Origin of the sequence: Schleiferilactobacillus shenzhenensis LY-73, from assembly GCF_000469325.1 — a bacterium.
GTDB lineage: Bacteria > Bacillota > Bacilli > Lactobacillales > Lactobacillaceae > Schleiferilactobacillus > Schleiferilactobacillus shenzhenensis.
This window is the reverse complement of the sequence record NZ_KI271594.1, coordinates 13,501-60,520: the sequence shown is the minus strand read 5'-3', so window position 1 is coordinate 60,520 and position 47,020 is coordinate 13,501. Positions and strand designations below refer to the sequence as shown.

The window sequence follows — 47,020 nt, the reverse complement described above, 5'->3', positions numbered from 1 at the left end:
TCCAATAAGCGACTTCTCGTTCAAGCTGTTGTTCGCGTTCAGTCGTCGCTGCCTTGTCCATGAGCCCACCACCTGCTTTTCGATAAAAACAATAGTAGGATTATAGCAAGCCAGAGAAATAAAAGGAAGCCCTTTCCAAGGCTTTCTGGAAAGGACTTCTAGTGGATGATGCCGGGCTTGGCGGGCCGAAGGGTCCGCCGTTCTTCAATGGCTAAACCGCTGAGTAACCGCTCCAGCTGTTGGTAACGGAGACGCTTCACCTCAGTTTGGTTGTGGGGCCATTGCAAGTACCCGTTCTCAAACCGTTTGTACAATAGGAGAAAGCCGTCACCGTCCCAATACAAGGCCTTGAAGCGGTCGCTGCGTGTTCCGCAAAACAGGAACAAGGAATGGTCAAACACGTCCAAATCGTACTCAGACTGGATCAGCGCAGCCAAACCGTCGATGCCTTTTCGCAGATCAGTCCGACCGCAGACGATGAATATCTTAGCGCTGGTCAGGTCGGGCAGCATTGCCGGTCATCTCCTGTAGAATGATGTGAGCGAGGTAGCCGTCAATACCGTTGTAAAGGAGTACCTCGGCATCGCCGAACTTCACTTTAGCACCCAGTTTGGTTTTGACAACCGGTGTACTGGCCGCACGGTTCACCAGCTCCACGGGGACGATGTCTTTGATTTGGGTCATAGGAAAACCTCCATCCATTGATTGATGTCTCAATTATGGACGGAGGTTGGCCGAGGAGCTACGTACCCAGTTATTTGACGCTTACTTATCTACCGCTTACCTTACTACCCTGCGGTGATATAAAAAAAGAAGCCCCCGGAGGGACTTCCTAAAAACTCATGACAGATTATGCTTTGTAAGAACCATAATCTGCACGTACATAACCATCAGTAGAAACACGGTAGTAAGGCTTACCGTTGATGTTCTTGACACCAGTTACTTTCCAAGAAGAACGAGCCTTCAAGGTAGTACCTTTGATGACACTGCCGCTACCATTGAATACAGGAGCAGCATCGGAACCTACAGTAAACGTACCAGAAGCTGAGTTTACACGTTCAACGACATCGCTAGCGGAAACCCACTGGTTATCAGCAACCAGATAAGCACGAGTGCCATCAGGATTTACTGCTAAAGCGAAGTACTTCCAACCAGTATTGTTCGCCAAGTACTTCACGTTTCCAGAATTCGAAGTCGTGTTGGCAGTAGTATATGTGCCGTTGTCCTTGGTAACAGTCACAACGCCAGCTGTCTTAGTTACTTTGGCAGTAGTAACATCCGAAGCCTTCAACCAACCGTTACCACCGACGATGTAATAAACAGATCCATCAGGTGCGGTTGCCTTCTTGGATGTCTTCCAACCGGAAGACAGAGGAAGAGCTTTAACATCATCGTTCTTGGTAAACTTGTCAGTCTTGGCGTCGTAAGAATACTGCGGTGTCTTGCTCGTTTGAACATAGACGACAGAATCGACATCCTCAAACTGAGTCTTATCACTAGCAGTAACAGTCACTGTACGCTTTAACTGAGCAGTCTTACCAGAAGTAGGATTGGTGATGGTGTAAGTCAAATCGTACTTACCAGGCTTGGAAGTATCAACAGAACCGTCAATTTTCCAGTTAACAGGATCAATTTGCGTAGTCTGATTGGCATTAGCCCAAGCTGTAATACCCTCAGTAGCCTTAAACTGAGACCCGACTTGAACCGTCGGATTTTGTACCCAACCCTGAGCAAATGTGAACAGAGGAGAATCTTGCGCTACACCATCTAACGTAACCGGAACATTAACTGTGGTGGTCAGATTTGCATCATTGAAGAATGTGACAGGGATGTCAACAGCACTCGTCTTGTCAAACTTCCAATCTGCACTGGACGAAGCACCGGACTTAACAAAGTTAACACCAGCCTTTGTCGCAGCAGAAATGACAGCATCTGTCAACTTATCATTCTTAGCCCGGTATGCACCATTCTTATTAGATGCGCTCTGTTGCGCTTTGAAAGTCTTGCCATCCAAGACTTTAGCGAGAGCTGTAACCGCACTGCCAACTGTCGTCAGTTTGCCAGTCTTGTTAAGAGAAGCATCATCAGCAGTGGTCAAGTAAACAGTTGAACCTTCCCAATATTGAGTGGGTTGCCCGTTTGACTGATATTGATAAAAGACCTGCGGCAAAGCAGCATTGTAATCAGTATCTCGAACTGTAATCGGACGGACAAGATACAAGTTCTTAGTAGCCTTATCCCACCAGAGATCACCACCGAGCAGACCACTGTCAGTGCCAGCCAGCGTTGTCCTCAAGCCCTGAACCTGGTTGTTGTTTGCACTAAGCTGTGCAACCTGGTATGCGACGCCATTCCCAGTATAGGTGTCAGAAGACTTATCAATATAATTAGCCAATGCAGTGTAAATGTTCGTATGTGCCATTGACCTTGTCACGTCAGACAACTGGGTGGGCTGATAAATGTTATACCCCAGCGATGCAATATCCTGGGCTGCATTCAGGGTAATGTTTTGTCCATTAACCTTAAGAGTAATTGCATTAGCAGCGTATGTGGGATCAGCGAATAGTCCAGGAACAGCGTCACCAGCATTTACCGTAACTGGCGTGAAAGTACCAGTTGCTGTTGCCTGCGTTGCTGTCTTACCAGCAATGGTGACCTTCACAGAGCGAGTAATGGCCTTTCCATCTGTACCAACCAAAACTTTCTGTGACCGACTATCATAGGCAGTGACAGTGAAAGTGTAAGTGGAAGCACCTTGCGCAATAGTGGCCAACTGTAAATTGGAATTAATCTGTTGCGTTTGTGAATTTTCGGTCAACTGGTTACCATAACCACCAGTAACGGTGTAACTGAAGAATGTATTGGTAGTATCTTTGTTTTGACCAGTAGGACTGTACTTAGCAAGCGAAGCCGCCAAAGGCACAGCAGTAATGAACGGATTGCCACGGGACAAGAATTCTGTAGCATCCGGCATCTGCCCCGCACTTGTAATGTTTTGTGGGTGATTAGTAATCCACTGTTGAATATTAGCCAACTTGGATGTGGCAACTGCATTTGTATAACTTACTGCGGATGGAACATCAGTGTTTAACTGACCCTGGATTTCATCTGCTTGTTGAGGCGCGATTGCTTCGGCACCTGGTGTTGCAGCCTCTACAATTGCAGGGGAAGCAACTTGGCTAACTACTGGCGCTGCGATTGGAGCAACTGCCAACAGGGCAGCGGCTACAGCACCGAAGTACTTAACCTTTGAAAATTTCTTCATGTGGTATTCCTCCTAAGATCTCATAATAATCTTGATACCAAGTGTAAGTGTATCACACACCGTCAACCTGAACAACAAATTGCTCAAAAGATTTGCCGCTCTTGTTGACACTTTTTTGGTACAGGTTCATTATACCCGAAAATTGGTGAGCTGTGAACTGTCGCTCTTTTCAATTACGTAACAAATACTGTTCCCTGACCTTCTCGGTTTTCCGCCGCCTTTTTCATGTCCTCTTTCTTTTTGTCGCGTTATCGTCTATACTGTATCTCGGTATTCGGTACTGACGCTCATAATTGATCGTTGGCGGTGCGCTTCGGTGCATCGCTTTTTTTTGCGCCTTCATTGCCAGTCTTGGCGGTAACACGTATACTTTTGGAGGTGTAAATCTTTCGGAGTGAGTGAGGTTGTGGCTATGGATTTTTCTGGTAAACAAGCGCAGGAGGCGGCGCCCTTGAATGGTGTCGGCCGTTTCCTGCATGGGCTGTTCTGGGTGGTGTTCGCCATCCTCTGTGCGGTGACCTTCCTGGGCGGCCTGGCGTTAGTTCCTGGTAATCTGCTATTTTTCATTATTGCCCTGCCAGTGTTCGGGTTGATTGCCTTTTGGGCGTATCGCTACCACGGCCGGTATTTCTGGCTCTACCTATTGGGTATTGCCCTGATTACCCGGATCGTGGGGGTGTTGCTGTTCCATCCCGCCCCCGCGTCGGACTTCCTGGTGCAGTACAATGCGGCGCAGTCGATCCTGCATGGGAATTTTTCCTTCAATAAAGGATATTACTTCTCCAGCTTCCCTTATCAGGTGGGTTTCTCGTTCTTCCAGGCACTGCTGCTGCATATCGTGAATTCGGTGTGGTGGCTGCGGATCGTCAATGTTCTATTAAGCACCGGCAGTGTGTGGCTGGTGTATGCGCTGGCCCAAAAGCTGACCACCAGTCGGTTCGTCGCTCAGTTTGCCGGCATGGCTTACGCTTTGTCCGCCACGCCCATCGTGTACAACGGGGTCTTGACGAACAATGTCGCCAGTACTTTCTTTACTCTATTAAGTATCTACCTGGTCGTGCAGGCTAAGCACAGCCGGTTCAGCTGGGCGTGGGTCTTAGGCGGCGGCTTGGTGCTGTCCCTCAGCAACTTCCTGCGGCCGGACGGACTCGCATTGTTCGTCGCTTTCGCCGCGTACTTCGTATTCGGGCTCTTCACCCCACGGTGGCGGACGAAGCTGCTGCATCTGGCGATCATCGCCGTGGCCTTCCTCGGCTGCAACGCCGCCTTAAGCGGCGCGGTGTCGGCCAGCGGGTTGGCGCCGGCCGGGATGAAGGTGCTGGATCCCTACTGGAAGTTTGCGACGGGGATCGAGCTCACCAGCAATGGGCAGTACAGTCCCCGGGTGCTGGAACGGACTAAGGCCATCAAGCAGGAACGGCACCTGTCCCAGCGTGACGCCAGTAAAGCTATGATGATGGAGAACATCGGCAACCTGCGCCGGGCCGGGGTCGGTGCCGTAGCCCGGCTGGTCGTCAACAAGCAGAACATCTTCTGGTTCGGCCAGGGCGGTCTGATCTTCCCGCTGACCGACATGCAGAAGACGCATCCGAAACTAGCGGCCTGGGTCGATCAGCTGAAGACGGCTTGGATGCTGTGGATCGTGCTGTTTGCATTAGTCGCCCTCTTCCCCTTGTGGCGAAAGGGTTATGATCCGCAGCTGCTACTGGTGTTCTTCATCTTTACCTTTGCGGTGGTGAACCTGGTCGCCGAGGTGCAGTACCGGTACTCGTTCTCCGTTCAGCCAATGTGGTTCATCATGGCCGGCATTGGGCTGGAATGGGTCCTGGCGAAACAACGGCAGCGCGGCTGAGTATGCTGCTGACAATTCAATATCTGTTTGGGAAACACGGTCTTGCTTGCTGAGGCCGTGTTTTTTTTGTTCTCCGAGATAACGGGCAATACCGACTGGCCATCCAGCGCTTTTCGAGCAAAACACCGGCCGTCCTCGTCGGGAAAACTACGAGGATGGCCGGTGATAACGGGTGTGCCTGATTAATTGACTTGGGCGTTCTGGAGGAACTGCCAGTACCACGCCGCCCGGGCGCGGGCTTGGTCGTAATCGTACGCGCGATTCGACATGAACATCACGCCGGAATTGCCGTCGGTGCTGATGGTCATGATCAGTTCCTGCCAGTTCTTGACGCCGTGGGAATAGATGTAGGTCGGGTAGCTGTAGACCCCGCCGCCGTATTCGCCATCGGTGCTGTCCCGCAGGGTGGCGACGGCAGCGCGGTCGACGTACTTGCCCTGGATGATGGCCTGCTGCAAGCGGAAGAAGGTGTACGGGGTAGCGTAGATGTTGCCGGTACCCAGTTCCCGGTACATGTCCGCTACCGATTCCTTGGCAATCTTCTGGTAGGTACTGAACTGACCACCGGAGACATAGCTGGTGGTGCGGTGGCTCTGGTTGGCGAAGTCCCACATGAAGCCAGCTTGGCTGCTAGTGATCCCCAGGGGCTGGAAGAGCTTGGCCTGGACGTTCTGTTCGTAAGACTGACCGGTGAGCTGGTTGATGATGCCGGCCAGCAGGACGTAGTTGACGGCTTGGTAAACTTCATGGCCCTGGTTTTCCGGCAGATATTCCATGCGGGTCAAAGCGCGCTGGACGATCTGAGTGTCGGTCATGACGGTCTTAGGGACAGCGTCGTCCATCTTCAGGCCGGAGGTCATGTCCAGCAGCTGGCGGATGGTGATGTTGCGGGCAGCCGGAATCTGGTCGTAGTACTGATGGACGTTGTCGGTGTAATGGAGCTTGCCGGCCGCGATGAGCTGGGCAATAAGGGTGGCCGTGAGGGACTTCTGGGCGGAGCCGATCTGGAAGAGCGATTGTGGTGTATTCAGCCGTTTCTTGGCGGCATCGGCATAGCCGAAGCCTTGGTTATAGATGATCTGGCCGTCCTTCACCAGGAGCAGCGTGCCGACGAACTGCTCATCTTGAAGGCGCTTGGTCAGCGTCGCTTCGGCGGTGCTGCTGAGCTTATTGACGCTGGTTTGTCCGGGCTGAGACGTCTGGGCAGCGGTGGTGGTCTTCTTTTCGTTGACCTCAGCCGTCAGTTCGCTGGCCCGCCGGCTCAGACTGCTGCGGTCGGCGGCGTCTTTCTCCGCCTCACGCTTGACCTCCGCCACATGGCGGGGCCGGACGTAACCGTAATACGTGGCGGCCCCCAAGCAGCCGACAAGCAAGGCCCCGGTCACGAAGCCGATCAATAAGGTGGTCATCCGTTTCATTTTCTCTGCACTCCCCTGCGCTAGTCTCGTCCTCCATTATTGACAGCCGTCAGCCGAATGTAAAGAAAAAGCACGTCGGGTGACGTGCCTTTCTGTAATCTTACTGTGAACTTAACGCTTACCGCAGGACGGAGGGACCGCTGTTATCGTCGTTCCCCGCCGCCGGCCAGCCGTGTTCGACCAAGTGCTCAAAACCGGCTTGGTCCAGACCCGGGGAGACCTTGATGCGGTTCAGGCTGTAGAGGCCGTTGTCGGCACTGGCTAAGCCATCGTGCATGCGCAGACCGAGGGTGAAGCCGATGTCGGCCGCGAGCTTCTCGGTTTCTTCATTATAATCGCCGTAAGGATAAGCAATGGCGGTGGTGTTCTGGTGGAAGGTGCTGTCCAGGTAGGCCTTCGAACCCGCCATCTCCTGCTTCTGCTGGTAATCCGGCAGTGCGCTGAGGTGGAAGTGGTTGAGGGTGTGGGCCTGGATGTCCATGCCGTTGTCCTTCATGATGGCCGCCTGCTGGGTAGTCAAGGTGCTGCTGTTGGTGATCAGGAACATGGTGCCCTTGACGCCGTACTGCTGGATCACGGGAAGCCCGTCCTTGAACCAGCTGGCGTAGCCGTCGTCCATGGTGAGCCAGACGAGCTTGTCGCTGGGGGCTTGGTTGGTGGTCAAAACGGTGTAGGCTTCCTGGGTATTCAGGAAGTAATAGCCGTTCTCCCGGAGCCAGGCCATCTGGCTGGCGAACTCATTGATCGGGACGTACCAGGTGCTGGTGGGATCTGAACCCAATTCGTGATACATCAGGATGGGGAAGCGGATCGGGTCAGTCTTGGGCTGCTGGCGCCAGCCGGTGGTGTCCTGGCCGTTGGTGATCCAGCGGTTGGCCCCGAGGCTGTACCAGGTGGCGCCATTCACGGTGAGCGTCCGGTAGAACTGCCAGCGGGTACCGGCGGCCAGGGTCTTCGCCGTGGCTGTGCCGTTGGCGCCGATGTAGATCTTCGTCGGCGCGGTGAGCGTGACAATGTGCTTTGCCGGAACCGGAGTGGGCGGTACCGGGACGTCGGCATTATTGATGGCGTCGTCCAAGGTGATCCACTGATCCGGGCCGATCTCGTACCACTTGATGCCGTCGGCCCAGGTGGTCTCCAGAATCAGCCAACTGCTGCCGGCCGTGGCCGTCTTGGCGGTCTTCTGCCGGGTGGTCGCGTAGGTCGTCCACACCGGGATGGTGTTGGGGACGTACACGTACTGGGTGAACCCGGGGTTGTAAACGGGCGCCGTGGTGATCCACTGATCATCACCGATGGCGTACCAGGTGTTACCGTCCACGACTTGGGTCTGATTGTACGGCACGGTGGTCATCGCCGCCAGGGTCTTGCCCGTGGCCTGGCGCTGAGCGTCGGGCCGGGTGTAGATCGTGGTGACGAAGGACGTGGTCAGGGTCTGGCCGGTCGGTGCGGGATTGAAGCCGGCCGCGGTGGTCGCCCACTGGTCCTTACCCACCTGGTACCAGGGAATGCCGTTCCAATCGACGGAGGCGGTCACGGTGCGGCTGCCGTTGGCGACGATCGTGTCCGTGGTGCGGACGCGGGTGCTGCCGAAGCCTTGGTAGACGGTCACGGGTGTCCGCGTCCAGAGGCGGCTCTCATACTTCGGATTGTACGCGGGGTCCAGGCTGACCCAATGGTTGTTGGTGCCGGCCAGGGCGAGCCAGGTCTGACCGTCGACCATAAAGATATTAGTGACGTCAGCCTTGTCGCCGGGCTGGAGCGTTTCCCCCGTGGGGTCGGCGATACCGCCGACCCCGTTGTAGACTGTCAAGACTTGGTTGGCCGTGACGGTGCCCACGGTGGCGGGCGGATCGGCGCGGACGTGGCCGCGGGCGAAACCGAGGATCCCGATGAGCAGGATCGCCAGGAGGCCGGCCAGCCAGGTGCGGTGGTGCTTGATTTGCTTCATGATGTGTACTCCTCCCTCAAGGATATTTGGCCGCGCTGCGGGTGCGGCCAAATGCTTACGCGCTTTCATTATAGCAATCTGCGGAGGAAAAGTACCGCGGCAGGCATTATAAAGAAAGGGACAGAAAACCGGTGCGGCGGTTTTCTGCCTGAGGGCGGCGTTACTTTTCTTCCTGCCGGACCGGCAAGGTGGCGGTGACGGTCTCTGTCTCGATGATGTAGCGGGGCCGGCGCTTGACTTCAGTGTAAATCTTGCCAATGTATTCGCCGAGGACGCTGATGGCGATCATCAGGGCGCCGCCGATGATCCAGAGGGAGCAGAACAGGGAGGTCCAGCCAGGGACAACGCGGCCGCGGCCGTGCTGGACCAGGGAGTAGATGAAGGCGGCCAGGCCGATGAAGACGAAGAGGAAGCCGGCGTCCATGACTAGGTGGATGGGTTCGCTGGAAAAGCTGGTGATGCCGTCGGTGGCGAAGGCGAGCATCTTGCGCAGCGGGTACTTGGAGGTACCGGCTGGTCGGGGCAGGCGGGCGTATGCGACGGTGCTGCTGGGGAAGCCGACGAGCGGGACCATCGCCCGGAGGAAGAGGTTCTCTTCGGGAAATTGGAGGAGCGTCTGCAGCGCCCGTTGGCTGAGGAGACGGAAGTCGGCACTGTTGGGAATCATACGCACGCCGAGCTTATTCATCAAACCGTAGAACAGACTGGCAGTCCCCCGCTTAAAGGCAGTGTCCGTGTGACGGTCGTTGCGCACGCCGTAGACCACGTCACTGCCGGCTTGGAAGGCGCGGACCATCTTCGGGATGGCATTGATGTCGTCTTGCAGGTCGACGTCGATGGAGATGATGGCGTCAAAGTACGGCGCAGCCGTGGCGAGGCCGGCCAGGAGCGCCCGCTGGTGACCGAAGTTGCGGCTGAGCTTGACGCCGGTGACCCGGGGATGGGCGGCTTGGGCCGCTTCGATCATGGCCCAGGTGCGGTCCTTGCTGCCGTCGTCAACGAAGATGAGACGGGATGCCTGGGTAATGAGCCGGTCGGTGATCATTTGGTCGAGCAGTTTTTCTAACCGGGGCAGCGAGATGGGCAGAACGGCTTCTTCATTGTAAGCCGGGAGGACGATGGCGAGGGCGGTGGCGGGCATGGGTGGGTGACTCCTTTTTCGTTAAGATTCTCTTAACATGGTAGCACAGATTGAGGCTGGTCCCGGAGCAATTTGTGGTATGATTTGCGTTGCTACGAGGAGGCTTGCAGATGTCTAAGGAGAAATATCATGGCGCAATTCTTCCGGCCGTTCCTTCGCTGGATGAATTACGTGCTCAGTTTACAGATGATGACATTCGAGAGCTGGGCCGGGAGCTGGGCTATCTTTATCCTGGCGATCCGGGCTACGAGGATGCCTCAGAGTTGGTTGATTCTCCTTGCGATTCATCCGACCACCGAGGCAAGTAATCGGTAAGCTTTACGCGGGATGGCTTTACCTATACGTTACGTGACGTGCACTACTCTACCGGTCCTTTATTTTGCATGATACCAAAGGAGGAGTTCCCACCTTGCATAAAGAAGACCATCCGAGTGCTCTTCTGCCCAAGTTCTCGCAGAAAAAGCTGCGTGCGGGGCTGACAGAAGAAGATATCAAAGCACTTGGCCGCGAGTTCGGGCTGCATTATTATGGTGACCCCGGTTATCCAGCCGAGCCATCAGCAAATGATCCCGCCGACAATGCCGAACCATCTCACAAACAGAAAAATTGACCCACCCCGAAAGGAGCCGCTCATGACTACCTGGCAACAATACACAAAGGACATCAAATCAATCAGCAGCACCGAAATGTTGGCCATCAACACATTGGCTGATCTGCAGACCGAACGGATCAAACGCGGTATCTCCCAGCGCACACTTGCTGATGCGATTGGCATGACTGCAGCAGAGCTTGCTCAGCTGGAGGATGCAGATGTTTCCCCTTCACTCGCCACACTCAGTCGTTACGCTAAGGGACTGGGATTACGACTGGAAATCGCCATCGTTCCGTGATGATCACTCGCACCACCAAAAAGCAGCATCCGCCGGCCCTTATGGGCGAGACGAATGCTGCTTTTCTAATGGCTTAATCAGTTAGCTCTTCCGCCGCCGTTGCCGCCACAGCATCACGAGGACACCGCCGAGCAAACCGGCGCTGAGGACCGTAATGCCGATGGCCGCCCACTGCGTGTGGTTGTCGGCGGCCTGTTTGCCAGCGGCACTCTGCATGTGCGTCGCGGCCGACTGGCTGGTGCTGCTGCTCTTGAAGGACGAAGAACTGCTCAGCGGACTGCTGGCTTTCTTACTCGTCGAGGTACTGGCGGACGCTGCGTTCTTCTTGCTGCCGCCGAACCAGTTGGTGAACCAGCTGTACCACGGCTGGCTGCTGGATGACGAACTGCTGCCCGCCGCCTCTTGGCGCGATGCGGTACTGCTGGATTTCTTACTGCTCGTGCTCTTGTTCTGGCTCGGGCCGTCCGGAATCTTCGGTGTGTCGGAACTGCTGCTGGACGACGGAGTCGAGCTGGAGGACGGCGTGGTGCTGGAGGTATTGATGCTATTGCTGGACGTGCTGCTGGCACTGCCGCCGCCCCCGTTGCCGCCATTGTTATTGCTGCCGCCGCCGTTGGTGTCCTTGGTGGGCAGGTAGGTCACGTAGATCGTACCGCCATCCTTAGGCACCTGGACCTGGACGCCGACGACCAGAGAATCCACATCCTGGCTGTCTTCCGGGTAGTACCCGGCGACCACCGGAACATCGATGCTGGTCCCCTCTTGGACCGGGCCGTAGTCGGTGGACGTGACTTGCAGCGACTGCTGGTAAGGATCCACCGGCACGATCTTGCCGGAGACTTCCTTCACCTGGCTGTCTGAGCTGCTGTTCTTACCTGAATCATCGGTCGTCCCGTCCGCGTTCTGGTCACTATTCTGCGTATCATGACTGTTCTGGCTGGTCGGGGCACTGCTGCCGTCTGTCGCCGCCTGAACCGCCTGCTGCGGTACTGCACTCCCGGCCGACACCGCTAAGGCGCTGGCCAAGAAGACAGTCCCCAGGATGCGGGCTGCTTTGTTCCTCAGAATCGATCGTTCCGTTAACTTCATCAATTGGCTCCACCTCAACTTCGCCGGTCCGTTAGCTTTCCTTAACATGTCTTCTTAAGTATATCATAGTGAATTTGATCTTCCTCGAACCAAAGTCGGATATTGGTGGGAGAAAAATCGACCTGGGTATAGGTTACCCCAAATAACGGCCCTACATATTACGATAAGCTTAAGAAACGTGTCAATCAACTAACAGTCTTGTCACATCGGCAAAAACCGGTCTATATCAGTTTTCATAACACCGGTTATTTCTTCTTCCGCTCCGGCGGCAGGTAGGCGGTGCTGTGGCGGTGGCCATGCAGGGGGTCGAAAGTCACCGCCGGCACCATCTTCACCAGGTGATGCGTGTCCCGGTAGATGATCCGCAGGTGGGAATGGGCGCGCAGCGCGCGGAACACCTCGTCGTACAAGCCGCTGGCGAAAGGCAGCTCCAGCAGTTCGTTGGAGTGGATGATGGCTTCGCCTTTCTTCTGGGATTCCAGGAAGAAACCGTGACAGCTGTCGAAGTGGTTGGTGACGATGAGCAGCCAGTAGCGGTAGTTGTACTGGCGCAGGAAGTAATGGTCGTAGCGCTCTAACAGGAGCTTGCTTTCTTCACGCATGGTGGCCTCCAATCAGGTCGGCGCGGGCGATGGCCGTGCCGCCGTTGGTCTTGCTGGACGCCCGCACCAGCGCCTTGACGCCGAAGCGAGTCTGGATATTGTCGATGACCGCATCGAGCTGGGCGCGCTGGAGCGTGCGGGTGCCGGCCTCGAACAGGTTGAGCTGCAGGCTGTGCTGCTCGGAGATGCGGGTACAGCGCACGCCTACGTTGCGCAGCGGCGTGCCGTCCCACTTCTTATAAAAAAGCCGCACGCAGGTGTCAGCGATCTCGTCATCCAGGTTCGTCGGGGTGACGTGACTTTGGGCAGAAAAGAACCCGCGCCGAGTGTCACTCTCGTCGGCGTAGCCAATACTGATGCCGACGATCTCGCACTGGACCTTGTGCTTGCGCAGGCGGGCCGCGACCTGGTGGGCAATCTCCCGAATGATGGTCTCGCAGTCCCGGGCGCTGACGTAATCCCGCATCAGCACCTGGGAGTTGCCGTAGCCCCGGTTCTCGTTGCGGGGCACGTAGCGGTGCTCCAGGTTGGAATAGTCGATGCCCCAGGCGTGGTAGTAAAGCTGATCGCCCAGGATGCCGAACTCCCGGTGCAGGTTTCGCACATCGGCGTGGGCCAGTTCGCCCACCGTGTAGATGCCCATGGCGTTCAGCCGCTTGGCGAGGCGGCCGCCGATCCCCCACATGTCGTCCAGCGGGCTGATGGCCTGCACGGTGGTGGGCACGTCGGCGTAGCCCCAGTACGCCCGCCAAGGGGTTTTCTTCTTGGCCGCGTTATCCAGGGCGAGCTTGGCCAGCAAGGGATTGGGCCCCATCCCGGCGGTGGTAACGATGCCGGTCTCGGTGAACACCTTGTGCTGAATGCGGGCGGCCAGCTCGTCGTTGTCGCCGAACAGCTTGTGGGATCCGGAGACATCCAGGAACGACTCGTCGATGGAGTACGGGAACCAGTGGGGCCGGTCGGTGAACTGCTGGTAGATATGGTTGATGCGCAAATTCTTGGCGATGTAGTCGGCCATGTGCGGCTCGACGATCGTCAGGTTCATCGCGCTCTTAATCTCGAAGCGCCGCGTCCCCAGCTTCACGTGGTAGGTCTCCTTGCAGAAAGGCGAAGCGGCCAGGACCAGCCCGCCGCTGCTTTCTTCCCGGGAGAGGACCACAATGTTGGCCCCCAGCGGATCGATGCCGCGCTTGATGGCTTCCGTGCTGGCGTAGAAGGACTTGCAGTCGATGCAGAAAAAGTCGCGCCGGGGCAAGGCTTGGGGATCGGAGAGCGGGGTCCTTTCTTCACTTGAGGCCATAATCATTCACCTCGCTGCGGTACCACTTGGCCGGCGGCTCCAGCCGAATGTTGCGGATGTCGCTGATGGCCAGCGTCTGGGCACCAGCGGTCGTGTAGAGCAGGACGCCGTTGCCCGGCGTGAAGCCGGCGACGGTGCCGACGATGTCCGGCTGGAAATGGTCGCGGACCAGAATGTTGCGCTGAATGTGGGCGGTCTCCCCCGTCAGATAGGCGTTATCCAGGAGCTCGCCAATGGCGGCGTCGTCCTGCTGGACCTGGGGCACCCCCACGTCCTCGCCGGTCTCGCTGTCCTGTTCCAGTGCCTTGGTGTGGTCGCTGAGGAAGAACCCCAGCCACTTGACCATGCCGCGGTCGGGGTAGAGCCACTTACTGCGGGGCGGATCATAGATGTTCGCCATACTAACACCTTCCAATGCAATGTGATAATGGTGGTGCTGATTTTGAACGCGCGTTCGTATATATTTAGTGTACGATGTTGGCGCAAATTACGCAAGCATATGTTCGTGCTACCGGGCGAAAATTGATGTGCAGGAGCCGGCAGGTTGGTCGGTATTGTCCCCCACCCACTTTTCTGAGGATGCGTTCTGTTGTCATTCAGCACGCCTCAACGATTTAAATGATGGCCATTGTCAGGACCCGTAGCTGCTTGTCCGAAAATTTTGGCCGCCAAACCACCGCTTTTTTTCGTTTCTGCAAGTTCTGGCCGCTGGCGCGGAGAGGAGCGTAACATCGTCCTCATGGAAAGCGAGGAGATACCATGAAGAAAAGAATGTTAGGCTTCGTTGGCGTGGTCCTGCTGGGGCTGCTGTTTGTGCTGGGCGGGTGTCAGTCGAAACCGAAGGCGGATCTGTCCGAGGATCAACTGTGGACAATGGAGGATGCCCCCGGGGAGCATAAGTCGCCAGTGGGCAAGACGGTGGCCGTGACGGTGAAGAAGATCGAGCCGGATACCGACGAGGGGTACGATATTATCGCCGGCAAGGGGCTGCACTTTGTCAGCACAGAGAAGAATCACATCACGCCGAAAGTCGGCGATGAGATCGTCGTCAAAATTCTGAACGTCAGCGTATACAACAACAATGACGACGACGGCAACTACAATTATCGGTTCCACTACAAGCCGGTGTATCCGGCGAAATAGCAGCTGTCCCAGAGAGCAAGGCCTTTTCTTAACAAGGCCGTGATGATCACTATGTAAAGAAGCGGCGCCCGCTTGCCGGCCGCCGCTTCTTTCTTACTGCTTAAGGAGCTGATGAATCAGGGTGACGAGTCGAATCAGCTTACGCGCCTTGGCCAGGTGTGCGTGGAGCCACCGGTTCAGTGCTGTCGTCGAATAGCGCTGTTTCAAAGCGTTCCACATACTTCGCCGCAATCGGCGTGTCGTAGAGGTAGACCGAGCCCTTGACGAAGATTTTGGAAGCGGCGATCTGGCCCATCGCTTCCTTGACCGTCGCGGCGTCCAGTTCCTGGTCGACGTAGTTCACGGACATCGTCTTGCTCTTGCCTTCGGACGTGTGGTACTTCAATTGCAGTTGTTTCATGGATGGTTTCCTCCTTCAGTCGTGGGTGACGAGTTACGCGATCTGCTCTTTGGTGGTGAGGGTGGTGGCGGTCAGGACGTCACCGGCATGCAGCGTCTTGAAGGCATTCCCCACCGCGAGCAATTGGTCGGCGGTGGCATCTTCGGCGATGTTGTTCAAGCGCCGATCCAGCACGCCGTCCTTGTATGAATCGTTCGTCAGGGAGAACTCTACGGAGCTGCTTAACCAAGTTTTAGCCATTGTTGTTTCCTCCATCGGTTTAGTTTTTGTAAGCGGCGGGCCCGCCTTGCCTTACATTTATAACAACGGTTGGGGGAACCAAAAGCGGCAAAAAAAATGCTTGCAGCGAAAAGCGCTGCAAGCGGGAGCAAAAGCGACGATATATCCCAAGCTTTGTGACGCACTATCCGGCCAAATCACAACTCTCGTGTCTTCATCGTAAGTTTCCCATGAGCCTGTATCTGCACGATCAGCCTATCATACTGAGAGTCGGCAATAGTTCCGTCACCCGCCAGGATTTTGGCGAAGTCATCTTCTGAAAGACCACTGAATTGTAACAATTCATCAGTTGTGATGCCGTTCTTGATCATTTCTGGTACGATTTGATCTGCATTTTTCCGCTGCGGCATTGCGTCCCACTGATTTGAAAAGGCACTGCCACTAATGTAATCATGCTTGTCAATCAAAAGAAATCACCCTCTCGTTCTTCGTCAACCACACGGGGTCGGTAACAATCCGCCAATATGCTTGTATCGTATAAGCTAGGTACTGGCGTGTCAAGTAATCTCTGTGTGGAGGTGCCATCGTCAGTCTTCTTTTCGTAAACGTCTCCACGAATATCATCTTGGAGGAATCGATGGCCTGTTGTTTTCGGCCAAATTCCACAATTGACATGACGCGAAACTCAAAAGCCTCAAATCTTTGTCGCAGTTCGAAAATTGGGAGCATTTTGTCCCTGCTTGAAGCGTTCATGTGTTTAATTATTTCGTACCGGCGGAGGTGATACTTATCAACGTGCGGATCGTAAACTACCGTTGGCAATTCGTAAGCCCCGTGTCGAGTAATCAAATCCCAGTGAACGCTCGTCAAAGACTGCACTATCTTCACAGAAGCAATCAACCCAGTGTGAATGTACATGTCCGTGCGATAGTGAAGCGCAAATTGCTCATCAGGATTGTCCACGCCAATTCGAAGATGGTTTTCAATCCTCTGCATGAATTTGGAAAACGCATAGTTGTGATAATGGTTGGGAACTTCAAAAACAGTTGTGCCCATTAGAATAATCCTCCACTTGGTATCAAGCCCGCGTCATGTCTTTACTGACATTGTAAAGGAATGGAAGCCATTTTCGATACCGAACAAATTATTTATTCAAATTGGGCAAAGTATTACTTGAAATATCACCGCCACCACAATTTGATCAATCCTTGCGTCCCCAAATCACCGAGCCCGTCGCCGTCCACCATCACCTCATACAAGTGCTTGGCTTCTGCGGTGGCGGGCAGCTCTAAGCCCATCCGGTCGGCTTCGTCCAACGCGATGCGGAGATCCTTCAAGAAATGCTTGGCAAAGAAACCCGGCGTGTAATCCTCTTTGAGAATGCGCGGTCCATAATTATCCAAGGACCAGTTTTGGGCGGCCCCGCCGGCCAGCGTATGAAGTGCTTGGGTCAAGTCTAAACCGGCGGCCTTGGCGTAGACCAGCATTTCTGTCATACCGGTCATCGTGCCGGCAATCATGATCTGGTTGGCCATCTTCATGTGCTGGCCGCTGCCGGCCGGGCCGCAATAGGTAATTGTCTGACCCATCTGTTGGAAAATGGGCAGCATCCGGTCGTAGACGGGTTGTTCCCCGCCGACCATGATCGTCAGTGTCCCCTTCTGCGCGCCAATGTCACCGCCGGAAACAGGGGCGTCCAAGGCCGCCATGCCGGGATACTGCTTTGCGACAGCGGTAATCTTCTTGGCCGTCTCAGGGGAGCCGGTGGTCATGTCGATGACCGTCAAGCCGGCGTGGGCGCCGGCGAAGACGCCGTTGTCCGCAAAGTAGACCTGTTCGACGTCCTTGGGAAAACCCACGATGGAGATCAAGACATCGCTTTGCCGGGCCAGCGCTGCTGGGCTGTCTGCCCACTTGGCGCCAGCCTCCAGCACGGGCTGGGCGTGGGCTTTGGTCCGGTTAAAAACAGTGACGTCTGAGCCGTGCTGAAGCAAGTTTTTGATCATGCCGGTGCCCATGACACCGGTGCCGATGAAGCCGATTTTCATTGAGAAATCCTCCTTGCGTCTTGTAACAAATCATTGTGCCCTGACTGTAAGTAAATACGTACTCCGACTGAAGTTCTACCTGGGCAGCTTAAAATGTGCAATTGGCTGAAATACCGTCATTGTTTTGGAAAGTGCCGGGTCAACGATTTTTCGTCGATTCAACGAATTGTGTTGTCCTACCGGCTTTCCGAACCAACGCCGCTTTATCAAGAGAACGAAGCAAAACCTGATAGTCTGCCTTGGTTACGTATTTCGAACCATAAAACATTTTCTTTAAGTGTGCACGGTCCATTTTCAACTGTGTAGACAAATCCGTCAAACTGAGATTTGATTCAGCCAAGAGTATTGTTAAGCGATTGCTCAAATCCTTGTCGAAGGGATGCCGAGAATTCATTTCGTCCATTCCCTCTTGAATTAACTCGTCCAGACTCATCCAAATTTTCCTTTCTCGCATACCCAGTGCGAACAAGTCTCTGTATTCCTAGATTCCACGTCAGGAACTGAAAATGGACTCATCCATCTATTTCATCCTTTGATTGTGCCAGGCTGCCATAACAAATTCAAGGCGCGCACTCCTCACGACTTGGTACAGCCCCCAATTCCATGTTAAAATCTCAACATATGGCCTGCGCACCATGCAGGCCGCAACGGATAAGGAGCGAATCTCCGATGAAGAAACTACTCACTTACCTCACCGCCGGCTTGGCGCTGGTCACCCTGGCGGGGTGTCAGCCTAAGGCCCAGGACAGCGCTGCATCAGTCGCGGCGGCCAGCGAATCGACCAGCAGCTATACGGCCATCATTCGCGCTGGCCGCGACGCCGTCAGTACCAAGGCCTACGATCAGGCGCTGGGGTATTTCGAAAGTGCCCTCTTGACGAAGAACGGCGACAAGAAGGCGCAGGCGCTGGTGAAGCAGACCAAGGCCGTACTGGAAGCGCAGAACGCCTTGGCGAAAAACAGCTTCAACGCGGCCAAGGCGGCGGCCACTGCCGTCAAGAACGTCACCGGCGGCGACAGCAGCTTGAACAGTGCCGCCGATGAGCTGCTGACGACGATCAACCAGGTGCAGACCACCTACAAGGCTGCCCAAGCTGACTTGCAGAAAGCCCAGACGGCTTATGACCAGAAGGACTACGCCGGCGCCTTGGCGACCTTGAACCAGCTGGTCCACCAGAGCAACATTAGTGATAGTTATTACGCCACGCTGTACACCGGCGCCCTCAAGCTGCAGGTGAGCACGGTTCAGGCCCAGCAGACGGCCAGCACGACCCCGAGCACCAATACCAGCAGCAGTTCATCGGCCAACAGCGGAGGCGAATACAGCGTGAATAAGCAGGACACAGAACTCAACGGTCAGCCGATTACCGCCGCCCAGATCACGCAGGCCCGCAAGGACCTGCAATCCCAGGGCGTGGATTCTGCCGCCTGGTCCGACTTGGACATCATGAAGGCCATCAAGGTCGCCCACGCGGACGGCCGGACGAAGATCACCCCGCAGGACGCGGGTTTGAAGTAACGCCCCTGCCCGTTGGCGGTTTTTGCCGGCGGGCTTTTCTATCGGAATGAATGTAAGGAGAGAAACGATGACAGATTATCGCTTGCACGGGCCAGAAGCTCGGGAACAGTTCTACCAATTGTACTTGTATGCCTTCAACCGCCAGGACAGCCCCCAGCGCCGGGAATATTTCTTCCAGCGCTACGACCACGGCTGGATCTATGGGCTGCAGGACGGCGGCCAGCTGGTCAGCGGCTTGTACAGTCTGCCCTTCACGGTGAACTTCCACGGCGTCGACTTCCGGATGAACGGGATCGGCGACGTGATGTCAGCCCCGGAATTCTCCGGCCGCGGCGGCGCGGGCACACTGCTCAAGGCGTCATTGGCAGAAATGGCAAAAAAGCACGTCACATTGGCGTACCTGGCGCCTTTCTCCTATGAATATTACCGGCGCTTCGGTTATGAGCAGGTGTTCAATAAGATGCAGTACACCTTGGCCGGTTCCGCCGTGCCGTCGTTCCATGCGCTGGGCGGCGGGACGGTGACGCGGCAGCCGCTGCGGGCGGCCCTGCCGGTGCTGATGCCGGTGTATGCGGCCCAGGCCGACCATCTCCGCGGCGGCGTGGTGCGGGAGAGCTGGTGGTGGGACCATCTGGCCCTGGCCAATAACTGGGATGCGGCGCTGTACCGGGATCCGGATGGGAAGCTGCAGGGGTATATGCTGTACGACCGGAACGGCAGCACCCTGACGGTGCAAGAATGGTGGGCGCCGAGCCAGGCCGCTTGGACCCACCTGATGGCGTTCCTGCTGCGCCACGGCAATACCTTCCCGACGCTGCGCTTCATCGACCAGGACAGCCGCTACCGCGGGGATTGGCTGCCGAATCCGTACGCACTGACGGCGGAGACATTGCCCTTCATGATGGCCCGGATCGTGGATCTGGCGGATTTCTTCGGCCGGTATCCGTGGACCGGTGAGTTGGCGGCGCCGGTGACTGTGGCCGTCACTGACCCGGTGCTGCCGGCCAATCAAGGCGTGTGGACGCTGACGACGGCTGGGGTGACACGGACAACCGCTGACCCGGATGCGGCCGCTGACCTGCACCTATCGATCCAGCAGCTGACCAAGGCCCTCTTTGGCACGACGACCCTGATTTCGATCCTGACCAGCGGCCGGGGGACGGGCGACGCGGATGCCGCCGCCCGCCTTGATGCTGTGCTGCACCACGAACTGCCGATGCTGAACGATTATTTCTGAGAAAAGACAAGACCGGCTGCCGCGATGGTGCGCGCAACCGGCCTTTTTCTGCCTTACGCCCGGGCCTCGGCCAGCGCCGCCGCCATGGTGAACGGGGCCGTCAAATCAAACGGAATCGGGGCATCCAGGGTCATCGTGCCTGGCGTCACGCGGGTGCCGTACGCCAGCACGTGCACCCCCGCCGCCTGGGCCTGGGCAATCGTCTCGGCCAATGTCGGCTGGACTTCCCGGGCAATCGTCACCGCCCGGATCGCTGGGATCTGCACCAGAAACAGAAGGTACCCGTGGTACCCCGCCCCCACCGCGGCAATCAGTTCTTGCACGTGCTTCAGCCCGCGCAGGGTCGGCGCATCCGGGAACGCCGCCACGTCCCCGGCCCACAGGGTCACGCCCTTCACTTCCAGGAAGAACGGCTGGGGGCCGCTGCTGCCGTAAAAATCAAACCGGGCGTCGTGAAACGTGGTCTCCGGCCGCACCGCCGTAATGGGGCCGAGGCCGGGCAGGACGATCTGGTTGCTGCGCAGACCAGCGCCTACCACCGTGTTAGGCGCCTGGGAATCCACATTGATCCAGCCCTTGGGCGTCTGCACGGCCACCAAGTCGAAGGCAGTCTTGCGCTGGGCAGCGTTAGCCGCCGGCGCCAAGGCGACGGTGCGGCCGGGGACCAAAATATTGGTCCGGCCAGTATTCTTGACGTGGACCACAATCTTTTCTCCCTGAATCAGCACATGGGCGACGAACCGGTTGGGCCGGTCAATGAATTGGCCCCGGATAATGCCAGGATACTCCATGGGGCGTGCCTCTTTTCCATACTTAGGACCGATACAGCCCCGCTGGTGAGTCAGGTATACTGAAGGTGACTTGAAAACCGACATCGAGAGGACTGATTCCATGCAACAAGTATATAACACGTTCCGCCGCTACGGCTGGCTGCAGTCGCTGGCGAGTCTGCTTCTGGGGGCCGCCCTGTTGTTCGTGCCCGGCCTGGTGACCACGATCGGCATCAGCTTGATCGCCATCTACATCGCGGTCCAGGGCATCATCGGGCTGGTCTCAGCCCTGCGCAGCAAGGACAGCGTCGACGGTCAGCAGAGCGGCTGGGCCATCGGCTTGAGCGTGACGCTGATCGTCGTCGCCATTCTGTTCTACTTCATGGCCAAACCGCTGCTGGCCGCGATCCCATTCATTCTCGGTCTGCTGCTCATCTTCATGGGTATCAACCGGGTGGCCAACGGCTTTTCCGGCCGCAAGGAGTACGTGAACGTTACCCCTTGGCCGATGGTGGTCTACGGTATCCTGCTGATCATTGGCGGCATCGTCCTGGTCATCAACCCATGGGGCTCCGTCAAGCTGCTCTTCCGCATCTTCGGCGGCACCCTCATCGCCATGGTGATCCTGGACTTCATCACAGGCCAATATTACAAGAAACAGGCGTGATGTGTGCGAATTTAGATAGAAATTCCTGGAAAGGCGGTTGCGGCCGCCTTTTTTGGTGTCTTCTGGTCCCACATTTCTTGCGAAAGTATAAAGACATTTTGCCGTTTCTGTTGCCAGACCAATGACCCGCTGTGCTACAATCAAAGTTGAATAGTTATCCCGGGAGCAAATTAAACGGATAATTGAATTGGAGGGGTTCAATGTGACCAGTAAACGTACACATGCCGGTATCGCGACGCTGGCTTCAGCGGCTGTCATTCTGTCCGGCGGTATTGCCGCGGCCAACATGACAGCCAAGCGGGCACACGCCGCCACAGGGGCGGTCAAGATACTGTACACGAGTCATTTGCGGCGCGGTCCGGGGACACAATACGGGACGACTCGCTACTTACAACCAGGGGAAAGTTATAAGTATGTTGAGACACGTACCGCCCAGGGGTATACCTGGTACCGGGTGTCGCCGGTCGATTGGGTCGCCAGTGCGGGAGCGGCCCCCGTGGCCGCCGGCACCAGCGGTATTGCCGCACCAGCGGAGCATGTCACGACGGGAACGGCTAGTACTGGCTGGTTGTCGATCAACACCCCGGCGAATCTGCGGCAAGGGCCTGGATTAAGTTATGGCGTTGCCCGGACGCTGGCCGCGGGTGAAGTTTACCGTTTTAGTGCGACCCGCCAAGCGGACGGATTTACGTGGTATCTCGTCGGCCGTAACCAATGGGTAGCCAACGGTGCAGTGACGGCTCACGCGGGGCAGTACCCTGGCAGCAGCACGAATGCTGGGAATAACAACAATAGCGGCAGTAACAGTAATAGCACGCCCACGGCCCAAAGCGGTTCGGTGCGGGTCAATTATGCGGCCAATTTGCGGCAGAGTGCCAGCCTGACGGCATCGGTCGTCCAGTCGATTCCCGCCGGCGGCACTTACACTTACGACGCTACTCAGCAAGCCGATGGCTATACGTGGTACCGGATCGGCACCAACCAATGGATCGCCAGCGCGGCGGTAACGGCCGTCGCGGGTAATTCTGGGAACAATGCCAACAACGCTGACAATACCGCGCCTGCCGACCAAACCAAGGCCAGCGCTGTTGTTGCCTTAGCCCGCCAGCAGCTGGGCAAGCCCTATGTTTGGGGCGGCAAAGGGCCGAACGTATTCGACTGCTCGGGGTTGATGTACTACGTCTTCTTGAACGCCGCCGGCGTGAACATCGGCGGCTGGACGGTCCCCCAGGAATCCTCTGGCCGGGAAGTATCGCTGAGTGCCCTCCAGCCTGGCGATATTCTCTTCTGGGGACCCAAGGGCAACACCTATCACGATGCGTTGTATATCGGTAACAATCAATACATTGCCGCTCCTGAACCGGGGCAAGTCGTGCAGATTCAAACGATCAGTCAGGGCTTTCAACCGAACTTTGCGGTCCGGGTTCTGTAAACAAGAACAACTCCTGTTGTTGGCGGCGGTCAATTGGGGCCGGCGCCTTTTTGATACGCTGGAATACCCAAAAACACCGTCGAGACGCACGCTCGGCGGTGTTTTTGGGTATCGGTGCCGTTACTGCGGCGCCTTTCTCCCTGTCAACGAACCTGGCTCACTGGCGGCTCAATGCTGCGTGCGGGCCGCGTTCAGCTGACGGTAATACTCCGGGGTGCCCGGCGTCGCCGTGGGCTGGCTGGGGGTACTGGCACTGCCGCTGCCGGTCGCAGAATTAGCGGCTTCGGTGTCATCGGTGTGGACGGTGGCCTTGATGTTGGCGGTCGTGTCGCCGAAATTCGGGTTGAAGTCGCCGGCGGCTTCCTGGGACTCCAGGCTCTGGGGCGCCTTGATCTTGGCGTCCAGCTCATTCACGATGGAGGTCGCGCCGGTGGCGTCAGAATTGTCCGTCTTGAAGATCTTGGTGGCCGTGGCAGCCTTGACCGCACCGTCCATCTTATCGGTGGGCATCACGACGGTGTTGGCCTTACTGTTGGCCAACCGCGCAAAGGCGGCAATCTGCTGCAGCTGGACATACTGTTCGGTGGTCAAATTAGCCGCAGAGTAAGCATCCAGGATCTGGGTGTTGGCGGCCGCTTGGGCCTCGGCGGCGCGGGCTGTCGCGTAGGCTTGGGCATCGGCCGACATCTTAGTGGAATAGGCGTTGGCTTCGGCTTCCGTCTTGATGGCGAAGGCTTGGCCGCTGGCGCGGTTCTCGGCCGCGGTCCGTTCCCCTTCAGACTTACTGATCTCGGCTTGCTTCTCCCGGTCGGCAGTGAGCAGCTTGTTCATCGCTTGCTGAATCTGGGGATCCGGCTGCAGACCGAAGATGGCCACGTTATCGACCTTCAGGCCGTAAGCGGACGTCGTCTCAGCCAGCGACTCGGACAGCCGCTGGTTGATCGTCTCGGTACCGCCCAGCACGGCGTTCAAGTCCATTTGCCCGATGATGGAACGCAATGCAGATTGGGCATCCTGAATCATGGACTCCACTGAATCGGAGTTGCCGAACTGGAACTTGTACGAGTCGGTGACGTGGTACTTGATTTTTTCTGCCGCCTGAACGGTGGCGTTATCCTTGGTAATCAGCGGCTGCTTCTCTACATCCAGCGGCTGCAGCTGCATGGAGACAACGTACGCCTTGTTCACGATGGGAATTAAGAAATGCAGCCCGGGCTGCAGGGTCTTAGTATATTCCCCGAACCGGGTGACCAGCGCTTCCGTCCCGGACTCGACCGAGATGAACGTGTGGAAGAAGAAATAAAGCAACAACAGAACGATGATCGCCACAATGGCGAGTGTGATGTAACCACCCATAGTAAAACTCCCTCTTTCTAAATGCTAAAACTCAGTCTCCCAGGTGTCCTGCAAACCGTTCTTGGATAAGAGGTAAAGCACGTTATCCTCGACGGAAATAATGACGTAATCCCCTTGGGCATCGTGGTCGATGAGCTCGAAGGGATAGTAGGAACCGAAGACAGAAATCGACTTGGCGTGGGCATCCTTGACGTGCACGCTCTTGCCGATGAGATCGTCCCGGGCCGCGTTATTGTTGCCCGACACGGTGCCGGCGGTGAGCAGCAGGATCGCCCGCTGGAGGCCGTCCGGCAGCTGGGTCAGTTCGGCTTTCTCGTTGTCCGGTAAAGAAAACAGCGTGAAGAGCGGGTTCTGCTCCGTGGCTTGGATCTTATTGATGATGCGCTGTAACGACTCTTCCATCTCACAATCCCTCCTCGTCAAGACCGCCGTCCGTGCGGAACGTCAGGATCACACCCGTCAGCGTGTTATCGGCAACGGCCAGCGTCAGGGCCAGGTGCTCCCCGACCAGCTCCAGGTTGCCCCGCAGCTGACGCCAGACGAACGCCTGCTGGAACGCGTCCTGGGCGGCCGCTGCCAAGCGCACCGTCAAGTCTTCGGTCACCGGCGCGCCCTTCACCCGCTGCAGTGCCTGCCAGAATGTCTGGAAGGCGGCCAGCAGGTCGTCGTCCATCGTCTCCCCCAGCTGCGCTTGCCGCTGGGTCGCTAAGAAAATCAGCTCCAAAGTATCCGCGTAATTCGCATTGTTCCGCAAAAACGAGCGGGCACTGGAGCGCAGAGACACATATTGGTTCAGGTTCGGGTTCCGCTGGCGATAACGCGCCATGGCTTCCCGCCGCTTTTCCCTTAAGGTTGCATCATTCACGACGTCCACCGTATCCTTTCTATCCATCTTTCGTTGACGCTTTCATATTACCATGGTAAGGATAGAAAGCAAGCAAAACCCACCGAAATATACAAAATCGGTCGGAGGGCTGAGCGCTGGCCTTAACGTTATTCTACGCTGCTAGGGGGTAATTGGTAGGGAGGTGACAGGATTGTCACTTCATGTCTTTTGTTTAAGGCCGGCTTTTATTCAAGTCGTAGCGGTTCTTGCGTCTTTGCTCGCGGCAGCAAGTTGAGGAAAGTTAAAATCAGGATCAGAACAACGCCTATAAATGCAACAACCGCACTTGCGCCAAATCCAAGAAAACTCCTGACTAATCGCTGCACCTCGGGCCGCGCATAATTAATACCGGCCACGGAGATATAGAATATGAAACCATAACAGACTCCGGCTGCCAGCGCGCCCAAGAACATAACAATGCGGGAAAACCAGCCTCGGAATAAAAATCCGAGAACAACAAGAACAGGGCCAACAGCCAAGATGATCAGCAAAGCCTCAATCTCGTCAGTGCTCAAAGATTCGCTGAACAAAGGCGGCCACACATACCGAATTTGAGTCGACAATGAATGATTTAGCGTCCCTCCGTAGCGGGTAATTGTCTCCCCAATCGACTGACTGAAATTTGTTTCGCCCATCGTTCTATCAAACGCCAGACCCAGAGATTGTCGAAGCGTCGCCATATTGAACTGGAAGAATGTGCCCATGAAGGAACTGAGAAGAACGATGGCCCCAGCGACGGCAGCGGCCAAACTGCGGATTCCCACACTGGCCACCGGTTGTCTTACACGCTTGGCCATTGCGTTTTCAATTCCAGAACCATTCCTGCGTACGATTCCAAAGAAAAGCACAAGTGCCGCCAAGCCAAGAAGTAAATGAACCATTGCCAGTATTCCAGCAAGACCAATCCCAAGAATGACCGTATACGGGTAGTCTCGGACCCGATGAACTGCATGGGAATCACTGCTTGTTTCTTGTACTGGTGGCGTTTTGGCTGAAACATCAGTCTGGGGCAATTGAAATCCACAGTTGACGCAAAATTTCGCTGTTGCGTCATTTTGAAAACCGCATCTAGGACAAAAAATCACTTTGTTTCCCATGATTTCTTCCTCCCACTCCTGGCTTAATCTTCGTGAACATCAGACACTTTCTTGACGACATTGTACTTTTCAAAACCATAATCGTCCTTATGCATCTGATTGAGCAGCCCCTCATACGCAAAAGTCTGAATGTGATGGCCATTTCCATCTTTGTTACGGAAATCATACTTGATTGTAAATTGGACCCGAGCTTGATTTTTCTTCTGAGGGTAAGCGTGCTGAACCGCAGTTTCTAAACTGACCCCATCAATAGTCGTATCTTTGTGGTAGCCCTGGAAAATTTTTACAAATTCTGTGTACTGTTTGTTTGTTGTGCCGTTCACAAAAAATGTTGCCAGGTCATCATCTGGATCGCCGCCATTAGCCAGTTGTTGGGCCTTATACTCAAACATCGAACGAATAATGTTGGCTGCCCCTTCTTCTGAAACGACGCCTGGATACTGGACTTCATATGATTCACCCGAAAGTGCCACCGCAGTGGGCAGCGATGTGACATTGGCCCCATCTTCCGAGTATGTTTGCGTCATCTTGGGGCTATTCTTCTGTACGGGGTAATTACGGACAATCAGCCGTCCTTGAGGATTAATCACCCCCGCCTTTTCGCCATCAATCTTAACGATGGCACCGGGGAAACCAATCGCGGTAAATGATATTGTCTCAAAGCTCAGATCCCAATCATTGGTTCCGCCAAATCCCACAGTGGGATGAAATACTTGCTTAACTGAATGGCCAGTGATATTGGCTGTCGCAGTAACCGTGTATTGTCCGGGAAACAACGGCCCGGCTTCCTTACTCGCCAGTTTACCTGTCAATTTCAACGGATTGGCGCCTGTCACGACGACCTTTGTACTCGCTTGATTGGTCGTTACTTTTGGATAGACTGGTACTAAATTGAACTTGAAGGCGGGGAAAAGGACAAACTGCCGACCGCTTTGCTGGAATCGCATGTTGCCTTGTGTCGTTGCACTCGTTTGGAGCATCGCCTGATTCTCCCGCTGAACACTGGCCAGTTCGGCCTTATGTGCTGCGTAATAAGTCAACAGCGGTTTGATATTCTCCGCATTCACTTGGGCATTAGGGTCCGACGAGGTAAAATACCCGGCCGCTGCTTTGGCATCACTTTTCGAAATTGCAGAAATGGCGCGAGTGAGCTGCCTCTCCGGGCTATAATATGCTTTGCCAGCGAAATAAACGCCCCCGAGAGCCACGACAGCGGCACTTATGGCGATGATGATTGCCTTGTGTTTTTTGGACAATGGCTGGCGCTTCTGCTTTTCCTTTGGCGCACTTGCCGCAAAATTGGCGGATACAGGTTCTGCTGCTTCGGACACGTTACTGTTTTGTAATTGTTGAGATTCGGATAACGCATTCTTCGCCTTGGTGCCGATAACCTCCGGATGATCTTTCTTGAATTGGCCAAGATCATATCCGCAGGATGGGCAAAAACCGTCGGAAAGTGCCACGCGGGTGCCGCAATTTGGACAAAAGAAAGCTGGCTGTTGATTGGTCATGCTATTCTCCCCCTTTTCTGATACCTGCCAACAAGTTTCTATTCTGGAAAACACGCAGGAGGGCCAACAGAAGAATAACGCCAACACCAAAAAATGCGACCAGGGCACTCGGCCCAAATTTAACCATTTGGCGGATCATCTGCGCTTCGGTGAGCTGTGATGAGGTTAATCCGGCAGTCGATGTCAGTTGTTGATGAATGAAGTTGGCAATAAAACCATAAACGACCATACCCACAGCAGCCCCGCCAATCACAACAATGTCAGAAAAACGTTGATGAAGGAGGCTGCCAACAATCACCAGGATCGGGCCAAGGGCAATAATACCTAGGACGGTCACCATTTGCGTGTTATTGATCATCCCAGTGCTGACCAATAAACCAAGTTGGGATTTTAGTGACCCGTTCAGCATTCCCTCCACGCTGCTGGTTATTCCGCCGGTTAACTGACCGGCAGAGCTTTCACCCGTTAACATGCTGACAAAGGCACTGCCAATCGTGCCCATGCTGGATAAGTCGATACGGATAAATGTACCGATGTATGAGGTGCCCAAAACGATAATGGCTAACACAACGCTCACTGCATTGAGGATGCCCTGCTGAGCGGTCACTTGACCCGCTTTGGTTTCGGCAAAAGCACGCCAATGTCGGCTCAGCCACGGCTCTACCGGATTTGCAACAGGTGTTGCCAGGCCAGACAGAACAACAATCGCAGCGATTCCTCCCAGCAGAATCAATAAACCCACCGACGAACTAACAAGTGCAGAGATAAATGCCAATAAAGCACCAAGAATTACTGTACCCTTATTGGCTGCTACCCACCGTCTGATGCGATCCAGCGAAAAAGTAAACGTGCCCGTTGTTGGCTTTTGCTCTGGACGCTGGGCAGAACTATCTTGCTGGTACCCGGTTAACGGCTTACCACAGCGAATACAATAGTGTGACCCAGCGACATTCTTTGCTCCGCAATTTGAACAAAATACGTATTGTGTCTCCATGTTTATCCCCCCAAACCATTCTTCATGCACACATCTCGCACGGAATGTATACATATCCTCCCGATTGTCAAAAATTGCCAATTCCCGTTGATAATTTGATATTATCATACCTCGAGTTTTGAGAAAAGAAAACGCTTTTATATATCAATTTATTCCTGATTCGCCACAAAAAGGGCAAACAACGCCAACTGACATTGTTTGCTCTTCGTTAACATCGACTATTCTGCCACGGTAAACGACCGCTCGATCAACTCACCCAGCGACCCAATCTTCTGGTGGGCCGCCTGCACCACCGCCGCATCGGCTTGGCCCACCGCAAAAGTGCGGCCGGACAAATCGAAGAGGGGCAAGACGCTGGCGTCGTTGCCGACGACGATGACATCGTCCGGGGCAAAACCATCCACGTGCATGATCTGGAGCAAGGCGTTGGCCGGTGATGCGTCCAGCGAGCGGACCAGCAGGGTCGTCTCGTTCGGTGTGTCGACCTGCACCAAATGACCCAACGCGTACCGAATCGCTAAGGCCGTCTGCTTCATGTCCGCCACTGTGCCAATCAGTTCATACGTCAACGGCTTGAAATTCGCCCGGTCCGTGACCGTCTGCAAATCATCCACCGGCACGTCGTTGCGGGCAAATTCCCAACGGGCGGGGTACTTTGTGCCTGCTGTCACATAGCGGTGGGCGGCCGTGGTGATGGCCACCTGCCAGCTGCCGGCAAACACGATCCGGTTGAGTTCGTGCACGACGGTCGAACCCAGCACGGCTTGGAAGATGACGTCGTCATGGCTGTCCAGGGCCACGCTGCCCTGCTGGCTCACCCGATACGTCGCCTTGAAGCCGTTCACGTTCTCCACGTACCGAATCGCCGCGTCAAGGTGCGGCGTGGTGATGGCAAACGCGTTGCCGGCGTCGATAAATTGTTTGATTTGGTCTAAGCTGCCCGGTGCGATGGCCCCCTGCTTGTCGATAATGGCATCGTTGAAGGCACACACCAATAATTGTTTTTTCACTCTGGATACCACCTCCAAGTTAATGGTATCACATGTCTCTGCAAGCGTATACATTGTTTGTTTGGCAAAAAGCCGCCAGTGTCGGCGAAATCCCACTTTCTCGCGGATTTCCGCCGATCCTGACGGCTTTTCTGTCAAAATATTACCAAATGTGCACGCGCTTGGCCGGATCCATGTACATCCCGTCACCGGGCTGGACATTGAAGGCGGCGTAGAAGTCTTGGAAGTTGCGGGGCTGGATATTCGCGCGCAGAACGTTGGGCGCATGGGGGTCGGTGGCCAGCCGGGCCGTCATGTTGGCTTGGGTGTACTTGCCGCGCCAGACCCGCGCCCAGTTGATGAAGAAGGCCTGCAGATCGACCGCCGGATCCTTCTTCGCCGCTTCCAGGGCCGCGGACATGCCGCCCAGGTCGGCCACGTTCTCGCCGAGGATCAGCTTGCCGTTCACCTTGCCGCCGGCGTAAGGCAGGCCGTCAAACTCGGCGACCATCGCCTGGGTCCGCTTATTGAACTCGGCGAAGTCTGCCTTCGTCCACCAGTCCTTCAAGTTGCCGTACGCATCGAACTTCGCGCCGTTATTATCGAAGGCGTGGGAGATCTCGTGGGCAATGACCGCACCGATGCCGCCGTAATTCTGGGACGCCGTCTGGTCCAAGCTGTAGAAAGGCGCCTGCAAGATGGCCGCCGGGAAGGTAATGTCGTTCCGGGACGGGTCGTACTGGGCATTGACTAAGCTGCCTGGCATCCCCCACTCCGTCCGGTCCACCGGCTTGACGAACTTGCCGAACATATCCCGTTGAATCAGCGTATTGAACGATTCGGCATTGTCGAAGAGACTGGCCTGGCGGTCCACGTGGAATTCACCATAGAGGGCCCGCAACTTGTCCGGATAGCCGACCTTGACGACAATTTTCTCCAGCTTGTCGATGGCACTCTTCCGGGTGGCGGCGCTGAGCCAATCGTTATTGGTCAGCCGCTCCTCGTAAACGGTGATCATCGTCTGGATCATCTTGCGCACGTCCTGCCGGGCGGTATCGCCGAAGTATTTCTCCCCATAATATTGACCGATGACTTCGTCGAAGTAGCGGTTCGTCATGTAATACGCGCTCTTCGTCTCGTCGGGGGATTCGGCACTGCCGGTGATGGCCCGATGGAAGGTATCGCCCAGCACCCGCAGGTCGTTGCTTAAGTATTGGCTGGCACCAATCAAGAAGCGGATGATCATCCAGTCGTGCAGGTCCTGGAAGGTCTCCTGGTTGATAATTTCGTTGAAGTGAGCGAAGTAGCGCGGTTCCGTCACGATGACGGTGGTCGGCTCCGCCGGCAGCAAGTCCTTCAAGAACTTGCGGAAGTTGATGACGGACGAATGGGTGAGGAATTCGTCCAGCGGCTCCGGATTGTACATCGCCGGATAATCCGCCCATTCTTCTCCAGACTTGGAGAAAGGCACCAGACTGCGGTCGAACTTGAGCGCCCCGTCGGCCATCCGTTCGGCATCGGTCTCAGAAAACTCGGCGGCGACCAGCAACTGAACGGCCATCTTGCGCCAAATGCCCAGCAGCTTATCCCGCTGGGGATTGTCGTCGGCGTAATAGGTCGTGTCCGGCAGGATCAGCCCCGGCCCGTAAGCATACACGGCATTGTGCGCGGTATCCTTCATATCCGGTTCCACGGTGAATTGGAACGGCACCGGGAAGGTCTCGTACCAGCTGCCGCCCTGGGCATCCAGGTCGGCGAAGCTGGTCAGCTCAATGGCCCGCTTCAGCAGGGGCATGATGGGATGCGTCCCCTGGTTATCGCGCCGGTCGAAGTCCATGGCCAGCTGAAAGAAACGCACCGCTTGCTGCAGTTCAGGCTTGTCGCTGGTGGATTCCAGCTCACCCATGTTGTTCAAGTCAGCGATCAGCTGCTTCTCCACGGCAATGCTCAGGTCGTTGAAGCCGCCGACACCGGCGCGGTCCGCCGGAATCTTGGCCGTCTTTTCCCACTCACCGTTCACTGCTTCGTATAAATTATCTTTGTACGCGACACCGCTGGGGCCGTACACGCCCGTATCTCGTTCCATCTATCGATCACTCCTCACAGAAGGATTGCCCACCAGGGACGGGGGCACACATCCACATTATACAACGGTGGTAAGAAAGGAACACGGGCGGCCTTGTCCGGTCAGGCTGTGTTTCTCTAACGGCTGATTAAATAACGACTGTCATCACCCAAAAGTGGGCAAAAGGCGCCGTCATACCGGAATTCTGACCAATCTCTGATGAATCCGAGGAAATCGATTTCAATAACCAATAAAATAAATTTTTCCACAGATTTCTGATATATCTCAACTGGTCTAGACCGTATAAGACGATTCTACCGGGCTGATAAGTTTTTCATTTAATGTCCGGTATACCGCCCTTTGTCAGATTGCTCTAGACCAAAGAATGGTGGTATAACAATGTGGTAAGCGAATACAACATGTGTAAGGAGAGGAGAAAGCTGTATGCAATCATTCATTAGTTGGATGGAAAAGCACTTCCTGCCGATTGCATCCAAGATTGGAAATCAACGCCACTTGGTTGCGATCCGGGATGCCTTCGTCTATACAATGCCCCTGATGATCCTCGGGGCCTTCGCCGTATTACTCAACAACTTGCCGATCCCCGGATTCCAAGATTTCATGAATAAGATATTCTCGGAACAGGTCGACAAAGCCTTCATTTGGACCAAACTCGGAGGGAACGTCTGGAACGGGACCTTCGCTGTCCTATCCGTCTTCATCGCCTTCCTGGTCGCCTACAACTTGGCGACCAGTTATAAAGTCTCCGGCTTAGCGGCCGGGGTCGTCTCCGTCGGTTCTTTCTTCACCGTCGGCGGTTTGGCCGGTATGGATTCCTCCGGTCTGTTCATCGCCCTGATCGTCGGCCTGCTATCGACAGAAATGTTCCGTAAGCTGTCCGGCAACAAGCACTTGATCATCAAGATGCCCGACGGTGTGCCGCCCGCAGTGGCCAAGTCCTTCGCGGCCCTGCTGCCGGCAATGATCGTCATTACGTTCTGGGGCTTCATCACCACCCTGTTCAACGCCGCTCAGATCAGCAACGTCGTGACTTGGTTCTACAAGATCGCCCAGCAGCCGTTCATGGGGATGGCGTCCTCTTACCCGATGGCCTTGCTGCTGGCCTTCATCACCCCGCTGCTCTGGTTCTTCGGTTTGCACGGGGCCAACATGATCGAGCCCTTCATGCAGACGATCAACGCACCGGCGATTACGGCCAACTTGACCGCCTTCAAGGCCGGCAAGAAGATTCCGTACATCGTCAACAAGCCCTTCTTTGATTCCTTCGTCAACATGGGCGGTACCGGTGTGACCATCGGCCTGCTCATCGCTATCCTGCTGGTCGGCCGGAAGAACAAGCAATATACGACCGTCGGCGCTTTGGCCGCTGCCCCTGGGATCTTCAACATCAACGAGCCGCTGACTTTCGGCCTGCCGATCGTCTTGAACCCGATCTTGTTCATCCCGTACATCCTGACCCCCATGATCTGTGTCACCGTGGCCTACTTCGCCACTGCTGGCGGACTAGTGCCCGCAGCGATCGCCATGCCGCCTTGGGTCACCCCGCCAATCATCGGTGGTGTGATTGCCACCGCGAGTTGGCAAGGCGGCGTCTTGGCTGCCGTGAACATCGTCATTTCGGTTGTTATCTACTCCCCGTTTGTCTATATGGCGACCGTCATTGCTAACCGGGAAGAGAAGACCGTTGTGTCTGACGACGCAACGGCGACCATTGATGCCAGTACGTCAACAGGTGACGCAGCTAAGGAGAGTAAAGGTCACGCCACTGTATAGCTCCCGCGCTTGATTCTACGTCCCTCCCAAACGAAGAATCTGGTGCCCCCCGCAGCAAAGAACACAAGGCCCTCAATCGTCAATAAGCGATTGAGGGCCTTTTTCTATGCCCAATTCTGTCTTCGCTGTCCAAGCCGTTCCCGACCAGACAGACTGACGAGCGCGTGGTCTGAACGTATCCGCATTCCCGTTGCATCATCCTCCCACGGACATCCACACCCCAGCACTCAATCTGGGCACTGGCAGTCTGTTCTCAAATCCGGTAGCTGTGCACTGGGCGATAAATGCGCCCACTATCACGTGACGTATCGGACACCGGTCTGCCCTTCCTGAGGCGTGACAAACTTGTTTGCTGACGTGACTGACGAATTTGGCCCAGTCGTCCCGCCACGTGCTGTTCAGGGCTGCCCCGGCCACTGCTACACTTTGCTACCGAGCCTGTTTTCCCGGCGCTTAGGAAGCTTAACATGGCCCTTGGGGGGTGTCTGTAACCACCTTGAGACGCACCCTCAGCGATTTCTCTCCTTGCAGCCACTCACCCCGTTCACGCAAAAAAACACCGTGCCCTCAACAGACACGGTGAATGAATGACTCATATTTTTAGTTAAATGCAGCCAAGCCGCTGGGATTATCCGTATAGTTGCCTTCTACCCACTGGTTCGCACCGATCTGGTACCAGTACTCACCATCAGAGAAGACCTGGCGGGTTACTTTCCAAGCGGAACCGTCTTTCAGGTAACGGCCGGAGAACTTCCGGCTGGCACCGTACCCGTTCCACAGCGCGATGCTGTAGCCGGACATATATTGGACTTTGATGACCTTATTGTCGGCCGTCGGTGTGGTGGAATTACCATACCCGTTAGGCCAGTTCGTATCCGTGGATTCAATCCATTGGTTGCGGCCGATTTCATACCAATACTTGCCATCAGCATAAATCTGCGCGCAGATCTTCCACCGGGAATTGTTGCCCAGGTAACGGCCAGCGTATGACTTGCTGCTGCCGTACCCGTTCCACAGCGGGATGCCGATCGAATTCTTGACTTGCACGATCTTGTCTGTCGTCGCTGATGAATTGCCGCCAGTGGTGAACAAACCGGAGAAGTCATAACTCATGTCGACATGCTGGCCGTTGAAGTTGTTTGTATACTGCCACGCTGCGGCGTTGTCTACTTGCGGTGAATCAACACCGTAGTTGGCCACCCAGATCGGGTACGTCCGGGGCAGCTTGTTAGCCCAGAACCAAGAGGCCATGGAGTAGGTCACTTGGTTAGTGTACCCATAACTGGCTAACCGCGCCTGGAAGGTAACGGTATCGCCATAAGGATTGCTCAGAGAGGAATCCTCCACGTCATCCACCACAACGGTATCCTTGCCCAAGCCATACTGACTGATTTTGCTGGCAAAGAAATCAGCTTCATTCTTCGCGTCCTGGGTACCAGAATACGAGGCGTAATGGTAAAGACTGACCTTTAAGCCCGCTGCTTTAGCCGCAGCGATTTGGTTCCCTGCCTTCGGGTTGACGTAAGCGTCCCCGTCAGCACTCCCCTGGGTCAGCTTCACGACGACACCAGCGACTTGGTTCGTCACCAGACTCTTGAAGAAGATCACGTCATCGGGTTGATAACTGGCCACGTCGGCAAAAAGGCCATAAGTTGTCGCCTGAGCGAGTGAATTAAAGCCAAAAAGACCGACGAAAAATGTGAGAAACGCGGTGAGCAGTATGCGTTTCCACGTCTTGTGATGTTGCATGCGAATTCCTCCTAAATTTAAATCAATATTAACTACCGACCATTACAGTATACCCGGTACCGTCCTTAATGTGCATTACGGTTGGTTTACAAAGGGCCGCCGATACGACATGGTCCGGCAATGCGGAATCCGCACTGCGTCATCGTGATAATTCCCACTAATGGGCAGGCATGGTGTAGAACCCCTCTTGGTGCAGGTAGTTTTTACCGGTGGTGACATCATACTGGACCAATAAATAATCGTGGAGCAGCTTTTTCTGGGCTGACGACAGGGCGACAGAGGCAATGTATTCCCCTTTTTCGTTCATGTACTTGCCGTGTTCTATGGCGGGTACGCTGTCGGCCATCTGTGTCAGCAATGCGTAGTACGGGGATACCTGACTATCGGTTTGGGCCAGCATCAGGGGCGTAAACATGTTAGCCGACGCCACCGGGCGGTTCTGTTTGGCCGTCTTGAAATTACTGTAAATAAAGTAGTCGCTTTGATGAAGGATGTTGTCGTACTGCTTCATTTTCTGCGTGTTGTCCTGCTTGAAGGCGTAAATACCCGGCAGATGATCGCCATAAAAGACAATGGTCACCCGCCGCTTCATCCGGTTCACTTGGGCAATCAAATGTTTGAGCGCCGCATCGGTGTAATGCAGACCCTGGGTGTAGGTTTGTAATTCGGAGGCGGCGTTATCTGTCAAATCGGTCTTCATAGGCCAGGTCGTCTTGTATGTCCCAGAAGGATACGGCAAGTGGTTTTGCATGGTGGACAGCTGAATGAACTGCGGCTGCTTCTTCTCTTTGAGCAGCTTCAGCACTTCCATGAAGGCAGACTGATCGCTGACAAAACTGCTGTTGTCCAAACGCTGGGTGTAAGTAATCTTCTTGGTCCCGCTGCTATCAGCATAGAAATCTTGGAAGCCCATCTTCTTGAAGGCCACATTACGCTGATAGGTCGTACCGGTGAAGGGATGAATGGCGTTCTTGGTCCGAAAAGTGGAGATGACGTTGGGCAAGTAACTGGCTTTGGGCACAACGTATACATAAGGCACGGTCATCGCCGGCGCAAAGTTATCCATTGAGAGCCCGGTCAGCGTCTCGAATTCGATGTTGGCTGTGCCGCCGCCGTACCCGTAGGAATCAAGCACCCCCGATGTATTAGCCGCCTTAATTTGGCGCAGATAAGGGTTAGGCACGCCGCTCAGTTTCACCCCAGGCACGCGGCTCGGATCAGCATAACTTTCACTGAGAATGTAAATGACCGTTTGGGAATTCAAGGTCCGCTGCCGTTGGGCATTGATCTTTTTGGCCCGCTGCCGGTAACGATTCGCAATTTCTCGCATGGTATCCGCGGAGTAATCCGCCGGCTGATTCATGATCTTTACCCGAATCATACTGGTGAAGGCTGCCGGTACCCCATTCTGTTGATAGTTCCACTTAGGCGACGACACCTGCGTTGGCAGATAGTGGGCCTTGACCACCACGGTGGCGAACGCCGTGCGTTTCTTACCGTTCCAGCCCGGATTGACTGTCGGCATGCCCCACACCATGCCAGCCAGTCCCACGATCCCCACCAGACCAATCAGCAGGCGGGCCTTCCAGTGAAACATTCGGCCATCGCGGGAGCGCCACTGGACCGCAATCAATGCCGCGAGAACAGCCACGAGAATAATCAGAAAAGCCACCACAAGCTTGGTGCCGATCATATTGATCAGTTCCGGCAAAATCGAAATACTCTGTAAATCCAAGGGAACGACGGGTTCATCCCGCAGCGCCGATTTTTGAAAGTTGGCGAAGCACGCCACCGCGGCAATCAGCGCATAAACCCCCAGGCTGACCCAAAATCGATTGATCAAAAAAACGATGACCAGGAATACCAGCAGCAGAATCACGATGTTCAATGCAATCAAGCCCACAGTGGGCCGATCACTGAGATAACCGCTCATCTGGCCAAAATTGAATAATGAACTCGACGCCTGCAGAAAGTAGAATGAGAGCATAACGACGATGCCGGCCAAGGCCGTTTGCAGCCATTGCTTTGGGCGGCCGAGTCCGCTTTCTTCGCCAGAAGCAGAAAAGATGCGGGTAATCACCGCCGCCAAGAGCCAAACCAATACGGTGGTCACCAGAATCGGCATGATGTCGGCCCGGATCAAGCTGGTATAGCTGCGGCGCAGATCGGTCAATGCCCGGACACCGTCCTGCCACCATTCAGTCATCAGCTGCGGATCCCCATTGAGGAGAGCAAAAGCGGTCACGAAACCGATGAGCGCGGTGCCGTCAGTTTTTGTGGCTGTCTGTGCGGTGCGCGGAACAGCATTGACGGTCCAAAGGACAATCAGCAGCACGGGCAGCAACAGAATGACCCGATTCAGAGACAGCCACGGCTGTATCACCAGGCCGATTACGATGAGACTCAGTCCCCCGAGCAGCCAGTACTGGCGCCGGCGAGACAGACGGATGAACCCGGCGGTACTGACTGGCCCGATCAGTAATAGCCAAAAAACGGCAAACGCCGGCATCGTGGGATCAAACGCAAACCGGAAAATATGCCAAAACCGGGTCCAGGTGGGCACGGGCATGAGGAAAACCAAGTTTAAAAACCAGCTCGTCAGCACAGTCCCCGCCCAGGCCAAGAGCAGAACAACATAGGTCGACCATGCGCGGTAAGCCGCTGGGTGGCTCTTCAGCCACCGGCCATACAGCAGCGCAATGACCACGGCGGCGAACAAGGTCAATCCGCCCAGCAGCCGGGCGAGAACTAACCGCCCCGCTGCCGGTGCAGTAGCCGCCCACAATGGGGAGCTGCCAAATGCCCCCGCTGTGGCCAGAAAAGCAAACGCCAACTGGCTGGCACCGTGGTTGATGTTGACTCGATTTATCCCGTGTTGTTCCATTATTGTGATTCCTCCGTTATCCTTCAGGTCATGCGTTCGAACGTGCTATTAGCCATTATATGCTACTGCGCCTAATATTTCGCGGGCCGTTGGACAGCCAATCAAAAAGGACATCCGCTGGGGGATGCCCTGCTGGGACTGACATTTGCACTTACTGCCGTGCACTCGGTTCATCCGTTGGCTTCGGACTCGAACTCGGATCCCGCACCACGATGACAGTGCACGGGGCGTACCGGGTGACAAAGGCCGCCACAGACCCAATGGTCTGGTGGCGGGCGCCCTTATGCGTTTCAGAACCGACCACGATCAGGTCCGGCTTGAACTGGGGCACCATCTCATCCACGATGACCTTGCCGGGCTTGCCCTCGCCAATCAAGGGCACCACGTCGAGAATGCCGAACGCCTTGGCTTTCTCCACGTAAGCGTTCAAATCATTGGCCACATCCTGGCGGTGGGCCGCCAGGGTCTCCGGATCCAGGGACTGGAATACGTTCAGGTCCCCGGTCTCCATCACCGACGCAATCGCCAGCGGTACAGAATACATCTTGGCGACCGTACAGGCGTAATCAAAGGCAAAGCGGGACGAAATAAAATCGTCGTCGTCAATGGCGATCATGATCCGGTTAAAGTGGCGGGTACTGACTTTAAACTGTTCGATTTCAGGTTGAGCCATGCTGCAACATCCTTTCTTCTTTTCCCATTTCCAGTATACGGCGAAACGCGCGGATTTGTGTACCAATTGTTTCGCCGGCGGACTTGTGTGGCAGCGGGCAGCCGTCTGCGGCACCGCGCAAGCGCCCTGGTCAGCACGAAAGGGCCAGACCGCCCGGGCCTGCCCCTTTCTTTCTTAACGATTAACGGCCGATGTCCCGGCCCTTGTTCTCTTCGAAATACTTCTTGTACCGCGGGATGTAGTTGTGGAACATGTACTTCAGCAGGACCCAGCGGCGGATGTTCATGTCCTTCTTGTAGAAGACCGTCGTGCCGTAGCGGCCGGAGTCGATGAGCTGGAGCGCCTGCTGCTTGTACTCGTTGTCCACCGCGTAATCCTTGAACAGCTTCACGGGGACCCCCAGCCAGAGCATGTGCTGCGACTGGATTTTATTCGCGTAGACGGTGGGGGCGTCGGCCAGGGTGCCGGTGACGTAATCGTCCACGACGAAGCGGGCCAGGTTGTAGCCGGTCAGGGTGACGAAGAAACTGGAACGGCCCTGGCGCAGGTTGATCTCGAAGAACTTGAAGGTGTTGTCCCGGGGGTCGAACTTCATATCGAAGTTGACGTAACCGGTGATGTCCAGCTCCTCCAGGAACTTCTGAACGACGTCGTACACGTCCTGGTTATACTCCGGCAGGATGGTGACGTAATTGCCAATGGCCGCGGGGGTCGGGTCTTCCAGCAGCGGGTGGCCCAGGCACATCAGCTTAACTTGGTGATCCTTGCTGACGTAGGCGTTGAGGGTCCGCATATTCGAGTCGTCCCCAGGGATGAATTCTTGCAGGATCAGGTCGCTGGTATAGCCGTTGTCATAGATTTTCCCGACAACGTCCAGGTACTCGGTCTCGGAGTGGATGACGAACGCTTTCTTTCGGCCTTCAAACTGAATATCCAGCCATTCCACGGAGTTGGCCGGCTTCAAGGCCACGGGATACGTGAAGGGAACGTCCAGATCCTCTTTCTTCTCGTACATCGCCTTGGTGATGATCTTGGTCTTCGGATACGGCAGGCCGTGTTCCTCGGCAACTTGGTAGAAGCTCTCCTTGTTGTTCAACCGACGCAGCAGTTTGTAGTCGGCGACGGGCACGATGAAGGTCTGCTCTAGGAAGTCCTTGTGCTTAGCCAGCAGCTCGGCGTAAGCGTCGCCCATGGCCAGCAGGATGACTGGCTCCGGATGGTCGGCGTAGCGCTTGGCCACCTCGTGCATGGTGTCGATGAAGACCGGATCCTCCTCGAAACCGTGGTGGAACTCCAGCGTCAGGATATTGGAATAGCGGGTGGGCGCCAGCGGGTCGGAGGCAATACAGTGCACGTTAATGCCGTATGCTTCATGGAAGGCCCGGGCCATCCCGTATGCGTTCATGTCACTCCCCAGAATGATGGGGGTAAATTCTGGTGTCATTAAGAAGACAACCCCTTATTGATTTACGATTTAATACATTGTTCCGCACCGGCGGCAGTGAGAAAAGCGGGCAGTCAGGCCGTAATGCCGGCCCGTCCGCCCGGTGCCCCCGCTGGCGTTATTTTCTGAAACAATGCAGTACACGGTGTGAATTATACCATAATTCGCCGGGCCTCGACGGCGTCAGCGGAAGACCCGCTGGTACAGAGCCGCCCGCCGCTTGCTGGTGAGCCGCAGCTTGACCCACTTATTGATGCGCCGCTTCAATGGCTTCTGGCCCTCCATCCAAGTGCCGGTGAAGACGTGGATGGTGCGGGACTGGCCGCTGGGGTTGCAGAGCACCGTGTCGGGATAAACGCGGATGCCGTCGGTCAGCAGTTGTTCCTGGTTGTTGGGCACGCAATGGAAGTCGGTGATCAGAATGTCCGACACCGACTTGGTGTTCACCCCAGCCATTTGGTCACCCTTGTCAAAGGTGAAGCGGGCGTCGTCGTATTCCGCCAGCATCTTCTGGGCCAAGGGGTGGTGGGCTTCGGCGCCGAATGCCGCGGTGAAGGGATACTGGGCGTTCTCGAAGCCGACGAAGGCCCGGTCGTTCAGCAGACTGGTCAGGTCGTCCAGGACGAGGACATCGGTATCTAAGTAAATACCGCCGTATTGTTCGATCACGGCCGCTCGGATGTAGTCGCTGACGAAGGCCCACTTTTTGGCGGCGTAGGCTTCACGCACGTACTTATTCTTCGTCAGGTCGAAATTATGTTCATTCCATTCGATGATCTCGTATCCGGCCAGGTGTTGCTGCCAGGTGGCCATACAGCGTTTGATGGCCGCTGGTTTCTCCTGACCGCCGACCCAGACGTAATGAATTTTCTTCGGTATCAATGGGTCTCTTCCTCCTTCACGGTGACATAAGGACCAATGTTCAGAAAGTGCAGGACGTCCCGCACGGCTGTCCCCTGCCCCGCGGGCACGATCGCCGTCGTGAAGCCCTGGGTCATCTGGGTGAACAGTTCACCGTAAATATCCGGCAACTCCGCACTGAGCATGGCCGTGTTGAACACCCGCATGTCCTTGCCGTACCAAACGGTGAACTCCGGCGGCAGACTGAGGTGGATTGTCCGCTCGCCGACTGCCCGGTAAAAGCCGATCAGTGCGGGCAGGTAGGGATTGGTGGGCAGTGCGGGATACTTGCTTAGGGCCAGCCGAATGATCTCGGCCACCTCATTGCGCGGCGTACGTTCCGCCAGGATGCGGGGCCGGTACAAGCGCAAAGCGTGGAGCTTGTTGGCGATACGGAAGTGCTGGTACTGGCGGGCATAATGGGGCGCCCGGTAATTGGCCAGGAGCGACACCAGCGTGCGCAGTTCGCCGTTAATGACGTTGAGCATCCCCACCGGACTGGCGATGTAGTGGCCGGACCCGACCCGGTACCGAATAAACGGCTGAGGGGCGTTGGCCATGCGCAGCTGACGCGGCGGTGTCTGGCGGAAGTCCAGCCAGGCCACGGTGTTCCAGGTCAGGTAATTGGCTTGAACGCTGTCGCAGAATACCGCAGTGCGCCAGACGGCGAAGTCGACGAACAGGTTGCGGCCCAGCCAGAGTGTCTGCTGACCCACGACATAGGGGGCAATGGCATACTGCTGGACCTTCTGCCGACCCACTTCTCGGCCGCTGTGATCGATGGTGATCAGGTCGGCCATCACGCCGTCCAAGTCGGGGTCCTGCATGGCGTCGTTCATCCGGCCCAGGGCCCCATGGTCAGCGAGCAAGTCGTCGCCGTGGATGATGTAGACCAGGTCCCCACGGATCAGGTCGACCCCGGCCAGCAGCGCGTTAAGCTGGTCGGCATTTTCTTCATTGATCACGGTGATCGGCGCGGTGGGATGGTCGGCCACGAACTTGGCCACCACTTGGGGCGTCCGGTCCGTGGACCCGTCGTTGATGAGAATCAGCTCCCAGCGGCGATAATCCTGGCCGACGATGGACTGCAGGGTGGCCAGCACCGTGTCTTCGTCGTTGAAGACCGGCATGAGCAGCGTGATCAGTTGATCAGCCATGGCGGACGGGCTCCTTTCTCAATAAGTCTTGGTAACTGTGCCAGAGGGTGTCTTGCAGCTGGTGGAGGGAGAAATGCGCGGCGGCGTATGTGCGCAGCGCACTGCCCTTGGCCGCCAGGGTGCCCAATCCCCAATCGCGGTAAGCGGCTTGGAGCTGGGCGGCGAGGCCGGCTTGGTCGCCGGGGGTGAAGAGGTAGCCCAGGTCGGGGTGGGCGACGAGCTTGGCCACGTCCCCCACCTTGCTGCTGAGGACCGGCACGCCGGCGTTGGCGGCTTCCAGAAGAACTAGCGGGAAGCTCTCGGAGATGGACGTGAGCAGCGCCAGATCCATGCGGAGATACAAGGCCCGGATCTGGGCGGGTGTCTGGAAACCGCTGAAGGTGATCGTGTCCGTCAGGTGCAGGTCGGCGGCCAGCTGCTGGAGCGCGGCCTGTTCGGGCCCGTCCCCCACCAGCCACAGATGGGCGTGGGGCAGATGCACTTGGGCCAAAGCCCGCAGCAGTAAGGCGTGGTCCTTGACCGGGTGCAGCCGGGCCACGTAGATCATATTGAAGCCGGTGTGGGCCGTGCGTACTGGCGGTGCCGCCGCAAAGGTAATGCCGTTGAGAATCAGCGTGAGGCGGTCTGCGGGAATGCCGAAGCTGCGCAGCCGGTCGTAAAAGGGGCTGGACACCGGGTAAAGGTGGTCCATTTTCTTCAAGGAGCTGATGTAAAGCTTAGTGAAGGCGTCGCCGATGACGCCCCGGCCCATGAAATCCAGCTGGGGGTCGCTGTGGACGGTGGCTACCTTGAGGCAGCGGATGCGCCGGCTGATCAGGCGCAGGAAGAGCACTGCCCGGGCACCGTGGGCGTGGACGATATCGTAACCGCCGGCGTTAATGAAGTCGGCCAGGCTCTTGAGGACGCCCAGATCGTAGCGGCTCTTGAAGTGCAAGACGGTGGTGGGAATCCCCGCCGCCCGGGCAGCCTGAGCAACCGGCCCCTCGGCAAACACCAGCAGGTGCACGGCCGGCCCCTGCCAGTCCTGGAGTAAAGAGACAATGTGGGTCAGACCGCCGCCGTTCTCGAGGCCGGCATTGATATGCAGGACCTTGGTCATCGCTTCTTCGCCTCCCGCCGGACCGCATTCAGGTAGCGGGGCAGGACCAGCATCCGCTTGGCCCGGGTGGGTTCCTTGAGCAGCCGGTAGAACCACTCCAAATGGGCTTTCTGGAAGACCTGCGGCGCCCGTTTGACCGTGCCGGAAAGCACGTCAAAGCTGCCGCCCACGCCCATGAAGAGCGCGTCGGGCAAGTGCCGGCGCATACCGGAGATGAATTGTTCCTGGCGGGGATAGCCCATGGCGGCAAAAACGATGTCCGGCTTGGCGGCGACAAGCGCCCGGGTCACGCCGGCGTCGCCCAGCGGGAAGTAGCCGTCATGGGTGCCCACGATCTGCAGCCCGGTGAAGCGGGCCTGGGCCTTAGCGGCGGCTTTCTCCGCAATCCCCGGCTTGGCCCCGATGAAGAACACGCGGTAACCGTCATCCGCCGCCAGCTGGAGCAGGTTCTCCATCAGGTCGTAGCCGGTCACCCGCTCCTTCAGCGGCGTGCCCAGCATCTGGGCGCCTTTGACAACGCCGATGCCGTCGGCGGTCACGAAGTCGGCTTCGTCCACCAGCTGCTGGTAGTCCGGGTGCTCCCGCGCGTACATCACGATTTCCGGATTAGCCGTGACGATGAAGGTGCCCTGCTCATTCGCCAGGCGTTTCTTCAAGCGGCCCATGAATTCCCCCATCGTGAAGTTATCGAAGCCCATGCCCAATACCTCGACCCGACTCATGACAATTTCCTCCTTAACATGCGCCCGGCAACGCGCTTAATGTCGCCGAACAATTCGAAGCGGCCGAACGCGAACATGGCCGCATACAAGATGAACATGACGATACACTTGTACGCCATGTTGAAGAACGTGGACCGAATCAGGTCGGGGAGCAGAAAACCGACGCCCACCGTGATGGCCCCCATCACCAGGTACTTCGGCGTGTCGTGGAACACGTCCTTGGCATCGTAATCCTTATGCACGATCCACACCCGCAGCACCATGACGGTAAACTCGACGATCAAAATATCCATGGTCGCCCCATGAGCCCCGAGCAGCGGGTCAAACGTGAAGTTCAGGACCAGCGACAGGGCCGCGCCGACGACCACAGGAATGGCAAACTGCTTATCCCGGTTGATGGCCAAGGCAAACTGGTTGGCGAAGACGCCGCCGACGGGGATAAAGATGATACTCAGGGAAATCCATTCCATCAGCGGAATCATCGGCTTGTAACTGTTGGCGAAGAACCAAGGCACGAACTGGCGGGTGTTGGCCATGATGATACTCATGAAGAACAGCCCGACGACCAGCGTGGTCTCGTAGGATTTCTTCAAGTAGCGCTGCTGGTCTTCGGCACGGGAAGCGGCCATGTACGGCATCATCACGACGGTGATCGAGGTGATGACCGAAAGAACCAGGTTGGCAATCCGCTGCGATGAATCATAGAAGTTGACCTGGGCCGCAGGCTGAAACAGGCTGAGGATCGTCTTATCCAGCGAGGTGTAGACCTGCGTGGCCAGCTGCGGGATCATCAGGATACCGATGGTGATCAGGCTCTGGCGCAGGTGGTAGAACCCTGCCCGGCTGGGACCGCCGACATAGCGGCGAATCGTGAACCAGAAGACGGAGTTCCCGATCAGGTTGCCCAGCGACAGAATGAGCATGTACTTCCATAAGTCATCCGGAGACTTGACCAGGAGAAAGATGAAGACGACGGAGACGATCTTGATGATCGTATTTCGCAGGACCACCCGGCCGAACTCGGCGATGCCCTGGAAGAACCAAGAGATATCGATCATCGTGCCCAGCAGGAACGGGAGCTGAAGCAGGAAGTACGTCCAGTACGGCGGCTTGATGACCAGCATGACGAACAGAAAAAGACCGATGGTGATCGCGCTGAGGATGAATTGGATGTACCACAGACCCCAAAACGCCTTGCTCAGTTCCTCGTGGTCCTTCTTGCCCCAGGCCTTGGCCACCGTCCGGGTCCCAATCTGGCCCATGGCGGCCGCCCCGAAAACCATCACGAATTGGATCGTGAAGTTCACGGTACTGTTGATGCCCAGCTTGGCCGGCCCGACAACGTGCGACAGGTACGGGGTGGTAATTACCGGCACCAGCAGCAGGAACAGCTGATAGACCGCGTTATAGAAGAAATTCCGGAATAATTTTCCCACTACAGCCACCCCTTGATCGCGTCATAGACCTGCGGACACGCCGGCGCCGTGCCCTGGGGATACATCTGGGCGCGCAGACGGGCACGGGCCGGCGCATCGGCGGCCGCATCCCGGCTCAAAGCTGCTACCAGCTCGGCCGTGGTGGTCGTCTTCGGTCCTGGCGTATAAGCATCGTAAGGCGCCAGCAGGAACCCCCGGCTCTTTTCATAATGGGCTAAATCGGGCACGTTGAACACCAGCGGCCGATCCAGCAGCAGGTAATCCAAGTACACACTGGAATAGTCGGTGATCAACCCGTCAGTGGCGGCGAGAAATTGATAAAGCTCGGTGTTTTGCTCAATGAACCAGGCGTTGGTCAACACCTTAATGTGCGGTGCCGTCGCAAACTTAGCCGGGTCCACTTGCCGTTCCTCCACCGGGTGCAGCTTCGCCAGCACAACGATGTTATGGTCCGCCAGCTGTTGCTCAAATGCGGCCATGTCAAAATCCTGCAAACCAAAAATGTTGCCGGTTTGGAGCTGTACGGACAGTTCCGTGGCGCCGGCTTCCATCCGAAAGGTGGGCAGGTAGAAGAAGATTTTGGTTTGGTCATTGACCACACCGGCATTGAACAAGCTGGCCAGGGTCGCCCGTCTTTGCTTGGCCGTCGGCGGATCGATCAAAAACTCGTCATTGCGGGGAAAGCCAGTGTGCAGGAACTGTTCCGCCGACAAGCCCTGGCAGGCACTCATCAGCGTATCGTACAGGGGACCGGCACTGGCCAGATAATCCACGTTGCGCCACCAGTAACGATGGCTTTTCTCAGCCGCGGCAGCCTCTTCGTTGTACGCCAAATAGCCCATCCGTTTCAGCGGTATGCCGTGCCACAGCTGGAGGAAGCGCTGGCCGCGGTGGATCTTGAAGGGCCAGTGCGTCCCGACCAAGACCTTGGCCTGGGCGATCTGCTTCCAGGTGGCGAAGCTGAGGTGGGCGCTGGGGAAGCCGTTGATCAGGTGGACGGTGAGTTCGGGGTGGTTGGTTTTCAGATAATTGTAGAAACTCATGGCGTTGGAGCCGGAGAGCCCAGCTCCGTTCAAGATGGTGACGGTATTCGCCTTGGTGGGGATGAGTTTGCCTACCCCCTTCATGAGATTGAGATACATTGCGAACAGTGTTTGCTTGAGTGCCATGCGTTTCTCCCTTTTCGTTAAGTCAGTCTGCCAACATTATACCAAAGGGTTGCCGGGCCAACCAACGGCTTTAGGGTATCTTTACCCGGGGTGCAGGTGGAGTGACACTTTCTTGTTTTGCGCTAGGTGGGGAGGCGGGTTAGTGTCTGGCAT

The 47,020-nt window shown here is 56.1% G+C and carries 44 protein-coding genes and 1 pseudogene; 10 read left to right on the top strand and 35 right to left on the bottom strand.

The features are described 5' to 3' along the window. Positions 1–158 precede the first annotated feature (158 nt). The 3 genes from tnpB to L248_RS09900 form a co-directional block, all read right to left on the bottom strand. Positions 159–512 carry an IS66 family insertion sequence element accessory protein TnpB gene (tnpB, locus tag L248_RS09910; protein WP_022530072.1) on the bottom strand — a complete coding sequence of 118 codons (354 nt, stop codon included), beginning with the start codon at positions 510–512 and terminating at the stop codon, positions 159–161. Continuing rightward, positions 487–684 (bottom strand): hypothetical protein, encoded by a 198-nt coding sequence (locus L248_RS09905; protein ID WP_022530071.1) that lies wholly within the window; start codon positions 682–684, stop codon positions 487–489. The genes tnpB and L248_RS09905 overlap by 26 nt, the downstream gene beginning before the upstream one ends. 166 nt (positions 685–850) lie before the next feature. Beyond that, positions 851–3,265, bottom strand: a complete 2,415-nt coding sequence (locus L248_RS09900; protein ID WP_022530070.1) for an immunoglobulin-like domain-containing protein — start codon at positions 3,263–3,265, stop codon at positions 851–853. Between the two features lie 412 nt (positions 3,266–3,677). Between L248_RS09900 and L248_RS09895 the strand changes: the two genes are divergently transcribed. Then, positions 3,678–5,117, top strand: a complete 1,440-nt coding sequence (locus tag L248_RS09895) for an ArnT family glycosyltransferase (RefSeq protein ID WP_022530069.1) — start codon at positions 3,678–3,680, stop codon at positions 5,115–5,117. Positions 5,118–5,299: 182 nt separating this feature from the next. Here L248_RS09895 and L248_RS09890 read toward each other — a convergent pair whose 3' ends face one another. From L248_RS09890 to L248_RS09880, 3 genes are all read right to left on the bottom strand, one after another. Further along, positions 5,300–6,535 carry a serine hydrolase domain-containing protein gene (locus L248_RS09890; protein ID WP_022530068.1) on the bottom strand — a complete coding sequence of 412 codons (1,236 nt, stop codon included), beginning with the start codon at positions 6,533–6,535 and terminating at the stop codon, positions 5,300–5,302. Between the two features lie 118 nt (positions 6,536–6,653). Beyond that, positions 6,654–8,486, bottom strand: a complete 1,833-nt coding sequence (locus L248_RS15275; protein WP_022530067.1) for a polysaccharide deacetylase family protein — start codon at positions 8,484–8,486, stop codon at positions 6,654–6,656. A gap of 160 nt (positions 8,487–8,646) precedes the next feature. Beyond that, positions 8,647–9,627: a glycosyltransferase family 2 protein gene (locus tag L248_RS09880; protein WP_022530066.1), complete on the bottom strand. Its 981-nt coding sequence runs from the start codon at positions 9,625–9,627 to the stop codon at positions 8,647–8,649. 110 nt (positions 9,628–9,737) lie between these two features. Between L248_RS09880 and L248_RS09875 the strand changes: the two genes are divergently transcribed. From L248_RS09875 to L248_RS09865, 3 genes are all read left to right on the top strand, one after another. After that, positions 9,738–9,935 (top strand): hypothetical protein, encoded by a 198-nt coding sequence (locus L248_RS09875; protein ID WP_155828624.1) that lies wholly within the window; start codon positions 9,738–9,740, stop codon positions 9,933–9,935. A gap of 101 nt (positions 9,936–10,036) precedes the next feature. Further along, complete coding sequence (locus L248_RS09870; RefSeq protein ID WP_022530065.1) at positions 10,037–10,237, top strand: hypothetical protein; 201 nt, start codon at positions 10,037–10,039, stop codon at positions 10,235–10,237. A 22-nt stretch (positions 10,238–10,259) separates the two neighbouring features. Next, on the top strand, positions 10,260–10,517 hold the full coding sequence (locus L248_RS09865; RefSeq protein ID WP_040536115.1) for a helix-turn-helix domain-containing protein: 258 nt from the start codon (positions 10,260–10,262) through the stop codon (positions 10,515–10,517). Between the two features lie 81 nt (positions 10,518–10,598). Here L248_RS09865 and L248_RS09860 read toward each other — a convergent pair whose 3' ends face one another. From L248_RS09860 to L248_RS15270, 4 genes are all read right to left on the bottom strand, one after another. Then, positions 10,599–11,606: a hypothetical protein gene (locus tag L248_RS09860; RefSeq protein WP_022530063.1), complete on the bottom strand. Its 1,008-nt coding sequence runs from the start codon at positions 11,604–11,606 to the stop codon at positions 10,599–10,601. A 245-nt stretch (positions 11,607–11,851) separates the two neighbouring features. Then, a complete protein-coding gene (locus L248_RS09855; RefSeq protein ID WP_022530062.1) occupies positions 11,852–12,208 on the bottom strand; it encodes a hypothetical protein in 357 nt (118 codons plus the stop codon). Further along, positions 12,201–13,508 carry a Y-family DNA polymerase gene (locus tag L248_RS09850; protein ID WP_022530061.1) on the bottom strand — a complete coding sequence of 436 codons (1,308 nt, stop codon included), beginning with the start codon at positions 13,506–13,508 and terminating at the stop codon, positions 12,201–12,203. The genes L248_RS09855 and L248_RS09850 overlap by 8 nt, the downstream gene beginning before the upstream one ends. Continuing rightward, positions 13,495–13,908 (bottom strand): hypothetical protein, encoded by a 414-nt coding sequence (locus L248_RS15270; RefSeq protein WP_022530060.1) that lies wholly within the window; start codon positions 13,906–13,908, stop codon positions 13,495–13,497. The genes L248_RS09850 and L248_RS15270 overlap by 14 nt, the downstream gene beginning before the upstream one ends. 359 nt (positions 13,909–14,267) lie before the next feature. Here L248_RS15270 and L248_RS09840 point away from each other — a divergent pair, with 359 nt between their 5' ends. Next, positions 14,268–14,651, top strand: a complete 384-nt coding sequence (locus L248_RS09840) for a hypothetical protein (protein ID WP_022530059.1) — start codon at positions 14,268–14,270, stop codon at positions 14,649–14,651. Positions 14,652–14,790: 139 nt separating this feature from the next. On the opposite strand, the gene L248_RS09835 is transcribed toward L248_RS09840, so the two are convergent. The 6 genes from L248_RS09835 to L248_RS09810 all read right to left on the bottom strand — a co-directional run bounded on the left by L248_RS09835 (position 14,791) and on the right by L248_RS09810 (position 17,751). Continuing rightward, on the bottom strand, positions 14,791–15,051 hold the full coding sequence (locus tag L248_RS09835; protein WP_022530058.1) for a DUF2922 domain-containing protein: 261 nt from the start codon (positions 15,049–15,051) through the stop codon (positions 14,791–14,793). Between the two features lie 33 nt (positions 15,052–15,084). After that, a complete protein-coding gene (locus L248_RS09830) occupies positions 15,085–15,291 on the bottom strand; it encodes a DUF1659 domain-containing protein (protein ID WP_040536108.1) in 207 nt (68 codons plus the stop codon). Positions 15,292–15,467: 176 nt separating this feature from the next. Next, positions 15,468–15,737: a hypothetical protein gene (locus L248_RS09825; protein WP_040536105.1), complete on the bottom strand. Its 270-nt coding sequence runs from the start codon at positions 15,735–15,737 to the stop codon at positions 15,468–15,470. Then, positions 15,730–16,326 carry a hypothetical protein gene (locus L248_RS09820; RefSeq protein ID WP_040536102.1) on the bottom strand — a complete coding sequence of 199 codons (597 nt, stop codon included), beginning with the start codon at positions 16,324–16,326 and terminating at the stop codon, positions 15,730–15,732. The genes L248_RS09825 and L248_RS09820 overlap by 8 nt, the downstream gene beginning before the upstream one ends. Positions 16,327–16,451: 125 nt before the next feature. Then, positions 16,452–17,318, bottom strand: coding sequence for an NAD(P)-dependent oxidoreductase (locus tag L248_RS09815; protein ID WP_022530055.1), 867 nt, complete (start codon positions 17,316–17,318; stop codon positions 16,452–16,454). 139 nt (positions 17,319–17,457) lie between these two features. After that, complete coding sequence (locus tag L248_RS09810) at positions 17,458–17,751, bottom strand: hypothetical protein (RefSeq protein WP_040536099.1); 294 nt, start codon at positions 17,749–17,751, stop codon at positions 17,458–17,460. Positions 17,752–17,987: 236 nt separating this feature from the next. On the opposite strand from L248_RS09810, the gene L248_RS09805 reads away from it, so the two are divergent. Together L248_RS09805 and L248_RS09800 are read left to right on the top strand one after the other, a co-directional pair. Continuing rightward, positions 17,988–18,836 carry a hypothetical protein gene (locus L248_RS09805; protein ID WP_022530053.1) on the top strand — a complete coding sequence of 283 codons (849 nt, stop codon included), beginning with the start codon at positions 17,988–17,990 and terminating at the stop codon, positions 18,834–18,836. A 67-nt stretch (positions 18,837–18,903) separates the two neighbouring features. Beyond that, positions 18,904–20,073: a GNAT family N-acetyltransferase gene (locus L248_RS09800; protein ID WP_040536096.1), complete on the top strand. Its 1,170-nt coding sequence runs from the start codon at positions 18,904–18,906 to the stop codon at positions 20,071–20,073. A 53-nt stretch (positions 20,074–20,126) separates the two neighbouring features. Here L248_RS09800 and sfsA read toward each other — a convergent pair whose 3' ends face one another. Then, positions 20,127–20,864: a DNA/RNA nuclease SfsA gene (sfsA, locus tag L248_RS09795; RefSeq protein WP_022530051.1), complete on the bottom strand. Its 738-nt coding sequence runs from the start codon at positions 20,862–20,864 to the stop codon at positions 20,127–20,129. A 100-nt stretch (positions 20,865–20,964) separates the two neighbouring features. On the opposite strand from sfsA, the gene L248_RS09790 reads away from it, so the two are divergent. Beyond that, entirely contained in the window at positions 20,965–21,510 is a 546-nt protein-coding gene (locus L248_RS09790) for an HdeD family acid-resistance protein (protein WP_022530050.1), read from the top strand. A gap of 202 nt (positions 21,511–21,712) precedes the next feature. Next, positions 21,713–22,942: a C40 family peptidase gene (locus L248_RS15265; RefSeq protein WP_022530049.1), complete on the top strand. Its 1,230-nt coding sequence runs from the start codon at positions 21,713–21,715 to the stop codon at positions 22,940–22,942. A gap of 168 nt (positions 22,943–23,110) precedes the next feature. Here L248_RS15265 and L248_RS09780 read toward each other — a convergent pair whose 3' ends face one another. The 8 genes from L248_RS09780 to L248_RS09745 form a co-directional block, all read right to left on the bottom strand. Next, positions 23,111–24,298: an SPFH domain-containing protein gene (locus tag L248_RS09780; protein WP_022530048.1), complete on the bottom strand. Its 1,188-nt coding sequence runs from the start codon at positions 24,296–24,298 to the stop codon at positions 23,111–23,113. Positions 24,299–24,322: 24 nt separating this feature from the next. Then, positions 24,323–24,700: a hypothetical protein gene (locus tag L248_RS09775; RefSeq protein ID WP_022530047.1), complete on the bottom strand. Its 378-nt coding sequence runs from the start codon at positions 24,698–24,700 to the stop codon at positions 24,323–24,325. A gap of 1 nt (position 24,701) precedes the next feature. After that, complete coding sequence (locus tag L248_RS09770; RefSeq protein ID WP_022530046.1) at positions 24,702–25,190, bottom strand: hypothetical protein; 489 nt, start codon at positions 25,188–25,190, stop codon at positions 24,702–24,704. Positions 25,191–25,369: 179 nt separating this feature from the next. After that, positions 25,370–26,281, bottom strand: a complete 912-nt coding sequence (locus L248_RS09765) for a zinc ribbon domain-containing protein (protein ID WP_022530045.1) — start codon at positions 26,279–26,281, stop codon at positions 25,370–25,372. A 23-nt stretch (positions 26,282–26,304) separates the two neighbouring features. Further along, complete coding sequence (locus L248_RS09760; protein ID WP_022530044.1) at positions 26,305–27,792, bottom strand: TcaA second domain-containing protein; 1,488 nt, start codon at positions 27,790–27,792, stop codon at positions 26,305–26,307. 1 nt (position 27,793) lies between these two features. Further along, positions 27,794–28,786, bottom strand: a complete 993-nt coding sequence (locus L248_RS15900) for a zinc ribbon domain-containing protein (RefSeq protein ID WP_196812025.1) — start codon at positions 28,784–28,786, stop codon at positions 27,794–27,796. A gap of 218 nt (positions 28,787–29,004) precedes the next feature. Continuing rightward, positions 29,005–29,796 carry an HAD hydrolase family protein gene (locus tag L248_RS09750; protein ID WP_022530042.1) on the bottom strand — a complete coding sequence of 264 codons (792 nt, stop codon included), beginning with the start codon at positions 29,794–29,796 and terminating at the stop codon, positions 29,005–29,007. Between the two features lie 142 nt (positions 29,797–29,938). Beyond that, positions 29,939–31,861, bottom strand: coding sequence for a M13 family metallopeptidase (locus L248_RS09745; protein WP_051999982.1), 1,923 nt, complete (start codon positions 31,859–31,861; stop codon positions 29,939–29,941). Between the two features lie 423 nt (positions 31,862–32,284). Between L248_RS09745 and L248_RS09740 the strand changes: the two are divergent. After that, positions 32,285–33,538: pseudogene (locus L248_RS09740) on the top strand (PTS sugar transporter subunit IIC); the annotation flags it as partial. Positions 33,539–34,234: 696 nt separating this feature from the next. Here L248_RS09740 and L248_RS15260 read toward each other — a convergent pair. From L248_RS15260 to L248_RS09690, 10 genes are all read right to left on the bottom strand, one after another. Then, complete coding sequence (locus L248_RS15260) at positions 34,235–35,383, bottom strand: GH25 family lysozyme (protein ID WP_022530039.1); 1,149 nt, start codon at positions 35,381–35,383, stop codon at positions 34,235–34,237. A 157-nt stretch (positions 35,384–35,540) separates the two neighbouring features. Then, positions 35,541–38,267 (bottom strand): LTA synthase family protein, encoded by a 2,727-nt coding sequence (locus L248_RS09730; protein WP_022530038.1) that lies wholly within the window; start codon positions 38,265–38,267, stop codon positions 35,541–35,543. 151 nt (positions 38,268–38,418) lie between these two features. Continuing rightward, the gene (locus tag L248_RS09725; RefSeq protein WP_022530037.1) at positions 38,419–38,940 is read right to left on the bottom strand and encodes a universal stress protein; all 522 of its coding nucleotides are present in this window, start codon (positions 38,938–38,940) and stop codon (positions 38,419–38,421) included. A gap of 181 nt (positions 38,941–39,121) precedes the next feature. After that, positions 39,122–40,384: a carboxylate--amine ligase gene (locus L248_RS09720; RefSeq protein ID WP_022530036.1), complete on the bottom strand. Its 1,263-nt coding sequence runs from the start codon at positions 40,382–40,384 to the stop codon at positions 39,122–39,124. A 183-nt stretch (positions 40,385–40,567) separates the two neighbouring features. Next, a complete protein-coding gene (locus tag L248_RS09715; RefSeq protein ID WP_022530035.1) occupies positions 40,568–41,266 on the bottom strand; it encodes a glycosyltransferase family 32 protein in 699 nt (232 codons plus the stop codon). Further along, complete coding sequence (locus tag L248_RS09710) at positions 41,263–42,441, bottom strand: glycosyltransferase family 2 protein (protein ID WP_022530034.1); 1,179 nt, start codon at positions 42,439–42,441, stop codon at positions 41,263–41,265. Before L248_RS09710 ends, L248_RS09715 begins: the two co-directional genes overlap by 4 nt. Next, entirely contained in the window at positions 42,434–43,540 is a 1,107-nt protein-coding gene (locus L248_RS09705) for a glycosyltransferase (protein ID WP_022530033.1), read from the bottom strand. Before L248_RS09705 ends, L248_RS09710 begins: the two co-directional genes overlap by 8 nt. Further along, entirely contained in the window at positions 43,537–44,262 is a 726-nt protein-coding gene (locus tag L248_RS09700) for a WecB/TagA/CpsF family glycosyltransferase (protein ID WP_040536080.1), read from the bottom strand. The genes L248_RS09705 and L248_RS09700 overlap by 4 nt, the downstream gene beginning before the upstream one ends. Then, positions 44,259–45,698, bottom strand: a complete 1,440-nt coding sequence (locus tag L248_RS09695) for an oligosaccharide flippase family protein (RefSeq protein ID WP_022530031.1) — start codon at positions 45,696–45,698, stop codon at positions 44,259–44,261. Before L248_RS09695 ends, L248_RS09700 begins: the two co-directional genes overlap by 4 nt. Next, complete coding sequence (locus L248_RS09690; RefSeq protein ID WP_051999979.1) at positions 45,698–46,867, bottom strand: CDP-glycerol glycerophosphotransferase family protein; 1,170 nt, start codon at positions 46,865–46,867, stop codon at positions 45,698–45,700. The genes L248_RS09695 and L248_RS09690 overlap by 1 nt, the downstream gene beginning before the upstream one ends. Positions 46,868–47,020 lie beyond the last annotated feature (153 nt).

Coding starts and splice junctions, on each gene's coding strand:
- L248_RS09765 (WP_022530045.1), bottom strand. CDS start 26,281: ATGGGAAACAAAGTGATTTTTTGTCCTAGATGCGGTTTTCAAAATGAC.
- L248_RS09835 (WP_022530058.1), bottom strand. CDS start 15,051: ATGAAACAACTGCAATTGAAGTACCACACGTCCGAAGGCAAGAGCAAG.
- L248_RS09725 (WP_022530037.1), bottom strand. CDS start 38,940: ATGGCTCAACCTGAAATCGAACAGTTTAAAGTCAGTACCCGCCACTTT.
- L248_RS09840 (WP_022530059.1), top strand. CDS start 14,268: ATGAAGAAAAGAATGTTAGGCTTCGTTGGCGTGGTCCTGCTGGGGCTG.
- L248_RS09820 (WP_040536102.1), bottom strand. CDS start 16,326: ATGGGCACAACTGTTTTTGAAGTTCCCAACCATTATCACAACTATGCG.
- tnpB (WP_022530072.1), bottom strand. CDS start 512: ATGCTGCCCGACCTGACCAGCGCTAAGATATTCATCGTCTGCGGTCGG.
- L248_RS09760 (WP_022530044.1), bottom strand. CDS start 27,792: ATGACCAATCAACAGCCAGCTTTCTTTTGTCCAAATTGCGGCACCCGC.
- L248_RS09800 (WP_040536096.1), top strand. CDS start 18,904: ATGACAGATTATCGCTTGCACGGGCCAGAAGCTCGGGAACAGTTCTAC.
- L248_RS09745 (WP_051999982.1), bottom strand. CDS start 31,861: ATGGAACGAGATACGGGCGTGTACGGCCCCAGCGGTGTCGCGTACAAA.
- L248_RS09850 (WP_022530061.1), bottom strand. CDS start 13,508: ATGGCCTCAAGTGAAGAAAGGACCCCGCTCTCCGATCCCCAAGCCTTG.
- L248_RS09880 (WP_022530066.1), bottom strand. CDS start 9,627: ATGCCCGCCACCGCCCTCGCCATCGTCCTCCCGGCTTACAATGAAGAA.
- L248_RS09730 (WP_022530038.1), bottom strand. CDS start 38,267: ATGGAACAACACGGGATAAATCGAGTCAACATCAACCACGGTGCCAGC.
- sfsA (WP_022530051.1), bottom strand. CDS start 20,864: ATGGAGTATCCTGGCATTATCCGGGGCCAATTCATTGACCGGCCCAAC.
- L248_RS09720 (WP_022530036.1), bottom strand. CDS start 40,384: ATGACACCAGAATTTACCCCCATCATTCTGGGGAGTGACATGAACGCA.
- L248_RS09790 (WP_022530050.1), top strand. CDS start 20,965: ATGCAACAAGTATATAACACGTTCCGCCGCTACGGCTGGCTGCAGTCG.
- L248_RS09860 (WP_022530063.1), bottom strand. CDS start 11,606: ATGAAGTTAACGGAACGATCGATTCTGAGGAACAAAGCAGCCCGCATC.
- L248_RS09890 (WP_022530068.1), bottom strand. CDS start 6,535: ATGAAACGGATGACCACCTTATTGATCGGCTTCGTGACCGGGGCCTTG.
- L248_RS09700 (WP_040536080.1), bottom strand. CDS start 44,262: ATGAGTCGGGTCGAGGTATTGGGCATGGGCTTCGATAACTTCACGATG.
- L248_RS09810 (WP_040536099.1), bottom strand. CDS start 17,751: ATGAGTCTGGACGAGTTAATTCAAGAGGGAATGGACGAAATGAATTCT.
- L248_RS09830 (WP_040536108.1), bottom strand. CDS start 15,291: ATGGCTAAAACTTGGTTAAGCAGCTCCGTAGAGTTCTCCCTGACGAAC.
- L248_RS09895 (WP_022530069.1), top strand. CDS start 3,678: ATGGATTTTTCTGGTAAACAAGCGCAGGAGGCGGCGCCCTTGAATGGT.
- L248_RS15270 (WP_022530060.1), bottom strand. CDS start 13,908: ATGGCGAACATCTATGATCCGCCCCGCAGTAAGTGGCTCTACCCCGAC.
- L248_RS09855 (WP_022530062.1), bottom strand. CDS start 12,208: ATGCGTGAAGAAAGCAAGCTCCTGTTAGAGCGCTACGACCATTACTTC.
- L248_RS09900 (WP_022530070.1), bottom strand. CDS start 3,265: ATGAAGAAATTTTCAAAGGTTAAGTACTTCGGTGCTGTAGCCGCTGCC.
- L248_RS09875 (WP_155828624.1), top strand. CDS start 9,738: ATGTCTAAGGAGAAATATCATGGCGCAATTCTTCCGGCCGTTCCTTCG.
- L248_RS09710 (WP_022530034.1), bottom strand. CDS start 42,441: ATGGCTGATCAACTGATCACGCTGCTCATGCCGGTCTTCAACGACGAA.
- L248_RS09770 (WP_022530046.1), bottom strand. CDS start 25,190: ATGGATAGAAAGGATACGGTGGACGTCGTGAATGATGCAACCTTAAGG.
- L248_RS09865 (WP_040536115.1), top strand. CDS start 10,260: ATGACTACCTGGCAACAATACACAAAGGACATCAAATCAATCAGCAGC.
- L248_RS15260 (WP_022530039.1), bottom strand. CDS start 35,383: ATGCAACATCACAAGACGTGGAAACGCATACTGCTCACCGCGTTTCTC.
- L248_RS15275 (WP_022530067.1), bottom strand. CDS start 8,486: ATGAAGCAAATCAAGCACCACCGCACCTGGCTGGCCGGCCTCCTGGCG.
- L248_RS09905 (WP_022530071.1), bottom strand. CDS start 684: ATGACCCAAATCAAAGACATCGTCCCCGTGGAGCTGGTGAACCGTGCG.
- L248_RS09705 (WP_022530033.1), bottom strand. CDS start 43,540: ATGACCAAGGTCCTGCATATCAATGCCGGCCTCGAGAACGGCGGCGGT.
- L248_RS15900 (WP_196812025.1), bottom strand. CDS start 28,786: ATGGAGACACAATACGTATTTTGTTCAAATTGCGGAGCAAAGAATGTC.
- L248_RS09780 (WP_022530048.1), bottom strand. CDS start 24,298: ATGGGTGGTTACATCACACTCGCCATTGTGGCGATCATCGTTCTGTTG.
- L248_RS09815 (WP_022530055.1), bottom strand. CDS start 17,318: ATGAAAATCGGCTTCATCGGCACCGGTGTCATGGGCACCGGCATGATC.
- L248_RS09690 (WP_051999979.1), bottom strand. CDS start 46,867: ATGGCACTCAAGCAAACACTGTTCGCAATGTATCTCAATCTCATGAAG.
- L248_RS09775 (WP_022530047.1), bottom strand. CDS start 24,700: ATGGAAGAGTCGTTACAGCGCATCATCAATAAGATCCAAGCCACGGAG.
- L248_RS09805 (WP_022530053.1), top strand. CDS start 17,988: ATGAAGAAACTACTCACTTACCTCACCGCCGGCTTGGCGCTGGTCACC.